The organism is Treponema bryantii (genome assembly GCF_900113965.1).
Taxonomy (GTDB): Bacteria; Spirochaetota; Spirochaetia; order Treponematales; family Treponemataceae; genus Treponema_D; species Treponema_D bryantii_A.
In genome coordinates this window covers 288,358-346,028 of the sequence record NZ_FORI01000002.1, presented here as the reverse complement: position 1 = coordinate 346,028, position 57,671 = coordinate 288,358, and the positions used below count along the sequence as shown (strand labels likewise).

Genomic DNA, 57,671 nt, shown 5'->3' with positions numbered 1-57,671 from the left:
GATTGCTGTATCATCAGCAGAAAGCATGAACTCAAGCTTTTCTACAGAAACTTTGTCAGCATCGAACCAGTATGGGTTCTTTGTATATGTCATAGAAACATCGTGCTTCCATTCTGAACATACGAATGGACCGTTGCTTACGAAGCCAGCTTCTGTACACCATGCTCCAGGAGCATCTTTTGTAGAGTGAGCTTCAACATATTTCTTGCAAACTGGGTAGAATGTTGGGAATGCCATAAGGTCTTCGATGTAAGCACATGGAGCGATGAGTTTGAATTCAAGAGTTGTATCGTTAAGAGCCTTAACGTTCAAAGCACCACTTTCATATCCGTCGAAACCAGAGAACATATATTCATAGTCAGCAGCTGTATCTGGAGATACTGCACGCTTCCAAGAGTATTCGAAATCTGCTGCAGTAAGAGCAGAACCGTCAGACCACTTAAGGTTTTTCTTAAGTGTTACTGTGTATGTCAAACCGTCAGAAGAAACTTTGTAGCTTTCTGCACAAGCTGGAACTGTCTGTCCCTTGTCGTTATATGTATAAAGACCTGAGAATGAGTTAGCTGCAAGACAAGCACCGTCTACAGATGAGTTCAAAGCTGGGTCAAGGTAGTCTGGTTCAGAAGCAAGGTTGATGCGAAGAGTTTTAGCACCATTGCTCATCTTTGAATACATAAAGAATTTTGTAGCAAATGCGTTTGCATAGATTCCGCTTACATAAGCTTTCTGCATGTAAACGTCGTTGTAGTAGTACAATGGAATTACACAGTAGTTAGACATAAGGATGTCTTCTGCTTCGTGCATTTTCTTTGTACGTTCAGCGTAGTTTGTCTCAGCCTTGATTTCCTTAATAAGGTTATCATACTTTGACCAGTCCTTTACAGGATCAATGAATGATTTGCTTACGAGAGTTGATGCATCTGCTACCTTTGTAACAGCAGCAGCGGCACCGTTAGAACTCTTAGCTTCTTTTTTTGCACATCCAATCAGGGAAATACACAAAAGTGCAGCCGTAAGCACGATTGATGTTTTTTTCATAAATGTTCTCCTAACAAACATACATGAATTTTAAATATATAAAGTTCGCAACGCAAACTTGTGTACTATTTGTTGTGGCAGGCAGCAAAGTGACCGTTACCTCTGTCTATAAGCGGTGGCATTTCTGTCTTACACTTCTCTGTTGCATACTTACATCTTGTTCTGAATGGACATCCTTCCGGCATAGCCAGAGGACTTGGTACGTCTCCTTCAAGAACAATACGCTGTCTGTTTCTTTCCAGTTTTGGATCTGGAATAGGAACTGCAGAAAGAAGGCTGATTGAATAAGGATGAATAGGACTATTGCAAACCTCATCAGCATCTCCAATTTCAACAAGCTTTCCAAGATACATAACTGCAATGCGTTTAGAAATATGCTGAACTACAAGAAGATCATGTGCAATAAAAAGATAAGAAAGACCAAGCTTTTCCTGAAGTTCTTCAAACATGTTTATGATCTGTGCCTGGATAGAAACGTCCAGTGCAGAAACAGGTTCGTCGCAGACAATGAAGTCTGGCTTTACAGAAAGTGCGCGGGCAATACCAATACGCTGTCTCTGACCACCAGAGAACTCATGTGCATAACGTGTCGCATGCTCAGAGTTCAATCCTACGAGTTCCATAAGATGAAGAATCTTTTCGCGGCGCTCAGCCTTTGTTGAATAAAGGTGATGAACATCAAGAGGTTCACCAATGATATCTTCTACAGTCATGCGAGGATTCAATGAAGAATATGGATCCTGGAAAACCATTTGCATTTTCTTACGGATATCATTTATATTTTTAGTTGTAACTTCCTGACCATCAAAAATAACTTTTCCGTCAGTTGGTTTATAAAGCTGAAGAAGGGTTCGTCCTACTGTAGTCTTTCCACATCCAGACTCACCTACAAGACCAAGAGTTTCACCACGATTGATTGTGAAAGAAACTCCGTCTACGGCTTTAAGTGTAAGCTTTTTAAAACCAGAACGTACCGGGAAATATTTTTTGAGGTTCTGTACTTCAAGAATCGGTGTATTATTTGGTGTGATAATATCTGCGCTCATTATTGAACCTCCTTATTTTTTGCTAATTCTTCTGCGGCTTCTTTAATATTCATCCAGCATGAAGCAATATGATTATCATTGATAAAGACTTCCTCAGGAGGCTCTTCAAGACAAATCTTCATTGCATTCTTACAGCGTGTACAGAAAGAACAGCCTTTAGGAAGATTCAAAAGATTGATTGGAGTACCTGCAATAGGCTCCAGTTTTTGATTCATGTTTGTTGTATTAGGGATTGATTTTAAAAGACCTTTTGTATATTCGTGCTTTGAATTGTAGAAGATTTCATCGGCAGTTCCGCGTTCACAAACCTTTCCACCGTACATTACGATAATATCATCACAAAGATTTGCAATAACACCAAGGTCGTGGGTTACAAGAATTACAGCCATTCCCATCTTCTTCTGAAGCTTCTGAATCTCTTCAAGAATCTGTGCCTGAATTGTTACGTCGAGGGCTGTTGTAGGCTCATCGGCAATAAGAATATCCGGCTCACAAGCTAATGCCATAGCAATCATAACACGCTGTCTCATACCGCCCGAAAGCTCAAAAGGATACTGCTTAAGACGGCGCTCAGGTTCGTTAATTCCAACAAGTTCGAGCATCTCAATGGCACGGCTCTTAAGCTCCGCACCACGCTTGTCTGTATGAAGCTTAATTGCTTCTTTAAGCTGATTACCGATTGTGAAAACCGGGTTCAAGCTTGTCATAGGATCCTGGAAAATAATAGAACAGCATTTACCTCTGAAGTGTTTCATTTCATCAGATGAATACTGTAAGATATCCTTTCCCTTGTAAAAAATGTTACCGCTCTTTACGTAACCGTTTCCTGCAAGAATCTGCATAATAGAATAAGCTGTAACACTCTTTCCTGAACCAGACTCACCTACAATTCCAAGGATCTCGCCTTCGTTCAAATCAAAAGAAATTCCGTTTACAGCCTGAACTTCACCGTTATCGGTTGTAAAAGCTGTGTGCAAATCATCTACTCTTAATAAAACTTCGCTCATACAATACCGCCTACTTCTTCAACTTAGGGTCAAATGCATCACGCAAGCCGTCACCAAGAAGGTTCAAGCTCAATACAATAAGACAAATCATAAGTGCTGGGAAAACAAGCTTGTAAGGATAACTCTGAAGACCACCACGGGCAGAGTTTGCAAGCGAACCAAGAGAAGGCATTGGAGCCTGAACTCCAAGACCTACGAAACTAAGATAACTTTCTGTAAAGATTGCAGAAGGAATCTGAAGTGCTGTAGAAATAATGATTACAGAAAGACAGTTTGGAATAATGTGCTTTCTGATGATATGACCAGGCTTTGCACCGATAGAACGTGCAGCCAGAATATATTCATTTTCCTTGATTGAAAGAATCTGAGCGCGGATAAGACGAGCCATACCTACCCAGTAAAGAAGTCCGAATACGATGAAAAGTGAAACCATGTTAGAACCCATTCCGGCAAGGAATGAATCCGGCTTGAACTGAAGAACGTTAGAAAGAACAACCGAAAGAAGAATGATTACCAGCATATCTGGCAGCGAATAGATTATGTCGACTATTCGCATCATTATCAGATCGACCTTCCCTCCTGCATAACCGGAAATACTTCCGTAGATGATTCCTATTACAAGAACGATAAGGCTTGCGAAGAATCCTACTACAAGAGAAACTCTTGTTCCGTAAATTACACGGATAAAGTAGTCGCGGCACTGCTCGTCTGTTCCGAAAATATGTGGAAAGCGGAAGTTGCCCTGTTCAATATAAGCCTGTTCTGCTTTACTGTACTCAAATGGTTTAAGGTTCTTAGCACCCTTATCGCGCTTCCTTCTACAGAAAGAATTTCTTCGTAGCTGTAAGGAACAATATGAGGTGCAACTGTAATTGTTACAATAATAAAAGCAAGAATAATGATACTTGCCACAGCAAGCGGATTCTTAAAGAGCTTTCTCATACCATCCTTAAAAAAGGTAGTACTTTCGCTCATTACGTCCTGCTGCTTTTTTTCTTCATCAGTAGCCTTCTCAAATTTCTTCAAATCAAGCTGAAGGCTCATTGCCATTTTCTTAGGTGTTTTATTTACATCAAATGTAGTCATATTATCTACCTGTCTTATTCGTATTTAATTCTTGGGTCTACAACTTTGTACAGCAAGTCACAAATTACATTTGCAACAACCATAAGAGTTGCGAGGAAGATTGTTGTGGCCATAATCATTGTGTAGTCGCGGTTTGTAATTGCACTTACAAACTTTGAACCAATTCCGCCAACTGTAAATACAGTTTCAACAACCATAGATCCAGTAATGATATAAGCAATTTCAGGACCGGCATAAGTGATGATTGGAAGCAGAGAGTTTCTGAGTGCATGTTTGAAAATTACCTTGTACTTAGAAACACCCTTTGCTTTTGCAGTACGAATATAATCCTGGCTAAGTGCGTCGAGCATACTTGTTTTTGCAAGACGTGTTGTGTAGGCCATCGGATATGCGGCAAGAGCAATTACAGGAAGCAGATAGTTTGTATTATCTGCAGACCATACAGGAATCCAGCCGAGTTTAATACTAAAAATCAACAAGAGTAAGGTTGCAAGTACAAAGCTTGGAACGGCAGTAAACAGAGTTGAGAAAAAGATGATGAGACGGTCTGGCCATTTATTGCGCATAAGAGCTGCAAAACTTCCAAAAACAGTACCAAGAATGAGGGCAACTATTACTGCAGAAAGACCAAGTCTGCATGATACAGGAAAGGATTCATGAATGATTTCTTTAATTTCCCTTCCGTTTTTAAGACTAACTCCGAAATCGCCATGAAGAAGATTCTTCATGTACATTATAAACTGAACATATAAAGGCTTGTCCAGATTATAGCGTGCATTCAAAGATGCAATTGTAGCCTCGCTTAATGCCTTCTCTTTGTTGAAAGGACCACCTGGAATAGCATTCATCAGTGCAAAAGTAATTACGCAGATAAAGAGAACGGTAAATAAAGCAAGGAAAATTCTTTTAAGAACATATTTCCACATACTTTTATCCTATTATATTTTGAGCATTCCAGTGATAGTACAACTATTATCAAAAAAATAAAAGTATTTGGGATAAAAAAAACTAAATTTTTTTGTAAATAAGGGAACTTCTCTAGTCTTCTACCTTTAAAACTTCCCTTCGGTACTTAGTTCCGATCTCTGTGAGCTTGAATTTCTGGATTTTTCCTGAACCAGTCATTGGGAACTCGTCCATGAACATAACCAGCTGCGGCCACTTGAACTTTGAAAGCTTGTCGCGGCAGAACTCAATAACATCCTGTTCAGTAAGAGTTTTTCCTTCATGGAGGATGATGAAGGCTCCGGTGATTTCACCATAGCGTTCACTCTTAACTGCAGCTACCTGAATGTCTTTAATTTCAGGCATCTGAATAAGGAACTCTTCAATTTCGCGAGGATAAATATTTTCACCACCGCGGATAATCATATCTTTAATACGTCCGGTAATTTTAAAGTTACCGTTTTCATCTTTTACCCCGAGGTCTCCAGAATGCAGGTACCCGTTTTTATCAATGGTTTCTGCTGTAGCTTCCGGCATTTTGTAATAACCTTTCATTACATTCCAGCCCTTACAGCACATTTCACCCTGCACTCCAACCGGACATTCTTTTCCAGTTTCAGGATCAAGTACCTTTACGTCGATTCCTTCAAAAGCATCACCAACAGTTGTTGCACGAACTTCAAGGCTGTCGTCCCAGTGGCTCTGTGTCATTCCAGGGCTTGTCTCTGTAAGACCGTAAACCGAAGTAATTTCCGGCATATGCATTTCATCATTTACGCGCTTCATCAGCTCTACAGGAACTCCAGACCCTGCCATAATACCTGTACGCAAAGAAGACAAATCAAACATGCTGAACATAGGGTGATTCAACTCTGCAATAAACATTGTTGGAACGCCGTAAAGCGAAGTACACTTCTCTTTCTGAATTGAAGCAAGGGCAACAAGTGGATCAAAGCTTTCAAGCAGAACATGAGTTCCACCGTGAGTCAAACAAGCCATAACTCCAAGTACAATTCCAAAACAATGAAAAAGCGGAACAACAAGACAAAGACGTTCATTAGAAGTATAGCGCATGCGTTCACCAATAATAAAACCATCATTGATGATATTGCGGCTTGTAAGCATAACACCCTTAGGGAAACCTGTAGTTCCCGAAGTGTACTGCATGTTTACAACATCTTCTGGAGTAACTTCAGCTTCAATTTTATGAATGATTTCGATATCAACATGCTGACCAAGAAGCAAAAGCTCTGGTGTTGAATAAAGTCCGCGGAATTTTTCTGGTCCCATGAAAACTACATTTTTGAGGCATGGGAATCTGGCTGATTTTAAGCAGCCTCTTTCATACTGGTCGAGTTCCGGAACAAGCTCTTTAATCATGCTTACATAATTTGAATCCTTTACACCGTCTGTAAGACAAAGAGTTGTAAGGTCAGACTGTTTTACAAGATATTCAAGCTCGTGGAGTTTATAAGAAGTATTTACTGTAACACCAACTGCACCAAGACGGGCGCAGGCAAACATATATGTGAGCCAGTCTGGAACGTTAGTTGCCCAGATACCAACATTATCGCCCTTTCGTACACCAATTGCATATAGACCGCAAGCCAGATCATCAACGCGCTTATCAAACTGCGCATAAGTAAAACGAAGATCACGGTCTGCATATACCATGAACTCGTGGCTTGGATTTTCCTGAGTTTTCTGTCTCAAAAGCTGTGATAAAGTTAATTCAATCATAAATCACATAATAAGTAATAAATATAAAAAATTCAATAGAAAAATTAAAAAATATTAAATATGTTTAGTATTATTAAAGTTGTGTTTTGTTTAGGAAAATTCTTTTCCTTAGCCCTTGCGTTTTAGTAAATACGTGAGATAATAAATTGTTATGAGCAAGCAGATACGTATACTTATTGCAGATGATTCCGCCATTACCCGCGGCCTTTTTGAAAAAGCTTTTGTTAAAAATAATTTTGAAATTGCAGGAATGGTTTCTAACGGAAGAAAAGCTGTTGATTTTTGCCGTGAGGTAAAAGTTGATGCTGTAATAAGTGATTACGATATGCCAGAAATGAATGGCGTTGAAGCCGCAAATATTCTCATACATGAAATGGGAATTCCCGTTGTTATTTATTCTGATGATGCGAAAATCAAATCTGATGTTCTGGCTGCCGGTGCTTCTTTTGAAAAAAAGCCTTCCCTTCAGAGCTTTGATGAAACTTCAATTAAGTTTTTTACAAATAAAATCCGCACAATTGTAGAAAAATCTATGCAAAAAGGTGGCTTTGCTGCCCATCATAAAGATTCTGATTCAGATGCTCTGGATGATATTATTCTCCCTGGAGAAGATTTTAAGGTGCTCTGTATCGGAGCTTCTACCGGAGGTCCAACTGCGGTTCAGGAAGTTTTGAATGATCTTGGCGAAAACTTCCCTCTTCCAGTTTTATATACTCAGCATATAGACGTTGGCGCTGATGCAAAAATGGTAAGATGGTTTAATCAGGTTTGTCCTAACATTCCAATGTCCATTCCTAAGGATGGAGAAATTGCTCAGCCGGGCCACGCTTATATGGCTCCTGCAGAAAAGCATTTGATAATAGACTATATAAAAAATGACTTACCGGTTCTAAAACTTTCTGATGAACCGCCAGAGCGTTTTTTGCGCCCTGCTGTAAACAAACTTTTCCGTTCAGCCGCAAAGCATTATAAAAAGGCCTGTCTTGCCCTTCTTCTTACAGGTATGGGCCAGGATGGAGCGGAAGGCTGTAAAGAAATCATAAATGCCGGCGGCTATACAATTTGTGAAGCAGAGTCTACCTGTACAGTGTTTGGAATGCCAGCCGCTGCAATTGAATTAGGAGCCGCTTCAAGAGTACTTCCCCGCGGTAATATTGGGCGGGCTGTTTTACAGATGCTCAAATAAGAGTTCTTGAGGAAAGATTTGTATGGAAGATAAAGAGTTTTCAGATATTATAGCGCTTATTTCCAGGCAGACGGGAATTATACCTCGTGAAAGTCATAAAAGCGGTATCTTAAACTTTATTGAAAAACGCAAAAAAGAAATTGATCTTGGTGGACTGGATTATTATAACTACATAATTCTGAACAAGAGCGAACTCGATATTCTTTTAAATAATGCTACTGTAAACGAAACTTATTTTTTCCGCGAAGAAGCACAGTTTTCTCTTTTAAAAACTAAGCTGCTGCCTGAACTTCAGTCTAAGCTTGGAACTTCTCCTGTAAAAATCTGGAGTGCTGCAGCTTCAAGCGGAGAAGAAATTTATTCGCTTTATCTTCTTGCCTCTTCCCTTGGAATTAAAACTGAATGTATTGCAACAGATATCAATACCAGCGTTCTTGAAAAATGTGAATCTGGAACATATAAAGCAAACTCAGTAAAGGCTGTAGACGGGGCAAAATTTAATTATCTTCTTTCTCCATATTTTACTCAAAACAAAGCCGTTCAGATTCCAAAGGAAATCTGTGCAAAAATAGAAAGAAATAAAATCAACCTTTCTAAACCAGAATCCATCTTTCCCAAAAATGTAAATCTTGTATTCATTAGAAATGTATTTGTTTATTTTACTGTTGAAATGAGAAAAGCAATTCTACAGAAAATTGTTGATGACTCACTTGCTCCAGACGGATACATTTTCCTTTCAATGAATGAGATAGCGACAATTGATTCTACAATAATTCCTAAAGGCCTTGAAAAGTGTTCAGACGGCAATGTCTTTTATTTTCATAAAAAGGTAACATAAGAGCCGGCAATCTTTTTACTTTCGTAAACACCCTTATCAACAAGTTTATAGTTATCTCCAAAATCTGCAGGTTTACCTGGTTCAATCATTGTTGCACCAATACTTGCAGTTACCGATCTGTCTCCCAGCTCTGGAATTTCAATGGTCTTAAGATTTTCTATAAAGCGGTTGATAATTGACTTTGCAACCTTCTTGTCATGAACCTCGGCTGCATAGGCAGAAAACTCATCTCCACCTAAACGGAAAACAATATCGTTTTCACGGAAGGCAGATTTTAGACAGTTTGCTACATTTATAATAACCTTGTCTCCAACGTTATGGCCATAGGTATCGTTAAAGCTCTTAAAATGGTCAATATCAAGAAGAACAAATAATCCGCCATTTCCTTTTTTAAGACTATCCTCAACCTTTAATTCTCCGCTCATACGGTTCAAAAGGCCAGTCATCTGATCGGTTTCAGAAAGTACAATAAGCTTTTCTTTTTCTCTTGCATCATTTACGATTTTATCAATATTCATAATACCAACAATAATCGTATCTGAATTCAGCTTCATATATTTAAATTCATAGAAGTGAAGTTCACCTTTTTCCTCAATACGATAGCTGGAAGAATATTCATCTGATTCATTAAGCTTTTGTATTATTGTATCGAGTGCTATCGCTTCATTCATAAAAGCCCTGTCTTCTGAATAAACACGATGCTCAATATATTCTGTAAAGAAGGTATCGTAAGAAGAATCAGCAGCGTAATTTTCCATAAAGGATTCTGGAACATAACCGCCAAGTTTAATCGGTTTTACTGTTCTTGATGTAAGATTAATTGTTAGGATATTTGCAAAGTCACGGCTCAAAGCATTTACAATATTGAACTGTTCCATAAGATTGATTTCGTTTCTTTTATTTTCATCAATATCTGTAAAGAGTCCAACATAAGTCTGCGGCTTACCATCGGCACTACGGATAATATTTCCTGCTGCATGGTACCATTTAAAACCGTTGTTCTTTGTTAAGAGGCGGTATTCAACATCATAAACAGTGTTACCACTAATATCATTTACCGTATCCCAGAAGGCTTTTAATACATAATCCTTATCACTCTTATGAAGTCTGTCAGACCAGGCTTCCAGTGTATTAGGAAATTCCTTTTCTGAATTAAAGCCAAGAAGTTTGCGGAATGTATCAGACCAGTTACATTTTAGAATATGACCATTTTCATCAAACTCAATTCTCCATGGACCAGAATTAAGAACTGAGTGAATAATCTGCATGGCATTTGTTTCTTTATTCAGTTTTTCGTATGCCTGTTGAGTTCTTTGACTGATAATTTTTTCCTGTTCAAGCTTAAAATGAGTGGTATTACGGATAATTAAAATTAATCCAACAAAGAATAATACAATTAAAATAAAGGTAAAGAATATATGAGTTCTTGTATGATGCATAAGGGCTGCAATACTTGTACTTACCTGCTCGTTAATAACAGTTTCGTAAACAAGGATTGTCATAACCCAGCCTGTATTTTTTACAGGAATATAAAAGAGATGAGCTTTTTCGTTACCATAATTAACTTCTGTTAAACCGGAGCCACCTGAAGAAAAATCATTTACAACTTTTCGAACTTTTTTAGGATCTTCTTCGCTTTCAGTAATTACTGAAAGAAGATTTAAACCTGACGGAATTTTTCCGAAGTCTGTATTTGTAAGGCTTTCACCATTTTTGTAATAGAGATTAAAGTAAGTCTCCATATTTTCATAACGATAGGCCATAGACTTCATCATCTGATTAATATCAATTTCAACAAAGCAGGCTGTTATTTTGGAATTATTAAAATAAAGGCCGGAAACAGGAACAGCCAGAAAAAGCTGTTTATCACCACCATAATTTAATACAGTTGAATAAATAGGCTCTGTGATTGCTTTTGCAAGGAATGGGTATCGGGTTTTTCCTGAACAGGTAGAGTGCGAAGTATAAACAAGTCCCTTTTCATCAACAAGTGCAAAGGTATCCATGTTATAAAGTTTTCGCATTTTTCCAAGATAGTTTCTCAGTGCTTTAGTGGATTCAAGATCCTTCTGGGAAATAACATCAAGTGCATTATTTACATAATTATATTTTTTATCAAGTTCATCTGAAATGAGGGAACTTCGGCTTTTTGCAATTTCCTCTATATAGAAATGACTGATTCTATCAATAGCTTTATCCGTAACTTCCTGTGTAGTGTCTGCAGTTCTTAATGACATAATCAGGGAAAGAATAAGCATAAGAACCATAGATAAGGCTGTAATTGTATGAATGATACGTTTTGTAAGTTTTTTCATAAGAGCCCCCTATTCCATTACACCATAAAGTGAGTGAAGAAGAAGAGCTGCATCCTTTTGATAAAAGACAGTTGTGTTTTCTTCTGTTTTTTCAGGATATAAAGATCCGGGGCTTACACCATCTGCAATTTTTACTGAAGTTGTAATTGTATCAAAACCAATTGAATAGCAGTCCTGAATGGCAAGGGCATAAATAATTCCGTCACGAAGGTATTTAATAGCCCTCTCATCATGATCCATTCCAACGATAATTACCTTACCGGCTTTTTCTGCTTCTTCAACCGCACGGCCTGCACCAACCGGATTACTCATATTACAGCAGATAATTCCATCCAGTTCAGGATACTTTTCAAGAAATTCCTTTGTAAAATTATAAGCATTTATGTCGCTGTCTTCGTCGTATTTTACATCAATAAGATTGATTCCATCATATTTATTAAAAACAGCTTTTGCTCCACTTGCCCTCTCTTCATGACATGGAGCACCAACGTTTCCTACCAGCATGGCAACCTGGCCCTGGTAATTCAAATAAGAGCAAAGGGCTTCAGCAAGATCCTGACCATCTTTATAGTTGTGGGTATTTCCTACATAAGCAATACGATTACAGCCGTTTTCCTTTCCCGAATCCGAGCTTGAGAAAGTCATAACTTTATGTCCTTCTGCAATAATCTGATTTATAACAGGAGTTACAACATCAATATCTGCAACATCAACTCCGATTACATCATATTCATTAAGGGCTGCTGCTTTCTTGATTCTCTGAACCTGATCGTTGGCAGACATTGCATCTGGGGCACGGTAATCATAAGTAATATGAATTCCCTTTTCTTCATACTGACGTACTGCATCTTCCATTCCAAGGGCTACCGCATCCCACCAGGCGTGTACAATTTTATAGGTAAAATAAAAATTGTATTCTCTTTTTTGAGGTTTATAGACATCAAGTACTTTTTCTTTAATTACCCTAGAATCAACTGAAGTTGTTTGCAGTTGATTTTTATTTTGAGAAGAAATGTTTTGGTTATTGTTCGGATTACGTTTTTTTAATGCTTCTGATGAACAGTCTGACATTACAAGCACAAGGGCTATGATGTTAAGGCTGAGAAAAAATTGAAAAAATCTCTTGTTTCTCATATATTGTTTTCCATAGAGCAGTATTATGTTAATTTTAAATCTAAAAACATTAAAAAACAAGTTAAAAATAACAAAAATTTTTATTTGAAAAAAAACATCGCAAACTGACTGGAATCGATATATAATATTTTTTATGGAAGATTTATTTGAGAGAACTATTCTTATCGTTGATGATGAAGCAATTAATCGCGAAATTCTTGGTAATATAATTCAATCAGAATATAAAGTTATATACGCAGAAAATGGAAAAGAAGCCTTAGAAATAATACAGTCGGAAGCTTCTGCAATTTCTCTTGTGCTTCTTGATTTGCTTATGCCTGTCATGGATGGTAATGAAGTACTCAAGGCCATGAAGGAAGAAGGACTTATTACAGATATTCCGGTAATTGTTTTGACTTCAGAAAAATCAAGCGAAATAGAAAGTCTTAAGCTTGGGGCTGCAGATTTTTTGACTAAGCCATATGATTTGCCGGAAGTAATTCTTGCCCGCGTACGTCATTCAATCCAGCTTTTTGAAAATTCAAAAATTATTCATGCCACAGAGTTTGATAAGCTTACACTTCTCTACAGTCCGGAATTTTTCTTTGGTTATGCTTCTCAGTTTGATCAGCGTTTCCCCAATACTGTTATGGATGCTCTTGTAATAAACTTTACCCATTTCCATCTTTTGAATCAGCTAAAAGGACGAAACTTTGGGGATTCAGTCTTGACTGCAATGGCAGATGGAATTCGAAAGGCTCTTCTTAAAACTGGTGGTATTGCAGGCCGTAATGAAGCAGACTGTTTTTATCTTTATATTCCTCATGCAGATAACTACAATATCTTCCTTGATAAAATCACAGAAACTCTTTCTTCACTTTTAAAGCCTTCTGAAATAAGACTGCGTCTTGGCGCTTATACAGATAATGAAAGAAAGTTCCCGATGATTCAGAGATTTGATCATGCGGTTCAGGCCTGTAATTCTCTTAGAATAAAAACTACGGCTAGCACAGATATTTGTATTTATGATGATAAGATGGCAGAAAAAGAAGTCTTTGATGCTCACCTGCTTCAGGATTTTGAAGCCGCAATTGAACAGAAACAGTTTAAGGTGGTTTACCAGCCGAAGTTTAATATTACGGGAGACAAGGCTGTACTTTGCAGCGCAGAAGCGCTTGTACGATGGGTGCATCCAGAACTCGGTTTTGTTCGTCCTGATTTATTCATACCTCTTTTTGAAGAGAATGGTCTTGTAACAAAACTTGACCGTTACGTATGGGAAGAAGCTGCCCGTCAGATTGCCGCATGGAAAAAAGAACTTGGAGTTACGATTCCGGTTTCTGTAAATGTTTCCCGTGTAGATATTGCTGCTCCTGATATGACAGACTTCATAACTAAGATTGTCAAAGAAAACGATCTTTCACCTTCCGAATATCATCTTGAAATTACAGAATCTGCCTACACTTCTGATTCAAAACATATTATAAAGGTTGTGGAAAATCTTCGTGCTCTGGGACACAAAATTGAAATGGATGACTTTGGCTCGGGCTACTCTTCTTTGAACATGCTTACAGACATGCCTATAGATGTTATTAAAATGGACAAGGCTTTTATCAGAAATATTCAGCCGGGCAATAAAGCCATGCATCTGGTTGAGCTGGTTCTTGATATAGCAAAATATCTTGAAGTTCCGGTTGTTGCAGAAGGTGTTGAGACCGAAGAGGAATTAAAAATGCTGAAAGAAGCCGGCTGTGATATTATTCAGGGATATTATTTTTCAAAGCCGATTCCTCCTGAGGAAATGTCGAGGTTTGTATGATTACAATAGAGGAATTGAAAAGTGCCGGTGCCGACGTAGAGACCGGCCTTTCCCGCTGCCTGGGAAAAGAAGATTTATATCTTAAGCTTGCCGGCATGGGGCTTGGAGATGTTAAGTTTGAAGAGCTGGGAAAAACACTGAATTCCGGCGACCTTGCCGGGGCCTTTGAGCTTTGTCATGCGTTAAAAGGTGTAATCGGAAATCTTGCAATCACACCTTTATATGACGCTCTTTCTGAGCTGACTGAAAAACTGCGGGCTCGCGAACAAGCCGACTATTCATCTCTATATTCTCAAATGATGACTATCCGTTCAAGATTTTGGAAAGCTTAAACATGAAAAAAACTCTTATAATCATTGCAAATTTTCTGATTGTTCTTTTTACAATTTTTTTTGTGTCCCTTTATGTCAGAAATCAAAGTGCTTTTATGCAGGCTTACAATACCGAAAACTTTATGAACATGTCTATCGGTATGGAACAGGTAACTACAAATTATCTTGAAGGTGAACAGCGCCTCTGCGATTCCTGGGCTGCATGCATCAACAGTCGTAAAATGAATATGGCAGAAGCTATGGATTACCTGAATGTTGCCCAGCGCCTTCCATATATTTCTGCTCATATTATCAAGGAAGATTCCTTTACAGGTTTTTCTAACAGACCAAAAATAAACGCACCAGATGACTATACAGTTTCCTATAAAGAGATCGATATTTTTTCTTCCCTCAACGAACTGCTGGGCCAGCAGGATCAGGTGCGCGTTACCCGCTCTTATACAAATCCTATTAACGGAGTTCAGTCCATTGCCTTTTGTGACCTTCTTGAGCTTAGAGTTGACGGCAGTGACAAAATTGAAAGGGCAATTCTTATGCGGGTTATTCCTGTTGAAGTACTTGCCAGCAAATGGGTTTTCCCTTCAGAAAAATATTCTGACGCTCAGATTTCAATTATTGACCGAGAAGGAAATTATATTATCAAGGGAAAGTCTTTTAAGAATTCCAACTTCTTTGAATTTTATAAATCCTATAATCAGACGGGAAAAGATGATTTAGACAAGCTTGAGTCGGAGATTCACGAAACCGGAATGTTTACAATGCAGAACTCAAAAGCCGAAAGCTGCATTATTGTTCATGTTCCGGTAAACACTTCCTTTGACTGGACTCTCCTCACCTATATCCCGATGACTGATATTAATAAAAATAATATCGACTGGCCTCTTGTTATTGTAGTTTCTTTCTGTCTTCTGATTCTTCTTGTTTTTGATATTCTTGTTATTATGCGCTTTAACAGAAAGCTTGCGGCCGCAGCCCAAGAAGCAGATTCCGCCAATAAGGCAAAAACAGATTTTCTTTCTACAATGTCTCACGATATCCGAACCCCGATGAATGCAATCATAGGTCTTACAACCATTGCAGAAAAGAATGTAAAAGATTCACAGTATGTTTCTGATAACCTCAAAAAAATTAAGCTTGCAAGTAATCACCTGCTCACTCTTATAAATGATATTCTGGATATTTCGAAAGTTGAACGTGGTAATATAAGTCTTTCACCTGTTACCTTCTCCATTGTTGATTCTGCTGAAAACCTTGTAAACATTTCTCAGCCTACGGTTCGTCAGAAAAACATTGATTTCAGATTCAGAAGTAAAAATATCAAAAACGAATATCTTTATGCAGATCAGCTTCGTATTAATCAGATTTTTATAAACATACTTTCCAATGCCTTAAAATATACTCCGGCCGGTAAGCAGGTTTATGTAGATTTAAGCGAATTGCCAAGCGAGAAAAAAGGCTGTATCAAGCTTGAATATAAAGTTTCTGATACGGGAATAGGAATGTCTCAAGACTTTATGGAAGTTATGTACCAGCCTTTTATCCGCCAGACAGACAGCCGCATCAATACAATTCAGGGAACAGGTCTTGGCCTTGCCATCACAAAAAAGATGGTTGATATTATGGGCGGCCAGATTAAATGCGAAAGCCAGGAAGGAGTTGGAACCACTTTTACAGTTACTCTTGATATTGAGGTTTCCTCTAAAGAAGAAAGTGAACAGAAACTTCCTCCATTGGAAGTACTTGTAATTGATGATGACGAGGTTCTGCTGGAAACGGCCTGCGATACTCTTACAGCCCTAGGAACAAATCCTGACCTTGCAGAATCTGGTGAGACGGCACTAACAAAACTCCTGGCAAAGAAGGAAGCCAGTAAATCTTATGATGTAATTATTCTGGACTGGAAGATGCCCGGAGCCAACGGTGTTGAACTTACAAAAAAGATTCGAGAGATTGCAGGAAACGATATTTCTATTCTTCTGGTTTCTGCTTACGATTGGACTCAGATTGAAGAGGATGCAAAGAATGCCGGTATAGACGGCTTTATTTCAAAACCTCTTTTCCGTTCTTCATTGTTTAAGAAGATTAGTGAAGTTCTTGGACTGGAAGATAAGGCTGCTTCCCAGGAAGAAAACAATTCTGATTTACAAGATATGAAGGTGCTGGTTGCAGAAGATATGGATGTAAACTGGGAGGTTATTTCTACTCTGCTGGATATGTACGGAATAAAATGTAAGCGGGCTGAAAACGGAAAGGTAGCTGTTGATATGCTTAGAAATATCCAGCCTGCAGAATATGATCTTGTCTTTATGGATATTCAGATGCCGGTAATGAATGGTCTTGAAGCCACCCGCCAAATCAGAAAACTTGAAAATCCTTATGCAGCAGGAATACCAATTATTGCAATGACGGCAGATGCCTTTTCTGAAAATGTAGCAGAGTGTCTTGAAGCTGGAATGAATGGTCATATTGCAAAACCAATTGATATAAATAATGTATTAAAAGAGCTTAGAAAAATACGTCAGGCAAAGCCTGATTTTACAAAGAGGGATGATTATGAAAATTAAACTAACGAAGATTAGTCTTGCACTTTTATTTGTTTTTACTATCAGCTGTTTTGCCAGCTGCAAAAAAAAATTAAATGATGATGCTTTTATTCCATATCTGGATACTCTGGAAAAATGTAAGATTGAAATTGTAGGCCGTTACAAAAACTTCGAAGCTCTGGAGGCAGAGTTCGACCGCTTTAATGAGTTCTATCCCAATGTAGAGCTTTCTTATACTTATCTTGATAATTATAAAGGGACAATTGCTACAGCCCTTGCCGGAGACGATGCCCCGGATATTTTTATGACCTTCCCCTGGATGCTGGATAAAACCTCTTATGACCCTCTGCTGGAAAATGCAGAAAATCTTGCTGATTCAAAAGCAACCGGTATTGAACTTTCCGCAGTAAATCAAAAGCTTTTGTTTTATATGGATAACGGTTCTCTTCCAATGGTGCCGGTTTTGTGTGCTGCAAACGGTATGCTTGTTAATGAAGATTTATTCAAAAAAGAAGGTCTTGAAATTCCTCAGAATTGGGAACAGTTAGTTGATGTTTGTCAGAAGCTAAAAGCTGCCGGCTATAAGAGCCCTATCCTTTCAGATAAATACGATTCTTCTATAATGGCTTCTTTGATTTATCCTTTTTTCACAAAAGAAATTATGAATAATCCTGAGGCTATAGTAAAATTAAACAAGCTTGATAATTCTGCTGGAGAATACACAAGGTCTACTCTTGAATGGATTGAAAAATTTAGAAGTTGCGGTTTTCTTGATTTGGAAGAATGTGCCAAGCTTAAGGATAATTATGATGCGGTAATCATGCGCTTTTTTGAAGGTGATGTTCCTATGATGCTGGCTTCTGCCGATGTTGTTTCAGGGACAAAAAAACGCGAAGCCCTGTCCGATCCTTTTACAAAAAATCCTTTTAAGTACAGCTTCTATTCTGTGCCTGTTATGGAAAAAGGTGGCGCAGTTGTAGAAGTACCTTCGGTAGAATTTTCAGTAAACAAAAAGAGCGGCAATCTCCAAATGGCAAACGAGTTCATGCGCTTTTTACTGCGCACAGAAGAGCTTAATAATCTTGCTATGATTAAGCGTCTTATCACCTGCTCTACTGTTTATTCTTTTGATGATGTGTATGCACCGCTGGGAAACACAGAACATTTGTATCAGCTGGAGCTTGGTATTCTTGATAACACTTACAGCCAGCTCAGAATGGCAGCATATAGAGTTTTAAGAAATAAAATGACAGTTGATGAGGCCGTGGAAAATTACGGAAACTTTAATTAGAGGAATCCGAAGAGCCCTGTTTTTCTAAAAGCATTTCGGCGTCGGCCCGGCCCTGTCGGGCCTCAAGTGCAGAATATGAATTAACTCCGTCTACGGCGTTTTGCGCTGGCGGAGTTTTTTTTGTGGAGTTTTTCTTTTTAAGAGCCTGCTGAAGTGCCCAGGAGGAAGAGCGGTTCATCAGGCTATAATATTCTTTGTCGTCCATGTGAACTTTGTAGAATGGATTGCCACGTCGCTGCGCTCCTCGCAATGACAAAAAATACACGTCATTGCGAGCGTAGCGAAGCAATCCACATCACGCCGGTGCTCGCATAGTCTCGCACCGAGCCGTTCTTTCGATGAACCTAAAAAAGCCCGCTGTCGCAGCCTTTTTTTTAACGGTTCTTCGATTTTAGGCAGGAGTATAAACCACTGCGAGAATCTTTGCTTTCTCGTTTCCGTGGCTGTGTACATGGTGAGCAACAATCGACTCATAATAAATCGAATCGCCTTGTTTGAGCTCGTACTTGTCCTTGCCATAGATGATTTCTACTTCGCCTTCGAGAACATAGATGAACTCTTCGCCTTCGTGAGTTGAAAGTTTGATTTCTTCTTCTGAACTTGGGAAGATGTCGATGATAAACGGATCCATGTGGCGGCCCGCTTTGTTCTGTGCGAGTGTGTAGAAGTCGAGGTCAGAATTAACTGCATTTCCGCGGTCGCTGAAGCGTGTTACTTCCTTTTTGTCCTGAGCCTTAGTAACAACTGGTCCGAGGTTTTCATCGTCGTCCATAAAGGTTCCCAGGCGAACACCAAGAACGCGTGCAATCTTAATAAGCGGTGTAAGGTTTGGAACAAGAGAACCATCTTCAATGCTCTTAATCTGTTCAGCAGGCAGGTTTGTGCGCTCTGAAACATCTTCGATAGAGAGCTTGCGGTTTTCGCGAACCAGCTTTACCTTTGCACCAATTTTATTTTTTTCACTCATAGTATTTCCTTGAATACGGTGGTTGAGCTTGTCGAAACCACTAGCTTTTAGTAAGGTCATTTCGACAGGCTCAATGACCGGCTATTTTATATCATAATCCTTATTGTAAGCTGCTTCGATTGTAGCAATATTTATCGGATTGAACTTCTTGTTGCGTGCAGAGATTGCTTCGTCGAGAGCGTACTCGAATGGCTTAACTCCGCTGATCATGCCAGGGCAAACCTTTGCGAGACAACCAAGTACAACCATGTTTGCACCACGGGCATTGTTTGTCTCAGCAGCCATTTCGTTAGCTGGCAAAGCAAGAGTTCTGATATCCTTGCGGCTTGGTTCAATATCAATCAATGAAGAATTGTAAATCAAAAGTCCGCCTGGCTTAAGCCACTTTTCAAACTTAGTCATAGAAGGCTTGTTCAAGGCAACTACAACATCCGGCTTTTCGATAACTGGTGAAGCAACTTCTTCATCACTTACGATTACAGAACAGTTAGCAGTACCACCGCGCATCTCAGCACCGTATGAAGGAATGTGAGAAACATATTTGTCTTCGCTCATTCCGGCAAGTGTAAGGATTTTTCCGGCGAGGATAACACCCTGTCCACCAAATCCAGCAAAAATAATTTCTGTTGTCATATCTTATCCTCCCCTACCTTATTTTGTAACAACGCCGGCTACAGGAGTAGCAGCTTCCGGAGTAACTCCGCCAGGAACGTCGCGGAAAACTCCCAGAGGATAATAAGGCTCCATCTGATCCTTTACCCAGTCAGCAGCTACAGTTGGTGCAACACCCCAGTTTGTAGGACACATAGAAAGAACTTCTACAAAGCTGTAGCCCTTTCCTTCCTTCTGATATGTAAGAGCCTTTTTAATAGCAGCCTTTGTTTTATTGATGTGTGGAACATCATAAACAGCACAGCGCTCGATATATTTTGGTTCAACAAGAGTATTCAAAAGTTCGCATGCACGGATAGGATATCCAACTTCATCAGCATTACGTCCGAAAGGAGTTGTCTTTGTAACCTGACCTACAAGAGATGTAGGAGCCATCTGACCACCAGTCATACCATAGATAGCATTGTTGATAAAGATAACTGTGATGTTCTCACCGCGGTTTGCAGCGTGAACTGTTTCACCTGTACCGATAGCAAGAAGGTCACCATCACCCTGGTAGCTGATTACGAGCTTATCCGGATGAACACGCTTCATACCTGTTGCAACTGCAGGAGCACGTCCGTGAGCAGCTTCACAAGAGTCAACGTTGATATAATTGTATGCGTAAACTGCACAGCCTACTGGAGCAACAAGAAGTACATCCTGCTGGATATTCATTTCATCGATTACCTGTGCAATCAGCTTGTGTACGATTCCATGTCCACAACCACCACAGTAGTGTGTAGGAACGTCATTCATTGATTTTGGAAATTCATATTTCTTACTCATAGCTCTTTACCTTCTCAATAACAGCATCAACAGAAGGAATGATTCCACCTGGCTCGCCATAGAAATCAACATCCTTAACACTACGTCCGCAGTTAAGCTTAACGTCCTGAACCATCTGACCCATAGACATTTCTACAGTCAAGATCTTCTTTGCATTTTTACATGCAGCTTCAAGCTCTTTTGCAGGGAATGGCCACAAGGTAATTGGACGGAAAAGACCAGCCTTGATTCCCTGTTCACGAAGCATCTTAACAGCCTTCTTACAAACGCGGGCACAAGTACCGTAACCTGTAAGAATGTAATCGGCATCCTCACACATAAAGGTTTCAGACATTGTTTCGTTGTCCTGAATTTTCTGATAGTTTTCAAAAAGTGCCTTTGTGTGTGCGTTGAGCTCGCCGTCAATTCCAGAAAGCTTCAAAGACATAATCTTATTCTGCTTGCGGTCTGGAGTTTTACCAGTAAGAGCCCAAGGCTTTGCAGGGAACTCTTTTACAAACTCTGGGAGAACACAAGGCTCAGACATTTGTCCAAGGTATCCGTCTCCAAGAATCATACACATAACGCGGTACTTGTCTGCAATCTCAAAAGCCTTGAGTGTACAGTCTGCCATTTCCTGAACAGTACCAGGAGCGATAACTACAACATGATAGTCACCGTTTCCACCACCGCGGGTTGCCTGGAAATAGTCTCCCTGTGCACCGGAAATGTTTCCAAGCCCTGGCCCACCACGCATCATGTTTACAACAACTGCTGGAAGCTGAGCTCCGGAAATATATGAGATTCCTTCCTGTTTCAAAGAGATTCCAGGAGAAGAAGATGAAGTCATACAACGTGAACCTGCAGCACTTGCTCCCATTACCATGTTTATTGCGGCTAATTCTGATTCTGCCTGAAGGAAAGTTCCCCCTACTTCTGGAAGACGTTTTGCCATATATGCAGGAATTTCATTCTGAGGTGTGATTGGATATGCAAAATAGAAACGACAGCCTGCGCGAACAGCAGCCTCAGCAATTGCTTCGTTTCCTTTCATTAATACTTTTTCTGCCATTATTCTGCCTCGATTTCAATTACGCAGTCCGGGCACATAGTTGCACACATACTGCAGGCAATACAACTTGCCTCGTCGTTACATACAGGGTAAATAACGCCCTGTCCGTTTGTTTCTTTTGACATTTCAAGAATCTTTTTTGGGCAGACGCGGATACATAGTCCACAGCCCTTACAACGCTCAACGTTGATTAAAGGTCTACCTTTTGCCATGTAGGGTACTCCTGAGTAAGGCCGCTGGCGGCCGGTGATAAATTGAAAAGCGTTAAAAAAAATGCGAAAGCATTTTTTAGCTTATCCATTTTATATCCTAATATATAAAATATTTCAGTTAATTGCAATACAGTATAACTAAATAACTTTAGTATAATTAAAAATTATGATTTCGATACGGTCTTCGGCCTACTCAACCACCGCGGTGGTCGAGTGCCTGCAAAACAGGTGTATCGAGACCGCTACATTCCAAACCACTGCGCAGCTGTCTGGTCGGCGGTCTGCAGCAAGACTACCAGAGGGTTCTGGAGAAAATTTGAATAGTTATAGGTTTCACTTTCTGCCAGATCTGAAAAGCCCATGTGGCGGCTTACTGCTTCCATTACCATTCTGTTTTTAATGATGGAAGGAAGAATTTCAATCATCATTAAAACAGATTCATTTCCATGACCAAGATTACGGTTGTCGTTAAGTGTTTTATAGAAAGGCTGTTTTATCCAGTTTCCGGTGATGTCTTTAGTGTTGCGATACTCTACTCCATAAAAGCCGGTTTTGCAGAAGTCGTGGCAGAGGGCGGCAACAAAGATGTCGTAGGCACGAACTGTGTACTTACTTGCCTCTGGCGAAGTGTAAAAGTTTTCAAGAACAGTATGAGCGAACTCAAGAGACTGCTTAATTACCATGAGTGTGTGAAGACTAAGTCCTCCCTTAAAGTTTCCATGGAAACGTGTAGAAGCCGGTGCTGTCCAAAAGTCGGTGTGGTCAAGCCAGTCTTTCATGCTTGCAGCTTCAGTTGCATCTTTCATGATGTAGTCAATCATTTCTGTGATACATGGTTTTACTGCTTCAATATTACTTTTACCATCCGGCTGGCATGGTGAAAATTCGTTGTAAATGTCGAGAAGTTCGTTTACTTCTGTGTATAATTCTTGTCTTGCATTTGATTCCATTTATTTCTCCTATTATGATGTCATTGCGAGGAGCGTAGCGACGTGGCAATCTATTCATTATGGATTGCTTCGCACTTTGTGCTCGCAATGACGTTTCAATCAAGTATTGTAATTTCTACTCGTCTGTTTAATGCTTTTCCTTCCGCCGTATCGTTAGGAGCTATAGGCTTTTTACCACCACTGCCCTTGCAGATAAAGCGTTCGCTGCCAATTCCTCGTTTAGCAAGGGCTGCCGCAATGGAATCAGCTCGTTCTTTAGAAAGCTTCAGCTCTCCGGCTTCGTAGCCTGTGCTTGCGGTGTGACCTTCAATCAGGAATTGGGCGCCGTCTGCGAGCTTTAAGATCTCTGCGATCTGGTCAAGGCGTTTTTCTTCACCAGGGAGAAGTTCAGCGCTGTCTGCTTTGAACTGCAGGTTTTGTATTGTAAGGCGGATTCCGGCCTCTGTGTTGTCTACAGAAATCGGAGTAGCTTTATGAGCTGCCTCTGTTGCCTGATGTTCTTCAATTTGTTTCTTTAGTTTTTCAGTTTTAGTCTTTGAATCTTTTTTATCAGGATTTCCACCAGAAACCCATTCACTTGTGTTTACCGGTTCCCAGTCATCATCTTTGTCTGAAATTGTAGACGACTTAACAACTTCTTTTACAACAGGTCGCTGTAAAAGCTTTTCTGCCCCGTCATCATCAAGCAGTTCCATTCGCTTCAACGCTGCAATCAACTTACTTCTGTCTATAGCCGGCGGATATTCAGTAAAAAGTGAAATAGTTCCCTTAAACTGATATTTATTTCCATCAGCATAAGCAAAAGTCTCATCAACATTATCACGGATTACAAGCGCTGCGCCTGTAGCTTTACTTACAATAATAGTAGCCTTGTGACTTCCCTGAGCATAAGAAAGCTCTTTGTCTCCGCCCCAGTCTACATATATTGTAGTTCCGCCCATATTGTAGCGGGTTGCCCACTGAGCAGAAATAAGATAAACCGGCTCTCCATTATAAAGGTCATCACCAGTATAAGTGTACTGAACATAAATCGGCATTTTAGTAACAATACCTTTTGAAAGCGGATCCACTGCTCTCGTTGCCTTTGCTTCCCAAACATCACCCTTTTTCAGTTTATGAGAAGAATAAGCCGGAAAGCTTCTGAAACTCGGGTACCCGTTATCAACAAGCATTGTAAGATTGCCATCATCGTTAATTATAAAAGAAGACGGAATTGCATCATGAATGCCAAGCGCTACCTGAGTCTTGTTTCGGTTAGTGTCCTGATCTACAAAAAAATCCCCTTCGTAAACAAGCCCTTTATCTGTCCAGCTTGGAATAATAAAAGCAGAAACAATTTTACTCTGAAGCCCTACATACTTACCGTTTTGGTAAACACGCAAATCGCTGCGCTCTGTAAATTTATAATTACGGCTTCCTTTATACGAAATTGTTTCACTTCCGTCGTCAGTAATCTCTCCCAGTGGATGATTTATTGCGGATTGCCCCATAAGTAAAAAAACAAGATTAAAATTTAAGATGATAAAAGCAAGCCCGATCTTTTTAATTCGGGACAATCCAAAAAGTTTCATTTAGATACCAAGATCCTCTCCAACAAGAATAACCTTAATGCGGCCTTCTGGCTTACACATACGGGTTTCTACAAACTGACAGCAGATAGAATCCGGGCTAAGGCAGTTTGCACATTCACCGGTAAGTGAACAAGGTGCCTTAGAATTTGGAAAGCGCATATTGTTTACGGGAGCCGCATAATTTCGAACACGTGAATAAGCAGCTTCCATATCTTTTACAATTTTATTCATTCCGGCAATAATCAGAATATTTTTAGGACCATAGCAAAGCGCTGCCACGCGGTTACCCTTTCCGTCGATGTTAAAGAGCTCTCCGTTTTCTGTAATGGCGTTAGAGCTCATAAGAAAGGTTCCGCAGTTCAAAGCCTGATGCATAAGCTCTTCACTTTCTTCAGGGCTTTTTGCAGTAGCACGGTCAATGATTTTATAGCCTTTATCAGCCAGAAGTTTTTTGATTCCCAGTGTATCAACAGTCATCGTTCCACCCCAGCTTACAGAGTGGTCCGCAGGAATCAACTCCAGAACCTTAGTTGCAACATCCTTACTATCAGAAATATAATAAGCCTCAAAGTGGCGTTTTTTAAGCGCCTCAACAACCTTAGGCCCAGCTAAGTCGTTTCTCTTTTTTAATGGTTCTAACATGTCATTGTCCTCAAACTCTTATAAAATTATTGTTTATTATACAATAAAAAATCATACAATTCTATTGTTATTACCTGATATTTAGGGTAAACTATCTTACTTTATTATATTTATCACACAGCGAATTCGCTGTTTCGTAGTGGAGAACGTTTATGTCGGAAAAAGGCACAAATCAGTATTACATTACCAGACAGGATTCCACAGAATCTAATGCCCGTAGCTACCCGCGAAAATTTCCATTCGCAATTGCTAAAGCAAAAGGCTCATGGGTTGAGGACGTAGAAGGAAACAAATATCTGGATTTTTTGTGTGGTGCGGGAACTTTAGCACTCGGCCACAATGATGACGAAGTAAACAAGGCAATGGTAGAGCTCATCACATCTGATGCTCCCCTTCACACCCTTGATTTAACCACCCCTGTAAAAGATGAATTCGTTGAAACGATACTTCGCCATCTTCCTTCTGAATTAGGAAATAATGCGAAAATTCAATTCTGCTCACCATCAGGAACTGATGCAACAGATGCTGCAATTAAGCTCTGTAAAACTGCAACCGGCCGTTCATCTGTAATCTCCTTTGCCGGCGGTTACCACGGAATGGGACAAGGCCCTCTTGCCTGCATGGGAAATCTCCATGCAAAAACTGCAGTTAATGGCCTTATGCCTGATGTACACAGCTTCCCTTACCCTTATGCTTACCGTGATCCTTTTGGACTTGGCGGTGATGCCGGTGTAAAGGCTGCCTGTAACTTCTTTGAGCGCACTCTTAAAGACCCTGAAAGCGGAATTACAAAGCCAGCCTGCGTAATTCTTGAACCAATTCAGGGTGAAGGCGGAGTTATTCCTGCCCCTGTTGAGTTCTTACAGACTGTACGTCGTGTAACAAAAGAACTCGGCATTCCTCTTATTGTAGATGAAATTCAGTGCGGTATGGGACGCAGCGGTAAGCTTTTTGCTTTTGAATATGCTGATATTATACCTGATGTACTTTTGCTTTCTAAGGCAATCGGCGGCTCTCAGCCAATGGCAGTTGTAGTTTATAACAAAGAACTCGACAAGTGGACAGCCGGAGCACACGCAGGTACCTTCCGTGGTAACCAGCTTGCTATGAAGGCCGGAACAATTGTTTTGAACCGTGTTTCACAGCCAGATTTCCTTGCTGATGTAGTTCGCAAGGGTGATTTGATGCGTGCAAATCTTCGTGAACTTCAGAAGAAAGTAAGCATTATCGGTGATGTACGTGGTAAAGGTCTTATGGTTGGAACCGAGTTTGTTGATCCGAAAGGAAGTCCAGATTGTATCGGAAGCCTCCCAGCCAGCGGCGAAATTGCCGGCGCTGTACAGAAGCTCTGCTTCCAGAACGGCCTTATCGTAGAAAAAGGCGGCCGTAACGGTGCAGTTATGAGATGCCTTTGTGCGCTGAACATTACTGACGAAGATCTTAACAAGGCTTGGAAGATTTTTGAGAAGTGTGTTTTGGAAATTAACGAACAGTATAAATAATTGACTGTGACACCCCCGGTAGTTTCGACAAGCTCAACCACCGGGGGCATTTTATTTTAAAAGGAATAATTCATGGAAGAACTTTTCTTAACTTGTGAAAAATCAAATAAAAAACTTTATAACAAACTCCTCAAGCAGACCGCAAAAGCAATTTCTGATGCCTTTGTAAATGAGTCTGCCTACTCTGGACCTACTCCAGACGAGCTTAAAGCAATTGTTCGCCAGGACAGCATTCTCCCGGAGCATGGACTTGGTTGGGATAAGGTTTTTGAACTCACTAAAGAAAAGGTTCTTCCTAACCTGCTTCGTACTCCTTCAACTGAGTATATGCCCCATCTTCATGGGCCTTCACTCTTAGAAACTATTGCTGCAGAAACAATCATTTCTACCTTTAATCAGTCTATGGACAGCTGGGACCAGTCTCCGGTTGCAACAGAAATTGAAGTTGAGACAATCTGCCATCTTTGCAAGCTGTACGGCTACGACGAAACTAAAGCAGACGGTGTATTTACCAGCGGTGGCAGCCAGTCTAACCAGACAGCACTTTTGCTTGCCCGTGACTGGTACTGTAACAAGCATCTGAATTACGATATTAAAAAATATGGAGTTGATGAAAAATGTTCAAAGCTTCGTATGTATACAAGCGAGATTTCACACTTCTCTATGGAAAAGTCCTGCCATATTATGGGACTTGGTTATAAATCAGTTGTAAAAGTTCCTGTAGACAGCCGCAAAAAAATGGATGTGGCTGCTCTTCGTTCACTCATTGAAGAAGACATTAAGGCTGGAAATATTCCATTCCTTATTGTTGCAACAGTTGGAACAACAGATTTCGGAAGTATCGACCCGCTTGAAGAACTCTGCCAGCTTGCCCGCGAACACAACATGTGGCTTCACGCAGATGCCGCTTACGGTTCAGGTGTAATAATGAGCGACAAATACCGCAGCCGTGTAGCAGGCCTTTCTCTCTGCGACTCAATCACTGTAGACTTCCACAAAATGTTCCTGATGCCGATTTCCTGCAGTGCAGTTCTTCTTAAAGACGGTTCAACCTTTGATGCCCTAACAATTCACGCAGACTACCTCAACCGCGAAGAAGATGAAGAAGACGGCTACACTAACCTCGTAGACAAATCTATGCAGACAACCCGCCGTTTTGATGCCCTCAAAGTATGGATGAGTTTCCAGACAAGAGGCCGCGACGGCTGGAGCAAAATCATCACAACCAGCATGGATAATGCCGCATACCTTTACAGCATTCTTCGCAACGACTCAGACTTTGTCGTAATCACAGAACCGGAAATCAGCTCAGTTGTATTCAGATATAAAGGAAAAGACGAAAACGCTGACGGTGCAGCCCTCGACGAAATCAACAAGAAGGTTCGCCGTTCATTGATCCACGAACACGGAACAATTATCGGCCAGACAGTAAGCAGTGGTCGTGTATGTCTTAAGTTCACACTCTTAAATCCAAGAATCACACATGAGAAATTAGATTCTTTGCTTGAATTAATAAAGAATATTGCTAAAACAAAATAACACTGTAGACATTTTTTTTTGAAATTACGTAACGAAAATAAGAACTCGCTGAGGCTCATAATTCCCCGCCGAAGCGAGTTTTTATTTTCGTGGGAGTAATTTCAAAAAAAGAGATTTACGCTTTTATTTTTTTAACTGGGATTATAGTAAAATTAATACTCTTTTCAGTTTCACGTCCAGGTTCAATATTGATGTCCCAGAACAACGCTGAAGAATAAGTTAAACCAACCTGCTCAATCTTTTCCTGATTAAAGCCCGGTCTATTAACTTTGATTGGTGTATGGCAGTAACTGCATTTTTCGTTCGGTTCAAATACAAAAGAGATTCCGTTAGGTTTGTCTGAAAGGCGTACAATTTGAACGTTAGTTAATTTACCCTTCTTATTCAGCTCCTGAGTAGACTTTTCTGTATCAAGCGAAACAACATCTCCATTATCAACAGTTTCAATACTAAAACCAGATTTCTTGGTAGTAACAAACGAGATGTCACAAATATTTGATTCAACTGCAAACTTTGCGTTCAATGGTTTATCGCTTTCGTTTTTGATAATGTACTGAACATACATTCCGGTTGAGTTAATCACATATTTTTTTCTGAGGTAAACAGTCTGTCCGGTTGGCTTCCATACAGCACGTGCGCATAATTGTACTTCATGATGCTGTCCAGAATATTTGAGCTGTGAATACTGAATGCGTGAGAAAACTCCGTCACCTGCAGGCTCACCGCGAACATAAAGATCAAGCTGAGAATCTGTAAAAAGATGATCAACAAAGAATCCGCGGTCATAGCTGTCTTCATATCCATCAAAATCAAAATGACGCTTAAGATTATCTGAATAATTAAAACAGTCTTTAATTACATCTAATTCAGGAACGCTTCCGCCTGCTAAAGAGATGTATGCAAAGTACTGCTCCATTCGGCAAACGTATTCATCAATACCATCATTATCATAATCAAAACAAGTTACAGATTCCTTAAAAGTTCCGTCACTGCGGAGCATTTTTTCTGCTTCTGTAAGATACTTATAAGCCTGCTGACGGTATAAAGAATTTCTGAGAGGTTCAGAAGAAGTGCTCAAAAGAGACATTCCGTTTTGTGCCTGCCAGAGTTTTTCTCTTGCAGTTTTCTTTCTCATCTTGTCTGATTTATACTGATTTACCATAAGGCTTGTAAACATCATTCTGTTATAAAGCTTCTGGCTTGCCGGGAAGGCAAACATATAATCATAAATTGTGTTAGGGAATTTATTGCGGGTATCGTTATTTGCACGCTGAATTACAGCAGAAACTTCATCACTAATTCCAACCGGAACGTATGACGAAATCTTCATTTTTACTCCGCTGGTTCTAAAGGCATTCAAAGTTGTAAGCTTTACGCGGCCTTCTTTATTTTCATCAATATATTTTCCAAGTGCTTCAAACCATTTACACTCATTTAATTTTGCAGCCTGCTGAGGTGTAAGTGTGATGGCAATAATTCTGTCTGCATCAAGCTGAACATGAGTATCTTTCTTTTCTACTTTGAGAACGGCTTTTTCAATATTGTAAATAAACTCTTCGGCAAGCATTTCTGAGTCTGGCTGAAGTTCATTGTAATATGGGAAAATATCAACATTCTTTCCAAGATCACTCATAAAGATTGGAAGAAAGCTTCTCTTAGAATCTGGTAAAAGAGAATTGTTTAAGATAACGTATTCAATTCCACAGGTGTGAATATTGTTTACAAGTGAAGAATCCCAGCAGTCCTGGAAAAGAGTCATACCGCGAGGGCGTTTACCAAAGGTCTGTCTGATTTCTGATGTAAGAATGTCTATCTGGCCGTTACGGTCTACTGAGTTTAAAAGAGGAAGCAGCGGATCATTATATGCACCACCAAGAATTTCAACCTGCTTGCGGTCTACGAGTTCACGGATAATTGTAATGAGTTCGTTTTTGCGTTTCTTAAAGAATTGAATTTGTGCGCCGGAAAATGCAAATGATAATGGGAATGAAGGATGAGAGTATAAATATTTAATAACCGGCTTATATATTGTTTGAAAGCTTTTTTCTAAAACATCAGTATTTTCTGTGCAAACAGTAACTGATTTTACAATGAAGCTGACGTATATTGAACCCATTATCCTTTATACGGCACCCCACCAAGCAGCCAGTATTCTCTCCTTCTTAAATTTTTTTAATAAATACCCTTCCCCAAAGGTATTACAATTCAGACAGGATCTATCTGAAACGCCTTATCATTCTATAACAATATTCCCATATTTTAAAGTCTTTTTTGTCATTCCAGATAATATTTTCTTCAGATTTATACTTTGAACAGGAAGTCATTTCATCTGATTTGTTATCGCAGACAACAATTTTCTTTGTATCAGAAGGAATAAGATCAATAATATTCTGAGGACAGATTGAAACACATTTACCACAGCCACAACAGTTGCTTGTAATGATGGCTGTCATGTTTTCAATTTTGATTGCTTCCTGAGGACAGATTCTGACACAGTCGCCAAGTCCAAGGCAGGCATATTTGCAGTCCAATGCTGAACCGAAAACTGTTTTTGCCATTACACAGGTATACTGGCTGTTGAACATTGTCATATCAAGCTTGCACTCTTTATGGCATGAACAGAAAACAAAAGCTTTTTTATCTGAAGGAACATACTTCTTTTCTTCAGGAAGAATTACCGGCGATAAAGTTAGTGGTACCAGCGGATCTTCTTTTGTCTTATCTGCTTTTGTGATTGAGGGAATGAGTATATAAAGTGTAAAAAATGAAAGCAGAATGAGTAAAAGTAAAAATATGATTAATAATATGATTTTTAAAATCACTTTATTACCTCCGGATTAAGCCATACGATATCCCATACAGAAAGTAAAAGAATTAAAACTGAAAGGAAGAAGAAATAGAGGCTGTAATATTTTTCATCGAGCAGTCTTCCGTTGCTGCAAACACGTCTGCGGAATGTGAGACTGAAAGGTATGATAATTAACATTGAAAGCAGGCTGCTCAAACTGATAAACAAAGTAAAAAGTAAGGTCGAACTTTCTGCAATCGAAAGAAGGATTACTAAGTATGAGACGGCGAACTCTGCGGTGTTGCGGCCTGTTGTGAGACGGACAATTCCACCAAGGAAGGTGCTGAAAGTTGCGAATACGATAAAACAGATGAGAGGATACAACTCGGTGATTTTTAATGGCACTAACAGATAGTAGGTTATGAGCCAGGAAATCACTGCAGAAGAAACAATTGAAATTGAACACTTTACATAAAAGATTGTTTCCTTGAATTTTACAATTCCAATTTCTGCAATCTTGTTAATTCCAATTCCGTAAATTAAAACAACAGAAGAGAATAATGAATAGTAAAGGAATGTATAAAGATAAATCATTTTTTCTCTCCTCTGCTTGTAAGAATTCTTACCTTGTTACGAAGGAACATAATAAAGTAAATGATAAGACTTGTAAGAATAAGTGCTCCCGGAATAGAAGCAAAGAAAGTAAAGATACCAATCTTATCCGGATTGAATAATACCTTTTCAAAGATTCTGTGATTTCTTCCAAAGAATGTAAAGGTTCCGTATCCGGCAACATCTCGGAAAAGGAAGAATCCCAAAATAATCAGAGAGAAAACAACAGTACTCAAAAGATTTGCCTTAAGTCTTACAGCGAGCGGTTCTTCGTTGTCTGTAAAAAGTGTATGTATAAGATATACAGATACAGGCGGAATATACAAAACAAAACCTAAGGTCAAGGCAATTTCTGTATATGTGAGTACGAGAATCTGTCTGTATAAAATTGTAATGGCAATCATAAAGAACATTACAAAGTAAGTTCTTATTTCATTAAATTTAAGTTTTGATACAAGTGAGTTTATGAGTATTCCCAGAAGCTCAAGAAAGAAAAGCTCTATTACAAGTGTTAAACCGCATACGAATCTTCCGGTTGCTGGAATTGTGAGCATAAGGAAAGATGCAATATACATAAATGATTTTTTCTGTTTCATAAATTATATCTCCCTTCCCCTATTTCAAAAGTTCCATAATTCGTTTATTCCAGTACTCTACACGTCTTCCGTTAAAGGAATTGGCAAGCTGTACAGCACCTCTTCCATGTAATGAAGAATAGCCTTTGAATACTGGAACTCCGGTATTATCAATAATGTAGATTCCGGCATGTGGTCCATAGAAAGTCTGGATTCTTATAATTACAAACTTACAGTTTTCACCACTCTTTTTATTGCGGCCGTCGAAACAAGCCGCTCCTGTTGAAAGCGGATTATTGATTCTGATTGATTTTCCTACTTCCCAGGTATCAGGTTCTGTTTCTGCAAGTGTATATTCAATTGCAGCCTTAAGATTCTTTTCCCAGGATTTCTGAGAAACTTTAACTACATAAATAAGAATTCCAAAAACAATTGAAACTATCAGAATAAAAATTGCGTAATTAATAAAAAAGTTTTTGTAAGAAATCTGCTGTTTCATTATTGTGCTCCTGTTTCTGCAGCAACCTTAGCAGAATATTTTGAAATAACTTTTCCGGTAGAAAGGTCATTCTTCTTTTCTTCAAAGATACGGATAACCATACAAATAATATTAGAACAGATAATTGTATAAGCCATTCCAACAGGAGAAGTTCCACAACCAATAATTGCAAAAGCAATAATTCCTGTAATTACTCCAAGTAATATTTTTCCAAAAACAGTTACCGGAATTGTTCCATACCACTGGATAAGGAAAACAGAACTAAAAAGAATTCCACTTGTAAGGAGAGCTAAAATCATATCTCCCTGATTGAAGTTTCCTCCAAAAAGATAAGGAACAAATAATCTTACAAGCAGTGCATAAACAAAAAGGAACAGTGAAGAAATAATCATTGAAAACGCATTATCAGAAAAGAGAACAATTGATGAGATAATGGTAATCAGATTAAATCTGAAAGCAGGAATTACTGAATTACTGTCCCACAGCAAAGAAACAAAACCTTCTGGAATTGAGACATTTGCAAGGCTGAAAATGTTCTTATTGAGGAAGGCTGTTATAGGGCTATCAAAACTATAGGTTGGAAAATATCCATTCTGGATAAGATAAACTGAAGAGTTTCTCAATGGAAGAATATCTGAGTTTACTGCAAACTGTGGAAAATATTTTTTACCTACATACCATGCAATAATAACTGCAATTGCCGGTGCATTTATCCAGCTGTTTACACTCTTAAAAATAATGCTTCTTGTAATGAGAATTGTTGCAAAAGAAATTACAAAGGTTGTAATTAAAGGAAAGTTTTCCGGAAGGAGCATTCCAATCAGAATACCCTGAATGGCAATGTTCATAATATTATATACCGGTTCTTTTTTAACATAATAATTGATTACTGCGGCTGCAATGGAACCGATTAAAGAAACCATTACTACAAAGAAAGCGTGCATACTTCCTGTAATTATGAGCATGAGAATCTGGATGCTCAGTAAAACTAACAATCTGATAGAAACTGAGGAAATTGAAGGTATATTGTAAATAAAAGGCTTTACAGAAATTCGTGTATTTTTAAGTTTCTTTTCTTTATATTTTTCGTTCATAAAAATCCTCTACTACTCTGAAAGCTTATTCTTAAGCACTTTAATGGTCTGACATAAAGGAAGACGTGCCGGACAAACTGTATTACACAAACCGCATTCTATGCAGGCAAATGATGAAGCCGCATAGTTTTCTCTAAGAAGTTTAAAGTGAACTGTATGATTATACAGAATATCTGGAGAAAGCTTTACAGGACATGCAAAACGACAGTTTCCACAGTTTATGCACTGGTAAATCTGTTCATCTGTATTTCGTTTTTTAGAAAGGAATTCTACAGACTTTACATATTTCGTAATCGGAATATCAAGGCTCTTAACGGAGTTTCCGCAGAGCATTCCGTTTATGATGATATGAGCCGGCTCTTTTACAAAACCGCCAATCTGTGGAATTATATCTCTAAGTGAGGTTCCAAGTTTTACATCAAGCATGCAGGATGCGTTAAGACAGTTTCCGGAAAAATGAACAAGCCTGTCTACACAAGGTACTGAAAGAACTGCAGCTTTATATACTTCATAAATTGTTGAAGAATCTGTAAATAAATCTCGTTTTGTAAGTGTGAAATTGCAGAGCTTATTGAGAGGTCCTCTTACAAAGGCAGAAACAATTTCTCTTGGAGTTCCACAAGGATATCTTTGAATCTTCATTTCGAGCATATAGATATCTTTGTACTCAGGATTTGTAGCCCACGCTTTACTGTCTGATTTGTGATCAATTGCAAATACAATTCCTTTTGCATTAATTGCTTTTGCAAGAATACGTGCACCTTTTACAATTTCATCAAAATAAAACTTTGTAACAAGTGAATCTGTAATGCGGTAAGGATCTTCATCAAAAAGTCTTACAACAAGATTTCTGGTTTCACTACCCTCATTTATCTTTTCAATCTGAACGCCAAGGTTTTCTGGAATTGCAGTTTTAAAAGTATTGATTACACCGTTTTTAATAAGAGTTCTTGCAATCTCAACCTGATTATAATCTGCAGTTGATTTTTCCTGATGGATTTTTCCAAGATAAGACAAAGCACCGCCAAACTGAATCTTTACAGCAAATTCCTGTCTGCCATTTGGTGAGAAACAAGGCTCTGTAGAAATAACTTTTCCCGGAACAGATGAATGAAGTGAACTTGTCCAGCCCTTTTCAATTTCTGTCTGAGCAATTACATCACCTTCTTTTACAGTATCACCAGGTTTTACAATGCATTTATAACTTGAATCTCTTTCCTGTGTTAAAGGAATACTGACAATTTTTGGCAAAAATGCTTTTTGTGAAGTATTGTAATTTTTTATAATTGACGAAACTACAGGATTATTTGATTTCATTTATGTATTCCTTTTCTTATAATAATGGAAATATAGATAAAAAGTAATATAAAAAGACAAATAAAGCACATAATTATACCAAATAAATTAATCTGATAGGAAGATGTAGCTGTATAACCGCCGCAAAAATCTTCGCCTTCAGACTTCATTACTTTTTCTACAGAATCAAACTGAAGCTTATCTATGCCTTCATATACTTCTCTACGGAAGGAATCATCATATTTTAAAGTGATTTTTTGTTCCTGAATAATTCCAGTGTCAGGATTTTCTACAAAATCAGAGAATGTAACAACTGAATCATCTTCATCATAATTATTCAATGATTTATACGGATAGGTTTTTACATTCCAGTTCCATTTATAATATTCTTCAAACTGGGGAAGCGAAGTCTCAATATTGTTTGAGTTTCCCGGGAATAAAAGTTTTGCAGAAGAAGTTTTGATTGAATTAGAAGATGTTACAAAAATCAAAAGAATAAATAATGCAACAGCTCCTGTAACAATACTCAAACTTGTAAAAACTTTTCCTGCAAACATTGAAACTCTTTTTGCAGAACGAATATAAACAGGAACAAAGGTCTTTTTATTGCGGATAAAATCTTCAACAAACCAGCAGCTTGCAAGTGCACCCGCTGTTCCTAAAATTGCAAGAATAAATAAAAATCCAGAAGAAACTGAACTTGAGAACGCACAGATAATTGCAATAGCCATCATAGCAGGTGCAGAGTTTCTTTGAATAAGGCTTGTAACTGCTCCTCTTCTTCGCCATAAATTTGAAGCAAAGAAAAGACACAAAAGAGAAAGACAGGTCGCTGTAGCAACAGGATAGAACGGATTACTGTACAAAAATACAAGAGGAATTACAGCACCACAGGCAAATGGAATCTTATTTTTAACAAACAGAAAAAGCATTCCTGCAAGCAAAAGTCCAATAAACGGCAAAAGCCATGGATAATCTGCTGAGCTGTCTTTAATGCATTCAATTCCCTGACTTTCCAGTGTTTTTACAAGAGCAACAGTTTCTGAACTATAAATGCCTGGAATATAATAAAGTCTGTAGGTTTGAGACTTATCATAAAACATAGCGTTTCGTTTATTCAGATATGCGTATTCTGCACTGGTATAATTAAGGCGAAGCATTGAAACTTCAACTGAATTTTCTGAAAGTGAAATCGGTAGATATTGTCCGGAAAGTGAAACTGCGTTTTTAATACCTGCTTTGTTGATTGCAGACATTACTGTAGAATCAGGCGTTTGAACTGGAACACAGACAACAGAATAGTTTTTCCATAATTTTCCAGAAGGAACAGTTTTAAAAACTAAAATGAGAATAAGTGATAAAAGAAAAACAAAAGGTGCGCTGAACTTTATATACTTATTCATGGCCAACTACTTTAACAAAGAGAATGAGAGTCCTACAAAAAAGCCGAGAAGACAACCACAAAGAACTTCCATTGGAGTGTGTCCATCAACCTCTTTAAGGGATTTGTAAGTATCAAGTACTTTTTTATCGCTTAATTCATTTCCCATCTCATTGATTTTCTTTGCCTGAATACCGCTTGAACGTCTAACGCCAAATGCATCGCGGATAACAACAAGAAAGAAACAGAGAGCGAAAATGAATAAATCTGAATGGAGACCGTGACGGAATGCAATAGTAACACAAAGAGAAGTTACAAGTGCTGAGTGACTTGAAGGCATTCCACCTGTTCTCCAGAGCATTACTTCAATTAATTCCGGGAAAGAATGAATACGGCCGTAGATAAGTTTTATGGCAGCTTTAAGGAATTGTGCTCCCAGCCAGCTGAATATACATGAAAGAAGAATAGGATTATGTAAAAAAAGGATAAACTGCTGAGTGAATGTATATGATTCTGCCATAATTAACCAAATTTAAATTTTAAAAAATTTAAATATATTTTAGCATTGAAACTCGAAATTTACTAGTAGAATTTTAATAAATAGATATAATAAATAAGTATGGAATTCAGGGATTTTACAGCAGGAAAAGATGATGACGGAAGAAGACTCGACCGAGTTCTCCGAATCTTCCTTGAAAATTTAAGCATGGGAGAGATCTACAAACTGCTAAGAAAAGGCCTGATTAAAGTCAACAATAAGAAAGCTAAGGCAGATACCCATGTTTCACAGGGCGATGTGATTTCAATTGCTGAGTTTCTTTTTAATTCTGAATCTAAATCCAACGTGGTAACCGCACACTCCCCTGTACCTTCCTCTGAAAATCTAAATATTGTCTTTGAAAATGAGCATCTGCTTATAATTGATAAGCCTTACGGCCGTTCAGTTCATGGCAGTGAAAAAGAAAAAGATGCCGGCTTAGACAAAGAAGTTACTGCCTATTACGAAGCAAAATCAAAAGAGGAAAAGGAAAAATCACTTTCTTTTAGACCGGGCCCTTTACATCGTCTGGACAAAAATACAACCGGCCTTCTCGTGTTTTCAAAAAGTCTTGAAGGCGCACACTGGTTTTCTGAAGGTATAAAAAATCATACAATTCACAAAAAATACTATGGAATTGCTGAGGGAAATCTGGCAAAAACTGAAGAATGGGAAGATAAGCTTTCTGATTCTGATACAACTGAACAGGGCTTTTACACCGTCTCACAAAATACAAGCGGCCTTCTCGCTCAAACTACCGCCAAGCCATTAGCACACGGTAAACTTGCCGGCCACGATATTACACTGGTTGAGTATGCAATAAAGACCGGCCGTAAACACCAGATCCGCGCGCAAAGCAAAATCCACGGACATCCACTAGCCGGCGACACAGCCTACAGCGGACACAAAGACAAACTCTTGAAACGCGAATATTATCTTCAGGCTTACAGCCTCAGTTTTCCAGCAAATCCTCTTGGCCTTCCCCCTGAAATAAAAATAGAGCTTTCTTCTGACTTTTTAGACCTGTTACGATGTTGTGAAATTAAAAATCCTGGTTTATAATATTTAGGTATGGAAAAGAAGCTTTCAGACGTATTAAATATTTTCAAACGAGTTCAGGTTTATGCTTTAGTTGGTGAAAGTGGAACTGGTAAATCTTTCCGTTCAAAGCTTCTTGCCGAACAATATGGCATTCATGCAATTATTGATGACGGCCTTCTGATTCAGGATGAAAAAATTGTAGCCGGCCGCTCAGCCAAACGTGAAAAAACATACATGGGCGCCGTGCGTGCCGCCCTCTTCGACGACAAAGAACACCGCGACTCTGTAGCCCGCGTCCTCAGAAAAACTCACATTAAAAAGATTCTTCTGCTCGGAACTTCAGAAAAAATGGTAAGCAAAATTGCCATGCGTTTGCAGCTTCCTCAGCCACAGAAAATCATTCACATTGAAGAAATTGCCTCAAAAGAAGATATTGAGAAAGCTATAAAATCAAGACAGGTTGAAGGAAAGCATGTAATTCCTGTTCCTTCCATCGAAGTAAAGAAAAACTATTCTCAAATCTTCTCTGCTTCTATGCATGATTTTTTCAGCAAAAACAAACTCTTCAAAAAGGCCGGTAAAAATCTTACCGGTAAGATGATTGAAAAATCTATTGTTCAGCCTGAGTTCTCAAAAAAAGGCCGTATAGAAATTTCAGAGGCTGCTCTCACCCAGATGGTTATGCACTGTGTTAGTGAATGCGACCCTGATGTCAAAATCAAAAAAATCACAATCAAAACCGACAGCCGTGGCTATCGTCTCATCGTAACTATTGATGTTCCGTTCGGTACTCAGCTCACCGGCAAGGTTCACAAACTACAGCAGTATATCATTGATAAAATTGAATCTTTCACAGGTATTCTGATTGAGGAAGTTTCGATTGTTATTGATAAGATTTCTAAGCCAGCCAATATGAAATAAAAAGACCTTCGGGGCAAGCCCGAAGGTTTTATTTTATTTGTTCTTCTGTTTCAGTGTTTTCTTTTTACCCTGAGGTTTTCCCGTTTTCTGCTGCCCCTGCTTTGGCTGCTGTGGCTGTTTAGCAGGCTTTGGCTGTTTTGGTGCAGTCTGATGAACTTTTACTCCATACTCTGCTAAAGCTGATTTTACGGCAAACTCAAGTTCCTTACGAACAGGATTCATTGGAAGTACAAAGTTACGGCATTCAGCCCAGGTTTTTCCATAAAGCTCTGTGTAAGAATATTTATCTGCAGTTTCCTTTTTCCAGTCTGTGAGAGTTCCAACAAAATCTCTGATCAGGAAAAGAAGTTTTTTACCAAGTCGTGCATCAGGTTCTGTCTGATTCAAAAGACCAAGCTGTCTGATGCTTTCCATGTATTTCTTTTCATAATCACGGCTTTCATAAATAAGGCCTGTAGCAGATGGCTGAAGATAAATGAAAAGATCTGTATCCAATGCTTCCTGAACAATTTCGTAGGCATAAACATTGTTTATGATTTTCAAAAGTTCTTCAGTAAGACGAGATGGTGAAACCTGCGATAAAAGGCTAGCAGAGTTTCTGATTTTGTGACGAAGCGCAAGAGGCATTTTTGCATGGGTTGTTGCAGAATATTTGATTGCACGAAGCATGCGAACTGGATCTTCAACAAAGATGCGATCAATTGAAATTACAGGACGAAGTATGTGTTTTTTGATATCACGCATACCGCCAACATAATCAATTACCTGTTCCTGAAGTGGATCATAATACAGAGCGTTCATTGTAAAGTCGCGTCTCTGTACATCTTCTTCAATTGTTCCAAAATCATTACCTACTGAACCTTCGGCATTTGAGCGGAATGTACTTACTTCAAAAATCTTTGTACCAAATACAACATGGACAAGACGGAATCGTCTGCCTATTATGCGAGAATTTCGGAATATTCTTTTTATCTTAGATGGTGTGGCATCGGTTACAATATCAAAATCTTTTGGTTTGTTTCCAACTATTAAATCCCTTACTGCACCGCCAACAATATAAGCTGTGAATCCAGCGTCTCTTAATCGGTTAATAATCTGCAGTGCATCAGGATCTATGTTTTTGTTTGATATCAGGTGTTCCGTTTGTGTATATACAACAGCCTTTTTTATAGGCCGTCCGTGACCATCGGTACCATATCTAATTAGCACGATAATGATATTATTGATATATTTTGTTAATAGTCAAGATAGCTGAAAATTTAAGAGCTTTTACATTATAAATATTTATCGTAAAACTTTGGCTGCCAGTCGCGTTTTTGATATGCAAATACGCGACCGGGAGCCAAGATTTTTACGATTATTTGTTTATAATGCAAAAGCTCTTATAATTACAGTTTATTAATCCAATCAATAATATCATTCTCAACCTGTTCTTTATCATCTTCGTTGAGAATCTCGTGGCGGTCGCCTACATATTCTTTGATTGAAAGATTTTCAATACCGTTTGCTTTGTAGATATTGAAAAGATCTTTAATTGTCTTACCGTAAGAACCAACCGGGTCGTCGCTGCCGTAGATGAAGAAGATTGGGAGAGTTGTCGGAATCTTTTTCATGTTGGCTTTTTTGTGGATTTTGAAAAGACCTTCGGTCATACTGCAGAAGAACGAGTTTGTGAGTGGGAATCCGCACCAGTTGTCCATGATGTACATGTCTACGTTCATCTGGTTCTTTGAAAGCCAGTCTAAGTTTGTTCTAAGAGGATTAATTTTATTGTTGTAGCTTCCAAATGAAAGCTTTTCGAGCAATGCTGTGTGGTTGTTCTTACCTGCAAAGAAAGTAACTATTTTTGCTGCAACAGAACCTACTGCTATAAGAGCCTGACGTGGACCTGCTGTACCACAGAGAATACAACCGTCAATATCAGTTCCGTAATCTTCAATAAAGCCCTGAGAAACAAAAGAACCAAAAGAATGACCAAGAAGAACAGTCTTTTTTCCTGGGAAATCCTGTTTAAGGTTATCTATAACTGCTTTAAGGTCCAGAACTGCACGGTCAAAACCTTTTTTATCTGCAAGTTTTCCGAACATTCCTGTTCCGTTTTTATCTGCATTTTCTGCTGTACGGCCATGGCCACGCATATCATAAGCGTTTAAAACATATCCTCTTTCTGCAAGAATTGAACCGAGTCTGTCGTAGCGCAATGAATGTTCTGCAAGTCCATGATGAAGTTGTATCACTCCTTTAATCTCTTCCTCTGGATCCGGCTGCCATCTGTTTAGACACAGTTCATAACCGTCATCCATTTTCATCATAAAACTTTTCATTAACATATCGTCATCTCCTGAATTACTGTCGAATAATCTATTCTAATTGTATTATTTTATCAGTTTTGGTAAAGTCTTTATATGACTATTATAGCAGACAAAATGGTATTTGGGGGAAAATCTTTAGGAAAAATTGATGGAAAAAATGTATTTGTTCCCTACACCATTCCCGGCGAAAAACTTGAAATTGAAATTACAGAACAAAATAAAGATTATGATAATGCCGAAATTGTAAAGATTCTTGAACCTTCACCTCATCGAATAGAACCTGCCTGCCGTTATTACGGTAAATGCGGTGGCTGTAACATGATGCATATTGAGCCTGCTTATCAGAAAGAACTTAGAAAAGGCATTCTTACAGACATTTTCCGTCAGAATGGAATTGATATTGCAGAAAAAACAGAAATCATAAGCGGTCCTGATTTTAATTACCGTTCACGTTTTCAGTTGAATGATGGCGGACTTTCTCAAAGAAGATCAAATGTAGTTATCAAAATTGAAGAATGTCTTTGTGCAGAAAATGCTGTAAATGATTATCTCAAAAATACTGCTGAACAGCCTCAAAAAAGGCCTGCCGGTCGAAGCCATCTTTTTGGAAGCAGTTTTTCTGAAGAAGGCTTAAAGATTGCCCAGGAAGAAAAAAAAGATAATAAGCCGAATATTACAGGTGGCGGTCAGAAAAATAAAAAACTTAAGATTAAGGAAAATCACTATTTTTCCGGGACTGTTGCTTCTCCACAAAATACAATGACTGTAAACTTTGGCGGACATAAACTTAGCTTTGATGTTCGAGGCTTTTTCCAGTCCAATCTTTTTGTTTTTGAAAAAGTATGCCGTCTCATAACAGACCTTCTGCCAGGAGGTAAAAATATCTTAGATATGTATTCTGGCTGCGGTTCAATTTCTACTTTCCTTACAGAGAAATACGAAAATGTCGTACTCGTAGAACATAACCGCGACGCCCTGGTTTACGCAGAACAAAACCTTGCAGGAACAAAACATATGAGTTACGGCCTAAGCGGTGCGTCTTTTGTTAAGACTTGTGCAGACACATTACCTGCTTTTGATGCGTGTACAATTGACCCTCCACGAAGCGGAATGGAAAAAGAAGTCTGCCAATGGCTGTGTAAATCAAATATTCCTTTGATTCTCTCTCTTTCGTGTGATCCTGCAACACATGCCCGTGACTGTGCAAAACTTATTTCAGCAGGCTACGAACTCAAACAGATGTATCTTCTGGACTTTTATCCAAATACAAGCCACATCGAAAGCCTTGCCGTTCTGGAGCTGAACAGATGAGATTATTCAGAAAGAAAAATATTACAGCATTAGTTTCTGCTCTCTTTATTATATTTTTCTTTCAACCAGTATTTGCTCAGGAAAAACTTTCTGTTTATAACACAAGCTGGAGTTCAGTTTTACCAGGAACTGTAATTTGTCCTCCGGAAGTTACTTCCTACGGCTTTTGTCTTGCCACAGATGCCAGAAACTTAATGGGCTTTTCTTCTTCAGGTGTACTCTTATGGGAAAAAAAGATTGGCCGTGTACGAAATCTTAGCCTTACAGTAATTGGCGAAGACTTTGTGCTTTTTCATGACAGGGATCAGAATATCATAAGACTTTTTAATCCAAGCGGAACAGAAATCTGGTCTAAGGCTCTGGATTTTAAGATGACTTCTAACCCCATGCCTGGTCGCGACGGCCGTATATTTTTCTACGGCGAAAACAAAGTTTTATGTCTTGGAATAAACGGCATTGAAAAATGGAAAATTGAAACTGAATATCAGAAAGACCTTCCAATGCAGGAACTGCCAGATGGTTCAATAATTGTTTTTCTGAATGATGAAAACGGCAAAACCCGTGGCCTTCGTATTTCTCCATTTGGCGAACAGATGGAAAATATTACTTTTACCGGAAGTATAAAAACTACAGATACCTGTAAAGACGGAGTTCTCCTCACCTTTACAGACGGCAGCGCCGGTCTTTTTGCACTTAAAAATGGTCTGGCAAACAGCTGCTGGGTTGCTTCTGTAAAAAGCGGAAATACTTTATTCACTGTAAATAACGATAAATCTGAATACAGACTTCTCGCCCTCTCAAACAATGAAATTACTGTATATAAACTTCATTCAGAAAACGGCTCTGTTGTAAACAGCAAAACAATTACTGGAATTGACGGTACAAAGCTGATTAAAACAAGTCTTTCAGATTCCGGCATATTTTTAGCTGATGAAAATAATGCACTTCTTTTGGATTATGATTTAAAAGAAATCTGGTCGGCTTCAATGCCAGATAATGTCAGAAGCAAAATCATAAATCAGATTATCTATCTCCAGAATGATTATCTTGTTTTCTGTTCGAAAAACTGGTCAATGGACGCCTATCATACTTCTCAGACTACAAAAGAAGCTTTTTCTGCTAAAACTGTCAAAAATAATATACAGTCTGACTATTCTTCTTTTGCTCCACTGGACCTTGCTGAAATAAATTATATTGTTCAGGGAAGCTTTTTAGCGGATATTAAATCACCGGAACGAATCAATCTGATAAAAGAAGGAAGTTATGGCAAAAAAGAACAGGAACTTTTAAGCCAGGTATTGTCTGTTGCCCGCCTTTATTCTCTGGATGCTAATTCTTCTGATTTTGGTATTCATATTGAAAAAACTGTTTTTGAAACTGACTCTGCAGGCTTTGAAAATATCCTGATTCAGCTTGCCCTTTTATGCACAGACCAGACTCAAAATGCAGCGGCAAATATTCTTTCTTCCAGCAATAATAAGATTTATTGCCGTGCCCTGCTTTCAAATATTTACGGCTATGACCCGGATGGAAAACTTTTGGATGCCATTGAAAAAAGTGCTGCAAGATTTGGAAATAAAGATTCTGTATATCTTAATACAGTCTGCGATTGTGTTTATTCAATCTGTCTTTTTATGGGCCGTCCTGCCTATAATAAAAAGGGAAAAGAAATCCTCAAAACGTTCATGGGGCCAGGCTATACCTTCAATACAAGAACTTACGCGCGCGACACCCTCAAAAAAATTATCTCACTTGAATTATAATTAATTGGAAAATTCGCCGATCATGTGTTAAAATTATTTAAATATTTTAGATAGTTAAAGAGGTTTTTTATGAAGAAATATATGCTGCTGCTTGTTTCAGCAATCTTTTCTGCCGGATTATTCGCTCTTGAAGTAAACAAAAATGAGCTTAATTCCACTGGCGATACAACAATCGAATTCATTAACTATACAGGCCCTCACAAGGTAATAGATTCTGTTGCTGCAATTAAAGGTATTGGTAGCGGACTTGGAAACCAGGTTGCAAAAGATCCTTCAAAGCCAACTTCAACAGCTAAAAACACAAAATATTATGTAATTCACGCAGTTGATGAAAGCGAAACCGGAAAGCTTGATGCTGATATCCTTTTTATTGGCGCTGATGCAACTGTTGACCATATTAAGAACCTCAGAAGAATTATTGCCGCTTACCTTTCTTCTGCTTACGGTTACAGCGAAGCTGATGCTGATACACTTTCTGTTTTCATTACAGTTTATAACGCTGTTTACCGCAGTAAGCTCGATACCTTCAAATCAAAATATAAAAACGTAGTAATTGAAAATCTTTCTGCAGATAACTGTGGTCTTTCTGTAAATTACAAAGACTGGCCTGGAAAATCTGAAATTGTAATTCCTCTTTATGATGTAAATAACGGCGGACTTTCTACTGTTGATACTTCTGTTATCAGCGATTCTTCTGTAGTTAATTCAATGAAAGAAGATGATGACATGAATGTTGAAAGCCGTAAAGAAATGGTAGATATCAAGGAACGTGAAGCTGATGCTGCATCTGAAAAAGCAAAGGAAGCTCAGAAGGAAGCTGTAAGCGAACAGAAGAAACTTGAAGAAGAAAAGAAAAAGACTACTGAAGCAAAGAAAGAAGCTGATGATGCTCAGAAAAAAGCTGAAGAAAAGCAGAAAGTAGCAGATCAGAATCCAGATGATAAGAAAGCTCAGGAAGAAGCTAAAGAAGCCAAGAACGAAGCTGAAGAAAAGAAACAGGCTGCCGAGGAACAGCAGGCTAAGACTGAAGAACAGCAGGCTAAAACTGACGAAAAGAAGCAGGAAGCTAAAGAACAGCAGACTCTTGCAGATAAAAAAGAAACTGAAGCTCAGAATGAGCGTAAAGAAATAGCAAAGGATCAGGCTGAAGTTCAGAAGAAAGAAGCTGCTCAGGCTCTTATGTCTACAGAGTTTGGTATTATTCTTTCAGATGAAGCCAATATGCTTTCAAGCCTCGTAAAGTTTAATATTGAAACTGGTGAAGTTGTTAAGAACTCCCCTGTTGCACAGATTCGTAACCGTACAGTTTACAAAGAAGGCGAAAACTTCATTGCAATTGCCGGTGAGAATTCAAAGAAAGGCGCTGTAAAGCTTGTTACAATTGATCCAGAAACTCTTGAGATTTCCGCAGAAAGCGACAACACAATTTCAGAAAACTCCGTACTCGTAAAAGACGGCAGCGACTACTACTGTGTTGTAGATGAAGGCGGAAAGTTCTATCTTGGAAAGTTCGGTGCAGATCTTTCCCTCAAACTTAAATCCCAGATTCAGGTTAAAGCCGGTACACCGGTTACTGTTACAGATGGTGGTATTGTAGTAACTGATTCTAATGGAAAGTTGAGATTGCTTGATAAGAAAGACTTGTCAGTGGTATCTAATTCGAATAATGCTGATGCTAAATAGCGATTAGAATTGAATATTCAGTAAACTAAAAAAATGGGATTATGGCTCCCGCAGAAATTCCAACCTTACTTCGCAGGGCGAAAATGATGCTCAGCAAGGTTGGATTTTTGCTCCGCCATAATCCCATTTTTTATTTAACAGACTAATTAATTATCATCCGCTTTATTCTCAAACTTGGAATATGCTGGAAGGAACATAATAGGAATATCACCGGTCGCACCGTTTCGCTGCTTAGCAAGGATAATCTTTGCATCCTGTGCTACAACTTCATCCTTAAGACGATCACGGTGAAGGAACATTACAACGTCGGCATCCTGTTCAATAGAACCAGAACCACGCAGCTGAGCAAGGTTTGGCTCGTTTCCTTCGGCATCTCGGGAAACCTGACAAAGGGCTACGATTGGAATTTCAAGCTCGCGGGCAAGTGCTTTCAGAGATTTTGAAATCTCACTAACCTGCTCCCACTGTTCCTTTTTATTATCATCAACTGTAATCAAACCAATATAGTCAATGAAGATGATTTTTACTCCCTGATTTTTAACCATTCGGCGGGCAACTGCACGAACATCAATAAGCTTCATGTTAGGAGTATCTACTGTATATAAAGGAGCTTCAAACCAGCGGCCTGCAGCATCCTGAATCTTCTTTACATCATCAACCTTGAGCATACCGGAACGGATTTTCTGCATTGGAACACGTGCTTCCTGTGCAAGTAAACGCATGCCGATTGACTCATAAGGCATTTCAAGTGAGAAGAAACCGCAAGGGATACGTTTTTCACAGGCGATATTCTGAATTATTGAAAGTGCAAGCGCTGTCTTACCGATAGAAGGACGCGCACCAATAATAATAAGTTCGGAATTCTGAAAACCGGAAGTATAAGTGTCGAGCTTTGCAAAGCCTGTAGGAACTCCGGTAAACTGGTTTTTATTTTTATATCGTTTTTCAATAAGTTCAATTTCTTTGAACATAATGTCTTTTGCAGAATAAACTTCTGTAGTTTCATTACGTTCTGCAAGTGCAAAGATTTTCTGCTCTGCACTATCAAGAAGAGCATCACTGTCTTTCTGTAAATCAAATGATGATGCTTTTAATTCAGAAGAGATTTTAATGAGGTCTCGGCGTGATGCACGATCGAGAACCATATCAGCATAGTAATCAATATTGGCAGCAGAAGGAACAGTGTCTGTAAGGGAAGCAATGTATGCTGCTCCACCGGCCTGTTCGAGTTTTCCTTCAACTGTAAGTTCGTTAATGAGAGAAATGGTATCACCAGTGGCATTCTGGGTGAAAAGTTTGAGCATTGCATCAAAAATTACCTGATTCTGAAGGGAATAAAATCGGTCTGCTCTGAGTTTGGAAACAACATCTGCCATTGCTGTCCAGTTTAATAAAAGAGCTCCGAGTACAGCCTGTTCAGCTTCAATGTTATGTGGTGGAACTTTGTCTTTTAATGCTTCATCCATTTTTTAATACTCCCTGTTTACAGTATATATGCTTTTACAGATAAAAAAAAGTCGGAAATACAATGTATTACCGACTTTTTATTCGTATAAGCTGATTAAAGCTTTACAAATTATTCAGCATCAGCAGCTGGAGCTTCTTCCTTTGCAGGTTCAGCTTTCTTTTCAGCCTTCTTTTCTGCTGGAGCTCCACCTTCTACTGGCTGTGCTTTTACAGCAACGTGGATTTCAGCAACCTGTGCTTCATAAAGTTTGATTGTAGCTTTGAAGTTTCCAACAGATTTGATTGTAGATCCTGGAATTTCAATTCTCTTGCGCTCGATTTCGAAACCGAGTTTAGCAAGTGCTTCTGCAACAACGTTAGCTGTAACTGCAGCATAGAGTTTTCCGTTTGCAGCAGCTGGCATTGTAAGTTCGATAACTGTAGCTTCGAGCTTTTCCTTAAGGCTTGCAGAATCCTTTCTCTTCTGCTCTTTGCGAGCTTCGATTTCAGCCTTGCGGCCTTCGAAAATTGCTACTGTAGCTTCATTGTAAGGTACAGCAAGATTACGTGGAAGAAGGAAGTTGCGTGCATATCCGTTAGCAACGTTCTTTACATCTCCCTCTTCACCAAGTGATTTAACGTCTACGTTAAGAATTACTTTCATTTCAAGCTCCTGTAATATTTTTACGGATCAGCTCGGAGTATGAGCTGTCCGCGTTATTAAAATTTTGGCTTAGTCAGCAACGTAAGGGAGCAAACAAATTGATCTTGCTCTCTTAATAGCCTTAGCAACTTCACGCTGGTGCTTTGCACATGTACCTGTGATGCGGCGTGGAAGGATCTTACCGCGCTCTGTCATATAACGGCGGAGAGCATCAGCATCCTTGTAGTCAATCTTTGCTTTGTTAGCACAGAAACGGCATACCTTTTTGCGGAAGTATGTCTTTCCCTTTGCGCGTCCGTCACGATCTTCTTCGCGACCTTCTGAAGCAGTTGTATCAGCCATAGCTGCTTCCTGTGTCTGTTTTTCTTCCATTTCCTGTGTATTTTCTTCAGACATAATTTTACCTCTTAATTAGTCAATTAGAATGGGATATCTTCCGGGAAATCGTTACCAGTATCTCCGTAAGGTTCAGACTGATAGCTGCTCTGGAAACCACCATTACCACCATTGTTAGCTGGCTGGAATCTAGGAGCACCCCCTGCCATTGGACTTGATCCGCCCTGGCTGTTATCTCCACGTCCGCCGAGCAACCAAACCTGGTCAGCAACGATTGTTACTCTGCTCTGCTTCTGTCCATCTTTTTCCCAACGGTCCTGTTTTAAGTATCCTTCGACACAAATCTGTTTTCCCTTGGTAAGATATGGTTTTAAGTTCTCTGCGGTTTTACCCCAGATTGTAACGTTAAAGAAGTTAGCTTCTTCAACCCACTGGTCACCACTTTTCTTGCTTCTATTGACAGCAATGCTCACATTAGCTCTGGCCTGTCCGTTTCCAACATAACCGAAACTTCTTTCATCAGAACCAAGGTCCTGTGTGAGACGGCCAATAAGTGTTACATGATTTAAGTCTGTCATTAAAAGCTCCTTACCGCATTTAGCGGCTTATTCTACTTTGATTCTTTTTCGTCAAGTCTTACGAACTGGTACTTCAAAAGATTCATATTGATTTTGAAATCTTTTCCAATTTCAACGATTTTTGAAGGATTGAGTTTCATTGTGTAGAGAACAAAGCGTCCCTTCTTCTGTTTGTTGATCTGGTAAGTAAGGTCGCGGTCGCCGAATGCTTTTTCTTCTTCGATTTCAGCGCCGAATTTAGCGAGAGTGCTTTTTACGTCGTCAGCACCTTTCTTTGACTTTTCATCATCGAGTGGATAAATAGTCATGAGTTCATACTTTTTCATAAGTATTCTCCTATAAAAAATTTATTAGGAGGTGGTTATACACACTTTTTAGAAAGAGTATATTGTTCCTCCTTATGGATAAAGAGAATCATATTTCAGATTCCCAAGGGGTGTTCTAGTAATATATCAAAATAAGAAAAAACAGTCAATTTAGTATAAGAAAGATAATTAAATACGGAGCGACGAGGATCACCGTTTTCTGTGGTGTTTTCAGGCGGAAGCATTTTTAGATTCTCTAAGAACTGTTTAAATATACATATTGCCGATTCTTTTCTATTCATTTATAATTTAATATATGACTTTCATTAAAAGAATTCTGTTTATTCTTATTATCTCTAGTTTTATATTTCCAATGTCTGCATTCTCATCAAGAAAAAAAGTGATTGATGATGAAGAAGCAATGAAGCGTCAGCAGGAGCTTATGGAAAAACGTGCCAAAGCTGAGGCTGACATTGCGGCTAGAAGAGAACAGCTGGATCGTGAAGAACAGGAAAGAATTGAACAGGAACGACTGGAAGCTGAACGGCTTGAAGCCGAAAGAATAGCCCAGGAAAAAGCTGCAGAGGAAGAAGAACAACGCCGTCTTGAAGAAGAAAAACTTGAGGCAGAGCGTCTTGAAAAAGAAAGACTTGAACAGGCTGCCCTTGAAGAAAAAAGACAGCAGGAATTATTACAGCAGCAGCTTGAACTTGAACTTGAACGACAGAAATCAGCATCAGAAAAAAATAAAAAAGAATATCTTAGTGACTATATGATTTACGATATAGAAACTATTGATGACGTTGCAGCAGATACTGATGATTATTACAGAATTGCAAATCCAGATGAAAAAGATGCAGCCGGAAGAACTCTTCTTATGCGTGCTGCTAAAAGTGGAAATGAATGGGAATTAAAAAATCTTATAGAATCTGGAGCAGATGTAAATCTTACAGATAACGATGGCTGGACAGCCCTTATGTATGCGGTTAGATACAGTGAAGGTCTTGAGTGTGTAGAGTCTCTGCTCGAAGCAGGTGCTGATATCACTAAGAAAAATAATTACGGCTCTTCTGCCCTCGCAATGGCTGCGACCTTTAATGGAAATCCACAGATCTTAAATGAACTGCTTACAGAATATAAAGGTTCAGATAAAGAAGTTTTAAGAGCTCTTATTTTACTGCTTTCAGAACAGAATATTTCAGAAAGACAACAACTTACAAAACTTCAACTCTTTATGGATAAGGGAGTTCCTTTAAATGTTTTGTATGAAGGAAAAACTCCTTTGATCTATGCAGCACAATATGGAAATTCAACAAAAGTAATTCAAAAGCTTTTAGATAATCAGGCTTCTGTAACCTTACGTTCTACAGAAGGTAAAACTGCTTTTGATTACGCAATGAACAATTATAATCTTGCCCATGATGAAACATACTGGGCATTAAATCAAAGATAGGTACAGCATGAGAATTACCGGTGGAAAATTAAAAGGAAGAATTATTAAATGTCCTGATGGTGTTATCAGACCCGCAATGGACAGAATGAGAGAATCAGTGTTTTCAATTCTCGGAGATTTAACCGGCAAGTCGTGGCTGGACTTATTTTCCGGCTCCGGAACAATTGCAATTGAAGCAGTTTCAAGAGGTTCTAAAGATGTAGAACTTTGCGAAAAAGATAAAATTAAAGTTGGAACAGTTTTGGAAAATGTTTCAGTTACAGAAAAAGATTGCGGCGTAAAAATCAAATGTCATTTTATGCCGGTTGAATATTTTATCAAACGCTGTAAACGTTCGTTTGATTATATCTTTTTTGATCCTCCCTTTCCTTACAGATTTCATGAGCAGCTGGTTCTTCAGTGCGATCAGAATAATATGCTTAATGAAACCGGAACAATTATGGTTCACAGACCGGAAGAGCATTTTATGCCGGATACAATTGGACGTCTTGTAAGAACAGACCAGAGAACTTATGGCCGTTCCATTGTGGATTTTTACACATATCCAAAATCAGAATCAAAAGAGAATTAATAACAATTTGTTATGAAATTTAAGGTAAAACGCCTATTTTCATTTCTTAAAATAGCCTGTAGTTTTTAAGTCAAAATTAATTTCTTTTTTGACATATACAAATAATATGTTATAATTTATCATATATTATTGTAAATTATGAACGATAGAAAAAGTTTAGAAAAAAAATTTACTGACGCAGTTCAAGAACAAAAAATACCGGATGGGTTTATAAAAGTAACTGACAATCCTGTTGATGGTCTTAGTTCCGAGCAGAAAGTTATTCTAAACAGAAAAGCAAACATGATGTTCAATAACGGCAACGTTGAAGATGCCAGAAGAATCTATATTACAACAGGTTATTCTGACGGTCTTACCCGTGTTGGCGATTATTACATGAACAAAAATGAAAGCTTAAAAGCCCTCAAAGCTTACTATCTCGCCCATAATAAAAGAGATGCTGAGCCGATTTATGAAAATCTGGCAAAAGTAATCTCAACAATCATAAAAGACTAAAATACGAAGGACAAAAAAAAACGGAGTTTTAAAAATGGATAAATTCACTCATACTGAAGACATTATGATGCCTGAAACATTTATTGATCCATCTTCATCAGAAACAAAACCTGATGAGACGACAAATAAAATTTCAGATTTATCTAAAAAAGGTTATCAGCTTATTAAGGAAAATGACATTCAGGGAGCAAAGAAAGCATTTAACGAAATTCTTGAACTTGAAGAGAATAACAATTATGCTCTCGTAGGCCTTGGAGATACAGAACGCAAATTAAATCATTTTAATGATGCAATTTCATATTATAAAAAATGTCTTGAATACTATCCTGCAAATAACTATGCCCTCTTCGGACTTGCAGATTGTTATAAGGCATTGAATCAGTATGCAAAGGCAATTGATATCTGGCAGCAGTATCTTGTTCACGATGACAAGAACATCACTGTAATTACACGTGTTGCAGACGCATACCGCAAAATCCATGACTTCAGAAAATCAAAGGATCTTTATCTTAAAGTTCTTGAAATGGAAAAGGACAATGCTTACGCACTTATCGGTCTAGGACATTTGAACTATGACTTTAAGGAATATAAAGAAGCTCTTTATTACTGGACTCGCATTTACGAACTCAATGATAAAAACACTGTTGATATTCGTGTATTAACTGCAATCGGAAACTGCCACAGAAAGCTTAAGACATTTGAAGAAGGTACAAAGTATTTTGAAATGGCACTTGAGCGTGAGCCTGCTAACTTCTATGCCCTCTTTGGTCTTGCAGACTGCTATCGTGGTATGAACCAGCAGTTCAAATCAATTTTCTACTGGAATAAGATTCTTGAAATAGATCCTAAAAACAAGGTTATCCTTACACGTGCCGGTGATGCTTACCGCACAACAGGAAACTATCAGGAAGCTAAATCATACTACAATAAAGCTCTTGAAATTGACTTTGATATTTATGCCGCTATTGGTCTTGCCCTCATCTGCAAAGGTGAAGGTAATAACGAAGAGGCTGCAAAGCGTTTCGAAAACCTTATCAAGAATGATCCACGCAACGGACGCCTTTATGTTGACCTTGCAGAATGCTATGTTGCAATGAATCGCAAGCAGGATGCTATTAAAGTCCTCAGCGATTACATGAAGATGGACAGCCGCAATATTGCTGTTCGCAACACTCTTGATAAACTTCAGAGAAACTAATACATTCTCTCTTATGAATCAGATTGTTTTAACAGGACTCCTACCTACTGAAATTTGTGAGCAGCTTGAGCTGCCGCAGAAATTCAGAGGGACTCAGATTTTTAAATGGATTGGAAGCGGAGTTACTGACTTTGATGCCATGACTAATCTTAGTGCAGATCTCCGTGCATCATTAAAAGAAAAAGCCCTTCTCCGCTCTTCTACAGTAAGTAATGTATTAAAAGATCCTGATGGAACAATCAAACTTCAGATTACTTTACATGACGGTAATGCAGTTGAAACCGTATTACTTACAGACCGCGAAGACAGAAAAACTGCCTGTGTTTCCTGCCAGGCCGGTTGTGCAATGAAATGTGCCTTCTGTCAGACAGGAACTCTTGGTCTTTCAAGAAATCTTGAAGCTTCAGAAATCGTAGAACAGTTTTTATACCTGGAAAGTATAGCTGGTAAATTAGACAACATCGTATTTATGGGCATGGGTGAACCTATGCAGAACCTTGCCGGAATAAGACGTGCAATTGAGATTCTCTGCCATAAAGACGGGCGCGCTCTTTCTTCAAAACGCATAACTCTTTCTACATGCGGTATTGTAAAAGGCATTTATGATTTGGCTGATAATGGTCCAGCAATAAGACTTGCAGTTTCTCTTACAACTGCCAATGAAGATTTACGAAAAGAACTGATGCCTGTTTGCCGTGTTCAGGAAAATTCTCTGGCAGAACTCAGAAAGGCTATTTCATATTATGCAGAAAAGTCTGGACGAAGAGTTACTCTTGAAGCTGCTCTTATGCATGAAAAAAACACAGACGAAATCAGTGCACAGAATATGATAAGCTTTGCGCGTGGAATAGATGTAAATGTAAACCTTATTCCATGGAACCCGGTTTCTACTCTTCCATTCGAAGAACCTTCTAAAAATGAAGTTTCACGGTTTGTTGAAAAACTTGAAAAAGCCGGCTTAAATGTAACACTCCGAACAAGACGTGGAAGAAAAATCGGCGGAGCCTGCGGTCAGCTAGGTAAAACACAGTAAAAAAATAATTTTTTATTAAAATTCATTTGACATTCCTTTTTATTATGTTATGATATTTATCAGAGTGATAGTAATACTATCACAACTATAGAAATCAAAACAGGAAGGGAATATGAAAACATATCAGGCTCATTCTGACTACACTGCAAAGAACAATTCAATTATCGATGTTCTTCGTTTAAGTGATTTTGTAGATGAATCAAAATACCGTGTAAATAATGCATGTATTAATATCGGTGGCTGGCAAAGCTGGAGCCCTTGTACAGATGTATTCCCAGAAGAAAAGCAGCCTTCCCTTACCTGCCGTCTCATAAATCAATGGAATGCTTACTTAGTATTCCCACAGACTAGCCACAAGCCGGACCGTAACATTGTACTCGGACAGTTTGTAACATATCTCAGATGGAACAATTATTATCTTGTTTTTGCTTCTGTAGGAAATGTTGGCGGAACTCTCCCACCCGTTCAGTTTATTTTTAATCGTAAAGAAAATACCGTAAGCATTGAAATCTGTGATAAGGGAAATGAATGGAAAGACGGAGACATTACTGCCCGTATTGAAATCTTTACCGCAGAATCATTTTTTGAATGCAAGGAAAAACTTGCTGCTGTTTTTGGTAAAGAACATTTTGAATCAGTAAAATTCCTCGGTTCAAAACCAGCAGGCTGGGAAAGCTGGTACAATCACTATGCTAACATTAACGAAAACCTTATCCGCGAAGACTTAAAAAATCTTACAACAACAGACAACATCATTAAGCTTGGAAACTACACTTCAAAAATCTTCCAGATAGATGATGGCTGGGAACAGGCATTGGGTGACTGGGACCTTAATTCAGAACGCTTCCCAGATTCTTTTTCAAACATCACAAAAGATATAGAAGCACAGGGCTTTATTCCTGGACTCTGGATTGCACCATTTATTATTGACTCAAGAAGTAAAACTGCAACTGCACATCCAGACTGGCTCTTACGCGATGAAAACGGAAATCTTGTTCCTGCAGGATACAACCCTTTGTGGGGAAAGAAAGGAACTTTCTATTGCCTTGATTTAAGCCGTGATGAGGTAATTGCTCATCTAGATTCAATTCTCGACAAGATTATTAATCAGTGGGGCTTCAGATATATAAAGCTCGATTTCCTTTACGCAGGAATGCTCTGGGGGAATTATTCACAGAAAACCGCTTCTTATAAAATCTTTACAAGAGCATTAAAGACAATCACTTCAAGAAAAGTAACTAAAGACGGAAAGCCTGTTGCATACTTAGGTTGTGGATGTCCTTTCGAATTAAGCTTTAAATATCTTCCTCTTTCAAGAATCGGTTGTGATACTCTTGAAAAATGGACTAATCCAATGCTCCGTTTTATCAATTGGAATGGACGTAACGAAGCTTATCTTAATATTAAAGATACTCTCGGACACGCTCTTTGGAACAATACAATCTTTATTAATGACCCGGATGTTATTTTCATTCGCGAAGAAAATTGTACTCTTACAAAAAATCAGAAATTCCTCATTGCTGCAGTAAATGAACTTTTTGGTAGTCAGCTTATGTATTCTGATGACCCGGGAAATGCAAAGGAAGCTGAAAAAGAATTAACTAAAGAAATTCTGGAGTTTACAAATAAATATGAAAATGAAGAATTTGAGATTGTTCAGAATGAAAAAGATTATTACACAATCATCTCAAAATCTGGAAGCTACATTGGACATATTGATTTATCTGGCAAAACAGAGTTTGTAATTCAGAAAGCATAACAATGTGTAAAAGGAAACAAGGAGAAAACCATGGAAATATTTGGTAATGAAATTGAAAACAGCGTTTATAAAAAGGCGCTTAGAACTCAGAAGAAGTTCCTTAGAAAATTTGGTGATGACAGAAAAACAGAATATCATCTTACATTAAAAGAAAACGAAGTTCTTACTCCGGCTTTTAATTGTCATACAATTGTTACAGATAAAGAAGCTCAGACAGATACATTTACAGAATCACTTCCTCAAAAGCCTCTCATTATTGGAAACATCAGAATGGGATTCGGTCATTACAGAATCTCTATGGCTATGGCAAGTGCTGCAAAATCTCTCGGCTATACTCCACTCTGGCTCGACCTTAATTCTTTCCCGGAAACAACCTGTACCAAAATCATTTCTTATCAGAATAATCTTTATTCTACAGGAAGCCGTCTCTCTCAGAAGTTCAAGCTTTTTAATAAGATTGTATGGGAACCACTTAATTACGAAGGTTTCAAGAAACTGTCATACAATGCTGGAGATCAGGTAACTGCAGAACTTATGACTCCTCTCTTCCGTGAGATTCCTCAGAACACACCTTTTATCGCAACTCACGTTTGGCCAAGCCAGGCTGCAATTCACGCTGGAATGAGAAATGTTGTAAATGCAATTCCAGATAACTGGCCAATGGCTCTTCATCTTAGCGAAGGAGCTGTTCATACAGTTCAGACTTACAACACATACTGGGGATACAGAACCCTTCATGGTTTTGATGGCAACAAGATTTTGAATCCTATGTCTGATAAAGATATTGTTTGGACTGGTCACTATATTGATCACGAAATCGTAAGCAATATTGAAAAAGACTGTGAAGCAAGAATTGCCAGAGCAAAAGAAGGAAAGCCAATCCGCTTCCTGTTTACAATTGGTGGAGCTGGTGCACAGGGAGAATTCTTTGCATCAATTATCAAAACTCTTTTACCATATGTAAAGAATAATAAGGCTTGTATTTATCTGAACTGTGGTGACTACGAAAACGTATGGAACATGCTTCAGAGAATGATTCCGGAATTTGCAGATGGTTCTGTTTCTGTTACAAAGCATTTCAATAACTGGAATGAAGAACTTGAGTTTGCAAACAAAGCAATTGATGGTCTTGATACAGATGCAGGAACTGGTATTCATGCCTTCTGCAATAAAGATATTTTTGGTGCCGTATATATCACAAACCTTCTTATGCGTGCAACTGATATTCTTGTTACAAAACCAAGTGAGCTTGCTTTCTATCCTGTTCCAAAACTTTTTATCCGCCGTATTGGTGGTCACGAAATGTGGGGAGCAATTCACTCTGCAGAACTTGGTGACGGAACACAGGAATGCGAAACTCCGGAATATGCATGTCAGGTTGTTCAGATGATTATGAATCAACCTTCACTTATTGAAGGTATGTGTCATGCAATCATTGATGAAAAGAAAAAAGGAACTTATGATGGAGCCTACAAGGCAGTGAAAATTGCCGCAGGCGAAATTCACGGACGTAATTTATAAACTATAAATTAAAAAAAAGGAGGACAGCATATACTATGACTGCAGTAGAAAAACTGGCAGAAGAACGAGATGAATTAAAGAATGCAAGAATTGAAAGAATTCTGCAGTCTGCTTTTTCACTCTTTTCTCATACTGGTATTGATGCAATTGCAATGACCGATATTGCGAAAAATGCTGAAATCGGTGTTGCATCTCTTTACCGTTATTTTGAGACAAAAGATGAAATTGCAATCCGTACTGCAATCTGGGCTTGGGAAAATCGTAAGAAAATGATTCTTCCGATTCTTGATGATTCTGGTTATTACAATAAAAATGGAATTAATCA

Annotated in this window: 56 protein-coding genes (2 of these 56 only partly in view); 21 read left to right on the top strand and 35 right to left on the bottom strand. The window is 38.6% G+C overall.

Annotated features, from left to right (window positions below; translation table 11 throughout):
* From BM161_RS04245 to BM161_RS04220, 7 genes are all read right to left on the bottom strand, one after another.
* Positions 1 to 1,038, bottom strand: partial view of a peptide ABC transporter substrate-binding protein gene (locus BM161_RS04245; RefSeq protein WP_074930692.1) — the 5' portion only. It extends 708 nt beyond the left edge of the window; 1,038 of the gene's 1,746 nt are visible here — the first part of the coding sequence; the start codon lies at positions 1,036 to 1,038; the stop codon falls past the left edge of the window.
* Between the two features lie 65 nt (positions 1,039 to 1,103).
* Entirely contained in the window at positions 1,104 to 2,084 is a 981-nt protein-coding gene (locus tag BM161_RS04240) for an ABC transporter ATP-binding protein (RefSeq protein WP_074930691.1), read from the bottom strand.
* On the bottom strand, positions 2,084 to 3,091 hold the full coding sequence (locus BM161_RS04235) for an ABC transporter ATP-binding protein (protein ID WP_074930690.1): 1,008 nt from the start codon (positions 3,089 to 3,091) through the stop codon (positions 2,084 to 2,086). The genes BM161_RS04240 and BM161_RS04235 overlap by 1 nt, the downstream gene beginning before the upstream one ends.
* A 10-nt stretch (positions 3,092 to 3,101) precedes the next feature.
* Positions 3,102 to 3,650 (bottom strand): ABC transporter permease, encoded by a 549-nt coding sequence (locus BM161_RS04230; RefSeq protein WP_244882670.1) that lies wholly within the window; start codon positions 3,648 to 3,650, stop codon positions 3,102 to 3,104.
* A gap of 116 nt (positions 3,651 to 3,766) precedes the next feature.
* Positions 3,767 to 4,177: a hypothetical protein gene (locus BM161_RS14455; protein ID WP_218150238.1), complete on the bottom strand. Its 411-nt coding sequence runs from the start codon at positions 4,175 to 4,177 to the stop codon at positions 3,767 to 3,769.
* Between the two features lie 14 nt (positions 4,178 to 4,191).
* A complete protein-coding gene (locus tag BM161_RS04225) occupies positions 4,192 to 5,103 on the bottom strand; it encodes an ABC transporter permease (RefSeq protein ID WP_074930689.1) in 912 nt (303 codons plus the stop codon).
* A gap of 112 nt (positions 5,104 to 5,215) precedes the next feature.
* Positions 5,216 to 6,862, bottom strand: coding sequence for an AMP-binding protein (locus BM161_RS04220; protein WP_074930688.1), 1,647 nt, complete (start codon positions 6,860 to 6,862; stop codon positions 5,216 to 5,218).
* A gap of 151 nt (positions 6,863 to 7,013) precedes the next feature.
* Between BM161_RS04220 and BM161_RS04215 the strand changes: the two genes are divergently transcribed.
* Positions 7,014 to 8,048, top strand: coding sequence for a chemotaxis protein CheB (locus tag BM161_RS04215; protein ID WP_074930687.1), 1,035 nt, complete (start codon positions 7,014 to 7,016; stop codon positions 8,046 to 8,048).
* Positions 8,049 to 8,070: 22 nt separating this feature from the next.
* The gene (locus BM161_RS04210) at positions 8,071 to 8,886 is read left to right on the top strand and encodes a CheR family methyltransferase (protein WP_074930686.1); all 816 of its coding nucleotides are present in this window, start codon (positions 8,071 to 8,073) and stop codon (positions 8,884 to 8,886) included.
* Here the strand turns inward: BM161_RS04210 and BM161_RS04205 are convergent.
* Both BM161_RS04205 and BM161_RS04200 read right to left on the bottom strand, forming a co-directional pair.
* The gene (locus BM161_RS04205) at positions 8,868 to 11,201 is read right to left on the bottom strand and encodes a diguanylate cyclase domain-containing protein (protein WP_074930685.1); all 2,334 of its coding nucleotides are present in this window, start codon (positions 11,199 to 11,201) and stop codon (positions 8,868 to 8,870) included. The two genes, BM161_RS04210 and BM161_RS04205, sit on opposite strands and share 19 nt — an antisense overlap.
* A gap of 9 nt (positions 11,202 to 11,210) precedes the next feature.
* Positions 11,211 to 12,335, bottom strand: a complete 1,125-nt coding sequence (locus tag BM161_RS04200; RefSeq protein WP_074930684.1) for a substrate-binding domain-containing protein — start codon at positions 12,333 to 12,335, stop codon at positions 11,211 to 11,213.
* Between the two features lie 133 nt (positions 12,336 to 12,468).
* Here BM161_RS04200 and BM161_RS04195 point away from each other — a divergent pair, with 133 nt between their 5' ends.
* Genes BM161_RS04195 through BM161_RS04180 form a run of 4 tightly spaced genes read left to right on the top strand, consistent with a single transcriptional unit; the run spans position 12,469 to position 18,299 of the window.
* Complete coding sequence (locus BM161_RS04195) at positions 12,469 to 14,133, top strand: two-component system response regulator (RefSeq protein ID WP_074930683.1); 1,665 nt, start codon at positions 12,469 to 12,471, stop codon at positions 14,131 to 14,133.
* Positions 14,130 to 14,465: an Hpt domain-containing protein gene (locus tag BM161_RS04190; protein ID WP_074930682.1), complete on the top strand. Its 336-nt coding sequence runs from the start codon at positions 14,130 to 14,132 to the stop codon at positions 14,463 to 14,465. Before BM161_RS04195 ends, BM161_RS04190 begins: the two co-directional genes overlap by 4 nt.
* A gap of 2 nt (positions 14,466 to 14,467) precedes the next feature.
* Positions 14,468 to 17,029, top strand: a complete 2,562-nt coding sequence (locus tag BM161_RS04185) for a response regulator (RefSeq protein WP_074930681.1) — start codon at positions 14,468 to 14,470, stop codon at positions 17,027 to 17,029.
* On the top strand, positions 17,019 to 18,299 hold the full coding sequence (locus BM161_RS04180) for an ABC transporter substrate-binding protein (RefSeq protein ID WP_074930680.1): 1,281 nt from the start codon (positions 17,019 to 17,021) through the stop codon (positions 18,297 to 18,299). The genes BM161_RS04185 and BM161_RS04180 overlap by 11 nt, the downstream gene beginning before the upstream one ends.
* On the opposite strand, the gene BM161_RS04175 is transcribed toward BM161_RS04180, so the two are convergent.
* The 9 genes from BM161_RS04175 to BM161_RS04135 all read right to left on the bottom strand — a co-directional run bounded on the left by BM161_RS04175 (position 18,292) and on the right by BM161_RS04135 (position 25,132).
* The gene (locus tag BM161_RS04175) at positions 18,292 to 18,504 is read right to left on the bottom strand and encodes a hypothetical protein (protein ID WP_074930679.1); all 213 of its coding nucleotides are present in this window, start codon (positions 18,502 to 18,504) and stop codon (positions 18,292 to 18,294) included. The genes BM161_RS04180 and BM161_RS04175 overlap by 8 nt on opposite strands.
* A gap of 186 nt (positions 18,505 to 18,690) precedes the next feature.
* Positions 18,691 to 19,266, bottom strand: coding sequence for a helix-turn-helix domain-containing protein (locus tag BM161_RS04170; RefSeq protein ID WP_074640803.1), 576 nt, complete (start codon positions 19,264 to 19,266; stop codon positions 18,691 to 18,693).
* Between the two features lie 81 nt (positions 19,267 to 19,347).
* Positions 19,348 to 19,899 carry a 2-oxoacid:ferredoxin oxidoreductase subunit gamma family protein gene (locus BM161_RS04165; protein WP_074930678.1) on the bottom strand — a complete coding sequence of 184 codons (552 nt, stop codon included), beginning with the start codon at positions 19,897 to 19,899 and terminating at the stop codon, positions 19,348 to 19,350.
* Positions 19,900 to 19,917: 18 nt separating this feature from the next.
* Positions 19,918 to 20,706, bottom strand: a complete 789-nt coding sequence (locus tag BM161_RS04160; RefSeq protein ID WP_074930677.1) for a thiamine pyrophosphate-dependent enzyme — start codon at positions 20,704 to 20,706, stop codon at positions 19,918 to 19,920.
* Complete coding sequence (locus tag BM161_RS04155) at positions 20,699 to 21,757, bottom strand: 3-methyl-2-oxobutanoate dehydrogenase subunit VorB (protein ID WP_074930676.1); 1,059 nt, start codon at positions 21,755 to 21,757, stop codon at positions 20,699 to 20,701. The genes BM161_RS04160 and BM161_RS04155 overlap by 8 nt, the downstream gene beginning before the upstream one ends.
* Positions 21,757 to 21,969, bottom strand: a complete 213-nt coding sequence (locus tag BM161_RS04150; RefSeq protein ID WP_074930675.1) for a 4Fe-4S dicluster domain-containing protein — start codon at positions 21,967 to 21,969, stop codon at positions 21,757 to 21,759. The genes BM161_RS04155 and BM161_RS04150 overlap by 1 nt, the downstream gene beginning before the upstream one ends.
* Positions 21,970 to 22,211: 242 nt before the next feature.
* Positions 22,212 to 22,919: a hypothetical protein gene (locus BM161_RS04145; protein ID WP_074930674.1), complete on the bottom strand. Its 708-nt coding sequence runs from the start codon at positions 22,917 to 22,919 to the stop codon at positions 22,212 to 22,214.
* A 95-nt stretch (positions 22,920 to 23,014) separates the two neighbouring features.
* Positions 23,015 to 24,409 carry an OmpA family protein gene (locus BM161_RS04140; protein ID WP_177206202.1) on the bottom strand — a complete coding sequence of 465 codons (1,395 nt, stop codon included), beginning with the start codon at positions 24,407 to 24,409 and terminating at the stop codon, positions 23,015 to 23,017.
* Between the two features lie 81 nt (positions 24,410 to 24,490).
* Entirely contained in the window at positions 24,491 to 25,132 is a 642-nt protein-coding gene (locus tag BM161_RS04135) for a lactate utilization protein (protein WP_074930672.1), read from the bottom strand.
* 152 nt (positions 25,133 to 25,284) lie between these two features.
* On the opposite strand from BM161_RS04135, the gene BM161_RS04130 reads away from it, so the two are divergent.
* Both BM161_RS04130 and BM161_RS04125 read left to right on the top strand, forming a co-directional pair.
* Entirely contained in the window at positions 25,285 to 26,634 is a 1,350-nt protein-coding gene (locus BM161_RS04130; RefSeq protein ID WP_074930671.1) for a diaminobutyrate--2-oxoglutarate transaminase family protein, read from the top strand.
* A 72-nt stretch (positions 26,635 to 26,706) separates the two neighbouring features.
* A complete protein-coding gene (locus BM161_RS04125; protein WP_074930670.1) occupies positions 26,707 to 28,173 on the top strand; it encodes a pyridoxal phosphate-dependent decarboxylase family protein in 1,467 nt (488 codons plus the stop codon).
* A 115-nt stretch (positions 28,174 to 28,288) separates the two neighbouring features.
* Here BM161_RS04125 and BM161_RS04120 read toward each other — a convergent pair whose 3' ends face one another.
* The 9 genes from BM161_RS04120 to BM161_RS04080 form a co-directional block, all read right to left on the bottom strand.
* Positions 28,289 to 30,289 carry an alpha-amylase/4-alpha-glucanotransferase domain-containing protein gene (locus BM161_RS04120; protein WP_074930669.1) on the bottom strand — a complete coding sequence of 667 codons (2,001 nt, stop codon included), beginning with the start codon at positions 30,287 to 30,289 and terminating at the stop codon, positions 28,289 to 28,291.
* Between the two features lie 100 nt (positions 30,290 to 30,389).
* The gene (locus BM161_RS04115) at positions 30,390 to 30,995 is read right to left on the bottom strand and encodes a 4Fe-4S binding protein (protein WP_074930668.1); all 606 of its coding nucleotides are present in this window, start codon (positions 30,993 to 30,995) and stop codon (positions 30,390 to 30,392) included.
* Entirely contained in the window at positions 30,992 to 31,555 is a 564-nt protein-coding gene (locus tag BM161_RS04110; protein WP_074930667.1) for a hypothetical protein, read from the bottom strand. The genes BM161_RS04115 and BM161_RS04110 overlap by 4 nt, the downstream gene beginning before the upstream one ends.
* A complete protein-coding gene (locus tag BM161_RS04105) occupies positions 31,552 to 32,169 on the bottom strand; it encodes a hypothetical protein (RefSeq protein WP_074930666.1) in 618 nt (205 codons plus the stop codon). The genes BM161_RS04110 and BM161_RS04105 overlap by 4 nt, the downstream gene beginning before the upstream one ends.
* 19 nt (positions 32,170 to 32,188) lie before the next feature.
* On the bottom strand, positions 32,189 to 32,647 hold the full coding sequence (locus BM161_RS04100; protein ID WP_074930665.1) for a hypothetical protein: 459 nt from the start codon (positions 32,645 to 32,647) through the stop codon (positions 32,189 to 32,191).
* The gene (locus BM161_RS04095) at positions 32,647 to 33,741 is read right to left on the bottom strand and encodes an RnfABCDGE type electron transport complex subunit D (RefSeq protein ID WP_074930664.1); all 1,095 of its coding nucleotides are present in this window, start codon (positions 33,739 to 33,741) and stop codon (positions 32,647 to 32,649) included. The genes BM161_RS04100 and BM161_RS04095 overlap by 1 nt, the downstream gene beginning before the upstream one ends.
* A gap of 12 nt (positions 33,742 to 33,753) precedes the next feature.
* Positions 33,754 to 35,058: a 4Fe-4S dicluster domain-containing protein gene (locus tag BM161_RS04090; RefSeq protein ID WP_074930663.1), complete on the bottom strand. Its 1,305-nt coding sequence runs from the start codon at positions 35,056 to 35,058 to the stop codon at positions 33,754 to 33,756.
* Entirely contained in the window at positions 35,055 to 36,440 is a 1,386-nt protein-coding gene (locus tag BM161_RS04085; protein WP_074930662.1) for a hypothetical protein, read from the bottom strand. The genes BM161_RS04090 and BM161_RS04085 overlap by 4 nt, the downstream gene beginning before the upstream one ends.
* Positions 36,441 to 36,446: 6 nt before the next feature.
* The gene (locus BM161_RS04080) at positions 36,447 to 36,938 is read right to left on the bottom strand and encodes a divergent PAP2 family protein (protein WP_074930661.1); all 492 of its coding nucleotides are present in this window, start codon (positions 36,936 to 36,938) and stop codon (positions 36,447 to 36,449) included.
* A gap of 99 nt (positions 36,939 to 37,037) precedes the next feature.
* Between BM161_RS04080 and BM161_RS04075 the strand changes: the two genes are divergently transcribed.
* On the top strand, positions 37,038 to 38,018 hold the full coding sequence (locus tag BM161_RS04075; RefSeq protein ID WP_074930660.1) for an RluA family pseudouridine synthase: 981 nt from the start codon (positions 37,038 to 37,040) through the stop codon (positions 38,016 to 38,018).
* A 9-nt stretch (positions 38,019 to 38,027) separates the two neighbouring features.
* The gene (locus BM161_RS04070) at positions 38,028 to 38,918 is read left to right on the top strand and encodes a hypothetical protein (protein WP_074930659.1); all 891 of its coding nucleotides are present in this window, start codon (positions 38,028 to 38,030) and stop codon (positions 38,916 to 38,918) included.
* A gap of 33 nt (positions 38,919 to 38,951) precedes the next feature.
* Here BM161_RS04070 and pcnB read toward each other — a convergent pair whose 3' ends face one another.
* A complete protein-coding gene (gene pcnB, locus BM161_RS04065) occupies positions 38,952 to 40,127 on the bottom strand; it encodes a polynucleotide adenylyltransferase PcnB (protein ID WP_074930658.1) in 1,176 nt (391 codons plus the stop codon).
* 179 nt (positions 40,128 to 40,306) lie between these two features.
* Positions 40,307 to 41,248 (bottom strand): alpha/beta fold hydrolase, encoded by a 942-nt coding sequence (locus BM161_RS04060; protein WP_244882667.1) that lies wholly within the window; start codon positions 41,246 to 41,248, stop codon positions 40,307 to 40,309.
* A 75-nt stretch (positions 41,249 to 41,323) separates the two neighbouring features.
* Between BM161_RS04060 and BM161_RS04055 the strand changes: the two genes are divergently transcribed.
* From BM161_RS04055 to BM161_RS04045, 3 genes are all read left to right on the top strand, one after another.
* Positions 41,324 to 42,541, top strand: coding sequence for a class I SAM-dependent RNA methyltransferase (locus BM161_RS04055; RefSeq protein ID WP_074930657.1), 1,218 nt, complete (start codon positions 41,324 to 41,326; stop codon positions 42,539 to 42,541).
* Positions 42,538 to 44,304, top strand: coding sequence for a PQQ-binding-like beta-propeller repeat protein (locus BM161_RS04050; RefSeq protein ID WP_074930656.1), 1,767 nt, complete (start codon positions 42,538 to 42,540; stop codon positions 44,302 to 44,304). Before BM161_RS04055 ends, BM161_RS04050 begins: the two co-directional genes overlap by 4 nt.
* A gap of 69 nt (positions 44,305 to 44,373) precedes the next feature.
* Positions 44,374 to 45,987 (top strand): P83/100 family protein, encoded by a 1,614-nt coding sequence (locus BM161_RS04045; RefSeq protein WP_074930655.1) that lies wholly within the window; start codon positions 44,374 to 44,376, stop codon positions 45,985 to 45,987.
* Between the two features lie 146 nt (positions 45,988 to 46,133).
* Here BM161_RS04045 and dnaB read toward each other — a convergent pair whose 3' ends face one another.
* The 6 genes from dnaB to BM161_RS14230 form a co-directional block, all read right to left on the bottom strand.
* Positions 46,134 to 47,453: a replicative DNA helicase gene (gene dnaB / locus BM161_RS04040; protein WP_074930654.1), complete on the bottom strand. Its 1,320-nt coding sequence runs from the start codon at positions 47,451 to 47,453 to the stop codon at positions 46,134 to 46,136.
* Between the two features lie 110 nt (positions 47,454 to 47,563).
* Entirely contained in the window at positions 47,564 to 48,097 is a 534-nt protein-coding gene (gene rplI / locus BM161_RS04035) for a 50S ribosomal protein L9 (protein WP_074930653.1), read from the bottom strand.
* Between the two features lie 69 nt (positions 48,098 to 48,166).
* Positions 48,167 to 48,439, bottom strand: a complete 273-nt coding sequence (rpsR, locus tag BM161_RS04030; RefSeq protein ID WP_296827308.1) for a 30S ribosomal protein S18 — start codon at positions 48,437 to 48,439, stop codon at positions 48,167 to 48,169.
* A gap of 77 nt (positions 48,440 to 48,516) precedes the next feature.
* On the bottom strand, positions 48,517 to 49,011 hold the full coding sequence (locus BM161_RS04025; RefSeq protein ID WP_074930651.1) for a single-stranded DNA-binding protein: 495 nt from the start codon (positions 49,009 to 49,011) through the stop codon (positions 48,517 to 48,519).
* A gap of 32 nt (positions 49,012 to 49,043) precedes the next feature.
* Positions 49,044 to 49,337 carry a 30S ribosomal protein S6 gene (gene rpsF, locus BM161_RS04020; RefSeq protein WP_074930650.1) on the bottom strand — a complete coding sequence of 98 codons (294 nt, stop codon included), beginning with the start codon at positions 49,335 to 49,337 and terminating at the stop codon, positions 49,044 to 49,046.
* Positions 49,338 to 49,432: 95 nt separating this feature from the next.
* Entirely contained in the window at positions 49,433 to 49,618 is a 186-nt protein-coding gene (locus BM161_RS14230) for a hypothetical protein (RefSeq protein ID WP_143090495.1), read from the bottom strand.
* Positions 49,619 to 49,632: 14 nt separating this feature from the next.
* Between BM161_RS14230 and BM161_RS04015 the strand changes: the two genes are divergently transcribed.
* From BM161_RS04015 to BM161_RS03980, 8 genes are all read left to right on the top strand, one after another.
* Complete coding sequence (locus BM161_RS04015; RefSeq protein ID WP_074930649.1) at positions 49,633 to 50,769, top strand: ankyrin repeat domain-containing protein; 1,137 nt, start codon at positions 49,633 to 49,635, stop codon at positions 50,767 to 50,769.
* A gap of 7 nt (positions 50,770 to 50,776) precedes the next feature.
* Positions 50,777 to 51,340: a 16S rRNA (guanine(966)-N(2))-methyltransferase RsmD gene (rsmD, locus tag BM161_RS04010; protein WP_074930648.1), complete on the top strand. Its 564-nt coding sequence runs from the start codon at positions 50,777 to 50,779 to the stop codon at positions 51,338 to 51,340.
* A 138-nt stretch (positions 51,341 to 51,478) separates the two neighbouring features.
* Positions 51,479 to 51,835, top strand: a complete 357-nt coding sequence (locus BM161_RS04005; protein WP_177206201.1) for a hypothetical protein — start codon at positions 51,479 to 51,481, stop codon at positions 51,833 to 51,835.
* A 34-nt stretch (positions 51,836 to 51,869) separates the two neighbouring features.
* Entirely contained in the window at positions 51,870 to 53,033 is a 1,164-nt protein-coding gene (locus BM161_RS04000; protein WP_425319044.1) for a tetratricopeptide repeat protein, read from the top strand.
* 13 nt (positions 53,034 to 53,046) lie between these two features.
* A complete protein-coding gene (gene rlmN / locus BM161_RS03995; protein ID WP_074930829.1) occupies positions 53,047 to 54,066 on the top strand; it encodes a dual-specificity RNA methyltransferase RlmN in 1,020 nt (339 codons plus the stop codon).
* A 112-nt stretch (positions 54,067 to 54,178) separates the two neighbouring features.
* A complete protein-coding gene (locus tag BM161_RS03990) occupies positions 54,179 to 55,825 on the top strand; it encodes a glycoside hydrolase family 36 protein (RefSeq protein WP_074930647.1) in 1,647 nt (548 codons plus the stop codon).
* Positions 55,826 to 55,855: 30 nt separating this feature from the next.
* Entirely contained in the window at positions 55,856 to 57,346 is a 1,491-nt protein-coding gene (locus tag BM161_RS03985; RefSeq protein ID WP_074930646.1) for a DUF6937 domain-containing protein, read from the top strand.
* A 35-nt stretch (positions 57,347 to 57,381) separates the two neighbouring features.
* Positions 57,382 to 57,671, top strand: the 5' portion of a protein-coding gene (locus tag BM161_RS03980; protein ID WP_074930645.1) for a TetR/AcrR family transcriptional regulator. The gene runs 373 nt beyond the window's last position; only the first 290 of its 663 coding nucleotides appear in the window; the start codon lies at positions 57,382 to 57,384; the stop codon falls past the right edge of the window.

Bases quoted from the DNA above. Each gene is read 5' to 3' on its own strand.
- BM161_RS03985 (WP_074930646.1), top strand. From the start codon at position 55,856: ATGGAAATATTTGGTAATGAAATTGAAAACAGCGTTTATAAAAAGGCG.
- BM161_RS04125 (WP_074930670.1), top strand. From the start codon at position 26,707: ATGGAAGAACTTTTCTTAACTTGTGAAAAATCAAATAAAAAACTTTAT.
- BM161_RS04150 (WP_074930675.1), bottom strand. From the start codon at position 21,969: ATGGCAAAAGGTAGACCTTTAATCAACGTTGAGCGTTGTAAGGGCTGT.
- BM161_RS04070 (WP_074930659.1), top strand. From the start codon at position 38,028: ATGGAAAAGAAGCTTTCAGACGTATTAAATATTTTCAAACGAGTTCAG.
- BM161_RS04110 (WP_074930667.1), bottom strand. From the start codon at position 31,555: ATGATTTATCTTTATACATTCCTTTACTATTCATTATTCTCTTCTGTT.
- BM161_RS04105 (WP_074930666.1), bottom strand. From the start codon at position 32,169: ATGAAACAGAAAAAATCATTTATGTATATTGCATCTTTCCTTATGCTC.
- rsmD (WP_074930648.1), top strand. From the start codon at position 50,777: ATGAGAATTACCGGTGGAAAATTAAAAGGAAGAATTATTAAATGTCCT.
- BM161_RS04220 (WP_074930688.1), bottom strand. From the start codon at position 6,862: ATGATTGAATTAACTTTATCACAGCTTTTGAGACAGAAAACTCAGGAA.
- BM161_RS04100 (WP_074930665.1), bottom strand. From the start codon at position 32,647: ATGAAACAGCAGATTTCTTACAAAAACTTTTTTATTAATTACGCAATT.
- BM161_RS03990 (WP_074930647.1), top strand. From the start codon at position 54,179: ATGAAAACATATCAGGCTCATTCTGACTACACTGCAAAGAACAATTCA.
- dnaB (WP_074930654.1), bottom strand. From the start codon at position 47,453: ATGGATGAAGCATTAAAAGACAAAGTTCCACCACATAACATTGAAGCT.
- BM161_RS04145 (WP_074930674.1), bottom strand. From the start codon at position 22,919: ATGGAATCAAATGCAAGACAAGAATTATACACAGAAGTAAACGAACTT.
- BM161_RS04190 (WP_074930682.1), top strand. From the start codon at position 14,130: ATGATTACAATAGAGGAATTGAAAAGTGCCGGTGCCGACGTAGAGACC.
- BM161_RS04165 (WP_074930678.1), bottom strand. From the start codon at position 19,899: ATGACAACAGAAATTATTTTTGCTGGATTTGGTGGACAGGGTGTTATC.
- rlmN (WP_074930829.1), top strand. From the start codon at position 53,047: ATGAATCAGATTGTTTTAACAGGACTCCTACCTACTGAAATTTGTGAG.
- BM161_RS14230 (WP_143090495.1), bottom strand. From the start codon at position 49,618: ATGAATAGAAAAGAATCGGCAATATGTATATTTAAACAGTTCTTAGAG.
- BM161_RS04210 (WP_074930686.1), top strand. From the start codon at position 8,071: ATGGAAGATAAAGAGTTTTCAGATATTATAGCGCTTATTTCCAGGCAG.
- BM161_RS04175 (WP_074930679.1), bottom strand. From the start codon at position 18,504: ATGGACGACAAAGAATATTATAGCCTGATGAACCGCTCTTCCTCCTGG.
- BM161_RS04090 (WP_074930663.1), bottom strand. From the start codon at position 35,058: ATGAAATCAAATAATCCTGTAGTTTCGTCAATTATAAAAAATTACAAT.
- BM161_RS04075 (WP_074930660.1), top strand. From the start codon at position 37,038: ATGGAATTCAGGGATTTTACAGCAGGAAAAGATGATGACGGAAGAAGA.
- BM161_RS04170 (WP_074640803.1), bottom strand. From the start codon at position 19,266: ATGAGTGAAAAAAATAAAATTGGTGCAAAGGTAAAGCTGGTTCGCGAA.
- BM161_RS04230 (WP_244882670.1), bottom strand. From the start codon at position 3,650: ATGATGCGAATAGTCGACATAATCTATTCGCTGCCAGATATGCTGGTA.
- BM161_RS04200 (WP_074930684.1), bottom strand. From the start codon at position 12,335: ATGAGAAACAAGAGATTTTTTCAATTTTTTCTCAGCCTTAACATCATA.
- BM161_RS04005 (WP_177206201.1), top strand. From the start codon at position 51,479: ATGAACGATAGAAAAAGTTTAGAAAAAAAATTTACTGACGCAGTTCAA.
- rplI (WP_074930653.1), bottom strand. From the start codon at position 48,097: ATGAAAGTAATTCTTAACGTAGACGTTAAATCACTTGGTGAAGAGGGA.
- BM161_RS04025 (WP_074930651.1), bottom strand. From the start codon at position 49,011: ATGACAGACTTAAATCATGTAACACTTATTGGCCGTCTCACACAGGAC.
- BM161_RS04140 (WP_177206202.1), bottom strand. From the start codon at position 24,409: ATGGGGCAATCCGCAATAAATCATCCACTGGGAGAGATTACTGACGAC.
- BM161_RS04235 (WP_074930690.1), bottom strand. From the start codon at position 3,091: ATGAGCGAAGTTTTATTAAGAGTAGATGATTTGCACACAGCTTTTACA.
- BM161_RS04160 (WP_074930677.1), bottom strand. From the start codon at position 20,706: ATGAGTAAGAAATATGAATTTCCAAAATCAATGAATGACGTTCCTACA.
- BM161_RS04000 (WP_425319044.1), top strand. From the start codon at position 51,870: ATGGATAAATTCACTCATACTGAAGACATTATGATGCCTGAAACATTT.
- BM161_RS04195 (WP_074930683.1), top strand. From the start codon at position 12,469: ATGGAAGATTTATTTGAGAGAACTATTCTTATCGTTGATGATGAAGCA.
- BM161_RS14455 (WP_218150238.1), bottom strand. From the start codon at position 4,177: ATGACTACATTTGATGTAAATAAAACACCTAAGAAAATGGCAATGAGC.
- BM161_RS04225 (WP_074930689.1), bottom strand. From the start codon at position 5,103: ATGTGGAAATATGTTCTTAAAAGAATTTTCCTTGCTTTATTTACCGTT.
- BM161_RS04080 (WP_074930661.1), bottom strand. From the start codon at position 36,938: ATGGCAGAATCATATACATTCACTCAGCAGTTTATCCTTTTTTTACAT.
- BM161_RS04205 (WP_074930685.1), bottom strand. From the start codon at position 11,201: ATGAAAAAACTTACAAAACGTATCATTCATACAATTACAGCCTTATCT.
- BM161_RS04085 (WP_074930662.1), bottom strand. From the start codon at position 36,440: ATGAATAAGTATATAAAGTTCAGCGCACCTTTTGTTTTTCTTTTATCA.
- BM161_RS04060 (WP_244882667.1), bottom strand. From the start codon at position 41,248: ATGTTAATGAAAAGTTTTATGATGAAAATGGATGACGGTTATGAACTG.
- BM161_RS04050 (WP_074930656.1), top strand. From the start codon at position 42,538: ATGAGATTATTCAGAAAGAAAAATATTACAGCATTAGTTTCTGCTCTC.
- BM161_RS04055 (WP_074930657.1), top strand. From the start codon at position 41,324: ATGACTATTATAGCAGACAAAATGGTATTTGGGGGAAAATCTTTAGGA.
- BM161_RS04015 (WP_074930649.1), top strand. From the start codon at position 49,633: ATGACTTTCATTAAAAGAATTCTGTTTATTCTTATTATCTCTAGTTTT.
- BM161_RS04095 (WP_074930664.1), bottom strand. From the start codon at position 33,741: ATGAACGAAAAATATAAAGAAAAGAAACTTAAAAATACACGAATTTCT.
- BM161_RS04185 (WP_074930681.1), top strand. From the start codon at position 14,468: ATGAAAAAAACTCTTATAATCATTGCAAATTTTCTGATTGTTCTTTTT.
- BM161_RS04045 (WP_074930655.1), top strand. From the start codon at position 44,374: ATGAAGAAATATATGCTGCTGCTTGTTTCAGCAATCTTTTCTGCCGGA.
- BM161_RS04155 (WP_074930676.1), bottom strand. From the start codon at position 21,757: ATGGCAGAAAAAGTATTAATGAAAGGAAACGAAGCAATTGCTGAGGCT.
- BM161_RS04120 (WP_074930669.1), bottom strand. From the start codon at position 30,289: ATGGGTTCAATATACGTCAGCTTCATTGTAAAATCAGTTACTGTTTGC.
- BM161_RS04240 (WP_074930691.1), bottom strand. From the start codon at position 2,084: ATGAGCGCAGATATTATCACACCAAATAATACACCGATTCTTGAAGTA.
- BM161_RS04180 (WP_074930680.1), top strand. From the start codon at position 17,019: ATGAAAATTAAACTAACGAAGATTAGTCTTGCACTTTTATTTGTTTTT.
- rpsF (WP_074930650.1), bottom strand. From the start codon at position 49,337: ATGAAAAAGTATGAACTCATGACTATTTATCCACTCGATGATGAAAAG.
- BM161_RS04135 (WP_074930672.1), bottom strand. From the start codon at position 25,132: ATGTTAGAACCATTAAAAAAGAGAAACGACTTAGCTGGGCCTAAGGTT.
- BM161_RS04130 (WP_074930671.1), top strand. From the start codon at position 25,285: ATGTCGGAAAAAGGCACAAATCAGTATTACATTACCAGACAGGATTCC.
- rpsR (WP_296827308.1), bottom strand. From the start codon at position 48,439: ATGGCTGATACAACTGCTTCAGAAGGTCGCGAAGAAGATCGTGACGGA.
- BM161_RS04215 (WP_074930687.1), top strand. From the start codon at position 7,014: ATGAGCAAGCAGATACGTATACTTATTGCAGATGATTCCGCCATTACC.